At 36.1% G+C, this 57671-nt stretch carries 53 protein-coding genes and 3 pseudogenes (2 of these 56 running past the window's edge); 7 read left to right on the top strand and 49 right to left on the bottom strand.

The window, feature by feature from the left end; translation table 11 throughout:
- From TTE_RS01235 to TTE_RS01210, 7 genes are all read right to left on the bottom strand, one after another.
- Window positions 1–324, bottom strand: partial view of an HlyD family efflux transporter periplasmic adaptor subunit gene (locus tag TTE_RS01235; RefSeq protein ID WP_011024728.1) — the beginning only. Its footprint begins 1236 nt before the window's first position; only the first 324 of its 1560 coding nucleotides appear in the window; the start codon lies at window positions 322–324; its stop codon lies off the left edge, out of view.
- Window positions 325–441: 117 nt separating this feature from the next.
- Entirely contained in the window at window positions 442–1812 is a 1371-nt protein-coding gene (locus TTE_RS01230; protein WP_009610011.1) for an MATE family efflux transporter, read from the bottom strand.
- 20 nt (window positions 1813–1832) lie between these two features.
- Window positions 1833–2987 carry a DNA polymerase IV gene (locus TTE_RS01225; RefSeq protein WP_009609988.1) on the bottom strand — a complete coding sequence of 385 codons (1155 nt, stop codon included), beginning with the start codon at window positions 2985–2987 and terminating at the stop codon, window positions 1833–1835.
- 14 nt (window positions 2988–3001) lie between these two features.
- Window positions 3002–3472, bottom strand: coding sequence for a tRNA (cytidine(34)-2'-O)-methyltransferase (locus TTE_RS01220; protein ID WP_011024727.1), 471 nt, complete (start codon window positions 3470–3472; stop codon window positions 3002–3004).
- Between the two features lie 83 nt (window positions 3473–3555).
- The gene (locus TTE_RS14435; protein WP_259082306.1) at window positions 3556–3669 is read right to left on the bottom strand and encodes an OadG-related small transporter subunit; all 114 of its coding nucleotides are present in this window, start codon (window positions 3667–3669) and stop codon (window positions 3556–3558) included.
- Window positions 3670–3753: 84 nt separating this feature from the next.
- Window positions 3754–4863, bottom strand: a complete 1110-nt coding sequence (locus TTE_RS01215; RefSeq protein WP_009610020.1) for a sodium ion-translocating decarboxylase subunit beta — start codon at window positions 4861–4863, stop codon at window positions 3754–3756.
- A gap of 239 nt (window positions 4864–5102) precedes the next feature.
- Window positions 5103–5729, bottom strand: coding sequence for a PepSY domain-containing protein (locus TTE_RS01210; protein ID WP_009609994.1), 627 nt, complete (start codon window positions 5727–5729; stop codon window positions 5103–5105).
- 118 nt (window positions 5730–5847) lie between these two features.
- Here TTE_RS01210 and nikR point away from each other — a divergent pair, with 118 nt between their 5' ends.
- The 5 genes from nikR to TTE_RS01185 are packed head-to-tail and all read left to right on the top strand — an operon-like array spanning window position 5848 to window position 8847.
- Complete coding sequence (gene nikR / locus TTE_RS01205; RefSeq protein WP_162009308.1) at window positions 5848–6264, top strand: nickel-responsive transcriptional regulator NikR; 417 nt, start codon at window positions 5848–5850, stop codon at window positions 6262–6264.
- 13 nt (window positions 6265–6277) lie between these two features.
- Window positions 6278–6970: a cobalt transporter CbiM gene (gene cbiM, locus TTE_RS01200; protein ID WP_011024725.1), complete on the top strand. Its 693-nt coding sequence runs from the start codon at window positions 6278–6280 to the stop codon at window positions 6968–6970.
- Window positions 6967–7284 carry a PDGLE domain-containing protein gene (locus TTE_RS01195; RefSeq protein ID WP_011024724.1) on the top strand — a complete coding sequence of 106 codons (318 nt, stop codon included), beginning with the start codon at window positions 6967–6969 and terminating at the stop codon, window positions 7282–7284. The genes cbiM and TTE_RS01195 overlap by 4 nt, the downstream gene beginning before the upstream one ends.
- Entirely contained in the window at window positions 7277–8092 is an 816-nt protein-coding gene (gene cbiQ / locus TTE_RS01190) for a cobalt ECF transporter T component CbiQ (RefSeq protein WP_011024723.1), read from the top strand. Before TTE_RS01195 ends, cbiQ begins: the two co-directional genes overlap by 8 nt.
- Window positions 8093–8118: 26 nt before the next feature.
- A complete protein-coding gene (locus tag TTE_RS01185) occupies window positions 8119–8847 on the top strand; it encodes an energy-coupling factor ABC transporter ATP-binding protein (RefSeq protein ID WP_011024722.1) in 729 nt (242 codons plus the stop codon).
- A 488-nt stretch (window positions 8848–9335) separates the two neighbouring features.
- On the opposite strand, the gene TTE_RS01180 is transcribed toward TTE_RS01185, so the two are convergent.
- The 6 genes from TTE_RS01180 to TTE_RS01155 form a co-directional block, all read right to left on the bottom strand.
- Window positions 9336–9680 (bottom strand): nucleotidyltransferase domain-containing protein, encoded by a 345-nt coding sequence (locus TTE_RS01180; RefSeq protein ID WP_011024720.1) that lies wholly within the window; start codon window positions 9678–9680, stop codon window positions 9336–9338.
- Between the two features lie 31 nt (window positions 9681–9711).
- The gene (gene feoB / locus TTE_RS01175) at window positions 9712–11682 is read right to left on the bottom strand and encodes a ferrous iron transport protein B (protein WP_011024719.1); all 1971 of its coding nucleotides are present in this window, start codon (window positions 11680–11682) and stop codon (window positions 9712–9714) included.
- A gap of 22 nt (window positions 11683–11704) precedes the next feature.
- Window positions 11705–11947 (bottom strand): FeoA family protein, encoded by a 243-nt coding sequence (locus TTE_RS01170; RefSeq protein WP_041587084.1) that lies wholly within the window; start codon window positions 11945–11947, stop codon window positions 11705–11707.
- A gap of 88 nt (window positions 11948–12035) precedes the next feature.
- Window positions 12036–13781, bottom strand: a complete 1746-nt coding sequence (locus TTE_RS01165; RefSeq protein WP_050724065.1) for a glycoside hydrolase family 3 protein — start codon at window positions 13779–13781, stop codon at window positions 12036–12038.
- 14 nt (window positions 13782–13795) lie between these two features.
- Window positions 13796–14857 carry a glycosyl hydrolase family 18 protein gene (locus tag TTE_RS01160; RefSeq protein ID WP_009609615.1) on the bottom strand — a complete coding sequence of 354 codons (1062 nt, stop codon included), beginning with the start codon at window positions 14855–14857 and terminating at the stop codon, window positions 13796–13798.
- Window positions 14858–15212: 355 nt separating this feature from the next.
- The gene (locus tag TTE_RS01155; protein WP_009609587.1) at window positions 15213–16496 is read right to left on the bottom strand and encodes an IS110 family transposase; all 1284 of its coding nucleotides are present in this window, start codon (window positions 16494–16496) and stop codon (window positions 15213–15215) included.
- A 434-nt stretch (window positions 16497–16930) separates the two neighbouring features.
- Between TTE_RS01155 and TTE_RS01150 the strand changes: the two are divergent.
- Window positions 16931–18164 (top strand): annotated as a pseudogene (locus TTE_RS01150) (IS110 family transposase).
- A 97-nt stretch (window positions 18165–18261) separates the two neighbouring features.
- Here TTE_RS01150 and TTE_RS01145 read toward each other — a convergent pair.
- From TTE_RS01145 to TTE_RS00985, 33 genes and pseudogenes are all read right to left on the bottom strand, one after another.
- Complete coding sequence (locus tag TTE_RS01145) at window positions 18262–18621, bottom strand: serine hydrolase (protein WP_011024716.1); 360 nt, start codon at window positions 18619–18621, stop codon at window positions 18262–18264.
- A 522-nt stretch (window positions 18622–19143) separates the two neighbouring features.
- Window positions 19144–20427 carry an IS110 family transposase gene (locus TTE_RS01140; protein WP_011024715.1) on the bottom strand — a complete coding sequence of 428 codons (1284 nt, stop codon included), beginning with the start codon at window positions 20425–20427 and terminating at the stop codon, window positions 19144–19146.
- Between the two features lie 115 nt (window positions 20428–20542).
- The gene (locus TTE_RS01135) at window positions 20543–21235 is read right to left on the bottom strand and encodes a serine hydrolase (RefSeq protein WP_009609609.1); all 693 of its coding nucleotides are present in this window, start codon (window positions 21233–21235) and stop codon (window positions 20543–20545) included.
- A 30-nt stretch (window positions 21236–21265) separates the two neighbouring features.
- A complete protein-coding gene (locus TTE_RS01130) occupies window positions 21266–21475 on the bottom strand; it encodes a hypothetical protein (protein ID WP_041587083.1) in 210 nt (69 codons plus the stop codon).
- Window positions 21456–22610, bottom strand: a complete 1155-nt coding sequence (gene nagA / locus TTE_RS01125) for an N-acetylglucosamine-6-phosphate deacetylase (protein ID WP_193328915.1) — start codon at window positions 22608–22610, stop codon at window positions 21456–21458. Before nagA ends, TTE_RS01130 begins: the two co-directional genes overlap by 20 nt.
- A 117-nt stretch (window positions 22611–22727) precedes the next feature.
- The gene (locus TTE_RS01120) at window positions 22728–24584 is read right to left on the bottom strand and encodes an ABC transporter substrate-binding protein (protein ID WP_041587082.1); all 1857 of its coding nucleotides are present in this window, start codon (window positions 24582–24584) and stop codon (window positions 22728–22730) included.
- Between the two features lie 93 nt (window positions 24585–24677).
- Complete coding sequence (locus tag TTE_RS01115) at window positions 24678–24863, bottom strand: hypothetical protein (protein ID WP_157794993.1); 186 nt, start codon at window positions 24861–24863, stop codon at window positions 24678–24680.
- 18 nt (window positions 24864–24881) lie between these two features.
- Entirely contained in the window at window positions 24882–25880 is a 999-nt protein-coding gene (locus tag TTE_RS01110; protein WP_011024710.1) for an ABC transporter ATP-binding protein, read from the bottom strand.
- A 13-nt stretch (window positions 25881–25893) separates the two neighbouring features.
- Complete coding sequence (locus tag TTE_RS01105) at window positions 25894–26928, bottom strand: ABC transporter ATP-binding protein (protein ID WP_011024709.1); 1035 nt, start codon at window positions 26926–26928, stop codon at window positions 25894–25896.
- A 1-nt stretch (window position 26929) separates the two neighbouring features.
- Window positions 26930–27796 (bottom strand): ABC transporter permease, encoded by an 867-nt coding sequence (locus TTE_RS01100; RefSeq protein ID WP_009609607.1) that lies wholly within the window; start codon window positions 27794–27796, stop codon window positions 26930–26932.
- Window positions 27797–27832: 36 nt separating this feature from the next.
- Window positions 27833–28852, bottom strand: coding sequence for an ABC transporter permease (locus TTE_RS01095; protein WP_009609632.1), 1020 nt, complete (start codon window positions 28850–28852; stop codon window positions 27833–27835).
- A 173-nt stretch (window positions 28853–29025) separates the two neighbouring features.
- Window positions 29026–30435: an FAD-binding oxidoreductase gene (locus TTE_RS01090; protein WP_009609627.1), complete on the bottom strand. Its 1410-nt coding sequence runs from the start codon at window positions 30433–30435 to the stop codon at window positions 29026–29028.
- Window positions 30436–31438 (bottom strand): annotated as a pseudogene (locus TTE_RS01085) (electron transfer flavoprotein subunit alpha/FixB family protein).
- A 12-nt stretch (window positions 31439–31450) separates the two neighbouring features.
- Window positions 31451–32248: an electron transfer flavoprotein subunit beta/FixA family protein gene (locus TTE_RS01080; protein WP_009609674.1), complete on the bottom strand. Its 798-nt coding sequence runs from the start codon at window positions 32246–32248 to the stop codon at window positions 31451–31453.
- Window positions 32249–32273: 25 nt separating this feature from the next.
- Entirely contained in the window at window positions 32274–33227 is a 954-nt protein-coding gene (locus TTE_RS01075) for a GNAT family N-acetyltransferase (protein ID WP_009609653.1), read from the bottom strand.
- A 13-nt stretch (window positions 33228–33240) separates the two neighbouring features.
- Window positions 33241–33957, bottom strand: coding sequence for a PIG-L deacetylase family protein (locus tag TTE_RS01070; protein WP_041587259.1), 717 nt, complete (start codon window positions 33955–33957; stop codon window positions 33241–33243).
- Window positions 33958–34054: 97 nt separating this feature from the next.
- A complete protein-coding gene (locus TTE_RS01065) occupies window positions 34055–35014 on the bottom strand; it encodes a GNAT family N-acetyltransferase (RefSeq protein ID WP_009609652.1) in 960 nt (319 codons plus the stop codon).
- A gap of 14 nt (window positions 35015–35028) precedes the next feature.
- Window positions 35029–36219, bottom strand: coding sequence for an anhydro-N-acetylmuramic acid kinase (locus TTE_RS01060; protein ID WP_011024707.1), 1191 nt, complete (start codon window positions 36217–36219; stop codon window positions 35029–35031).
- A gap of 14 nt (window positions 36220–36233) precedes the next feature.
- Window positions 36234–37157, bottom strand: a complete 924-nt coding sequence (locus tag TTE_RS01055) for a BadF/BadG/BcrA/BcrD ATPase family protein (protein WP_009609641.1) — start codon at window positions 37155–37157, stop codon at window positions 36234–36236.
- Window positions 37158–37175: 18 nt separating this feature from the next.
- Window positions 37176–38756, bottom strand: a complete 1581-nt coding sequence (nagZ, locus tag TTE_RS01050) for a beta-N-acetylhexosaminidase (protein ID WP_009609655.1) — start codon at window positions 38754–38756, stop codon at window positions 37176–37178.
- A gap of 14 nt (window positions 38757–38770) precedes the next feature.
- Window positions 38771–39913: an exo-beta-N-acetylmuramidase NamZ family protein gene (locus TTE_RS01045; RefSeq protein WP_011024706.1), complete on the bottom strand. Its 1143-nt coding sequence runs from the start codon at window positions 39911–39913 to the stop codon at window positions 38771–38773.
- A 2-nt stretch (window positions 39914–39915) separates the two neighbouring features.
- Window positions 39916–40983 carry a serine hydrolase domain-containing protein gene (locus tag TTE_RS01040; protein WP_009609631.1) on the bottom strand — a complete coding sequence of 356 codons (1068 nt, stop codon included), beginning with the start codon at window positions 40981–40983 and terminating at the stop codon, window positions 39916–39918.
- 3 nt (window positions 40984–40986) lie between these two features.
- Complete coding sequence (gene murQ / locus TTE_RS01035) at window positions 40987–41907, bottom strand: N-acetylmuramic acid 6-phosphate etherase (protein WP_009609599.1); 921 nt, start codon at window positions 41905–41907, stop codon at window positions 40987–40989.
- A 22-nt stretch (window positions 41908–41929) separates the two neighbouring features.
- Window positions 41930–42778 carry a MurR/RpiR family transcriptional regulator gene (locus TTE_RS01030; RefSeq protein WP_009609656.1) on the bottom strand — a complete coding sequence of 283 codons (849 nt, stop codon included), beginning with the start codon at window positions 42776–42778 and terminating at the stop codon, window positions 41930–41932.
- Between the two features lie 112 nt (window positions 42779–42890).
- A complete protein-coding gene (gene lysA, locus TTE_RS01025) occupies window positions 42891–44234 on the bottom strand; it encodes a diaminopimelate decarboxylase (protein WP_011024705.1) in 1344 nt (447 codons plus the stop codon).
- Window positions 44235–44255: 21 nt separating this feature from the next.
- Window positions 44256–45056, bottom strand: a complete 801-nt coding sequence (gene murI, locus TTE_RS01020; protein ID WP_011024704.1) for a glutamate racemase — start codon at window positions 45054–45056, stop codon at window positions 44256–44258.
- 203 nt (window positions 45057–45259) lie between these two features.
- Window positions 45260–46906, bottom strand: coding sequence for a peptide ABC transporter substrate-binding protein (locus TTE_RS01015; RefSeq protein WP_011024703.1), 1647 nt, complete (start codon window positions 46904–46906; stop codon window positions 45260–45262).
- A 257-nt stretch (window positions 46907–47163) separates the two neighbouring features.
- Complete coding sequence (gene rbsB / locus TTE_RS01010; protein ID WP_009609647.1) at window positions 47164–48105, bottom strand: ribose ABC transporter substrate-binding protein RbsB; 942 nt, start codon at window positions 48103–48105, stop codon at window positions 47164–47166.
- Between the two features lie 89 nt (window positions 48106–48194).
- The gene (locus tag TTE_RS01005; protein WP_009609637.1) at window positions 48195–49151 is read right to left on the bottom strand and encodes an ABC transporter permease; all 957 of its coding nucleotides are present in this window, start codon (window positions 49149–49151) and stop codon (window positions 48195–48197) included.
- A gap of 1 nt (window position 49152) precedes the next feature.
- On the bottom strand, window positions 49153–50643 hold the full coding sequence (locus TTE_RS01000; protein WP_009609666.1) for a sugar ABC transporter ATP-binding protein: 1491 nt from the start codon (window positions 50641–50643) through the stop codon (window positions 49153–49155).
- Window positions 50644–50661: 18 nt separating this feature from the next.
- The gene (gene rbsD / locus TTE_RS00995) at window positions 50662–51054 is read right to left on the bottom strand and encodes a D-ribose pyranase (protein WP_011024701.1); all 393 of its coding nucleotides are present in this window, start codon (window positions 51052–51054) and stop codon (window positions 50662–50664) included.
- A gap of 4 nt (window positions 51055–51058) precedes the next feature.
- The gene (gene rbsK, locus TTE_RS00990) at window positions 51059–51979 is read right to left on the bottom strand and encodes a ribokinase (protein ID WP_009609642.1); all 921 of its coding nucleotides are present in this window, start codon (window positions 51977–51979) and stop codon (window positions 51059–51061) included.
- A gap of 3 nt (window positions 51980–51982) precedes the next feature.
- Window positions 51983–52999: a LacI family DNA-binding transcriptional regulator gene (locus TTE_RS00985; protein WP_009609605.1), complete on the bottom strand. Its 1017-nt coding sequence runs from the start codon at window positions 52997–52999 to the stop codon at window positions 51983–51985.
- 181 nt (window positions 53000–53180) lie between these two features.
- On the opposite strand from TTE_RS00985, the pseudogene TTE_RS00980 reads away from it, so the two are divergent.
- A pseudogene (locus TTE_RS00980) lies at window positions 53181–54522 on the top strand (PhoH family protein).
- Between the two features lie 22 nt (window positions 54523–54544).
- Here TTE_RS00980 and TTE_RS00975 read toward each other — a convergent pair.
- From TTE_RS00975 to TTE_RS00965, 3 genes are all read right to left on the bottom strand, one after another.
- Window positions 54545–55468: a Gfo/Idh/MocA family protein gene (locus tag TTE_RS00975; protein ID WP_011024699.1), complete on the bottom strand. Its 924-nt coding sequence runs from the start codon at window positions 55466–55468 to the stop codon at window positions 54545–54547.
- Window positions 55469–55724: 256 nt separating this feature from the next.
- Window positions 55725–56378 carry a potassium channel family protein gene (locus TTE_RS00970; protein ID WP_011024697.1) on the bottom strand — a complete coding sequence of 218 codons (654 nt, stop codon included), beginning with the start codon at window positions 56376–56378 and terminating at the stop codon, window positions 55725–55727.
- A 15-nt stretch (window positions 56379–56393) separates the two neighbouring features.
- Window positions 56394–57671, bottom strand: partial view of a TrkH family potassium uptake protein gene (locus TTE_RS00965; protein ID WP_011024696.1) — the 3' portion only. It continues 57 nt past the right edge of the window; the window shows 1278 of its 1335 coding nt (coding positions 58–1335); its start codon lies off the right edge, out of view — the gene reads right to left on this strand; the stop codon is at window positions 56394–56396.

The following is a 57671-nucleotide window of genomic DNA, read 5'->3' as shown; positions in this document are numbered from 1 at the left end:
CGCCAAATCAAGATTTAATTTAGCCTGTTCCAGCTGATTATTTAAATTATCGTCCTCAAGTTCATATAAAAGGTCACCTTTTTTGACTGAATCGCCTACATTAAAATACACCTTTTTTACAACTCCGTTTTTTAAAGTAATCGCTCTCACATCTCCTGTTAAATTACCTGTACCGGTAATTGTCATGGAAATGTTTCCTCGAGTAACAGTTACGTATGGAATCTGTGAAGAAGTAGAAGTTTTGGTTTTGTTTAGAAAATAAAATGTAGCAATACCTGCAATTAGAAGGATAGCGACAATTACGTATGCATACTTCCTTTTCATATTGCCACCTCTTTAATCGAAAGGTTTGTAAATATACTAGCAGAAAATTATGATACAAAAATTACAAATATGTGAGAAATTTGTGTGCAAAAAGGTCCGCTGACTTTTAGCGGACCCTTATACTTTTATGTACTTCCACTTTCCTGCTCTAAACCTAAAAATGTACATTATCGAACGAACTATAAAATCGGTAAAAACCCCAATCCATATCCCGTAGATGTCCATCCCAAAATTTTTAGCTAAAAAAGAACCCAATACTATCCTGAAAAGCCAAAGGCCTACCACAGTAGTAATTACAACATACGATATATCGCCTGCAGCCCTTAATACTCCCGCCATCACCACCATAATTGCAAGAAAGGGCTCTACTACTGCAAATATTTTTAAAATGCTAGCAGACACTCTTATAACTTCCGGATCGGTAGTATAAAGCGCTGCAAGCTGTTTGGAAAACACAAACATAAAAACGCCTATAACAGAAATTACTACAACAGAAATATTCCTGGAAACTTTGGCGTAAGTCTCCGCCATATCAAATTCTTCTGCCCCAAGGCTCCTTCCTACTAAGGCTGTAGCTGCTATTGAAAAACCAAATATTGGCATAAACGCAAGGCTGTTTGCATTCATTCCTATTTGATAGACGGCTATAGCTGTTGTGCCCATTGTGGACACTATTATCTGAACTACTAAAAATCCTCCCTGCATCACCAGCTGCTCTAAAGAGGCAGGAACTCCTATTTTTATAATCCTTTTCATCATATCAAAATCTAATTTAAAGGGCCCTCTGATGGCTATTCCCGCCTGGTTTTTCCCAGAATAAATTAAATAAGGTAGAAGTATCCCACCTACTATGCGCGCAGCTGTCACAGAAAAAGCCGCACCTTTAACACCAAAAGGAGGTATCAGGTACCTACCTTTATAAGGTACACCAAAAACCAAAAGCGCATTTAAAATGAGGTTTATTATGTTTACAACTGCAGTCACATACATGGGAGTTTTTGTATCCCCCGCCCCTCTTAATGCACCTCCCAATATTAAGGCAATGACCATAAAAGGAAACCCTATGAGAGCAATTCTGTAGTACAAAATAGCAAATTCAAAAACCTCAGGCTCGATCTTGCCAAAGAGAGTTTTTATGATAGGAATGTCAAAGGCATATCCTAAAAGTGTAAATAAAAGTGTCAAAAAAACTGCCATTATAAAAGACTGCGAAGTAGCAGTCTTAACCCCTTCAATATCTTCCTCACCAACAAGTCTAGCCACAACCACTGTAACACCTGTAGACAATCCTGCAAAGACTGCTTGTAGAAAAAATATAACCATGTTTATAAGCCCTACAGCGGCAAGGGCAGCCGCACTTATACGTCCAACAAATATGGTGGAAATCATTCCTACTGCCATCACAAGCATTTGCTCAGCTATAGAAGGCCAGGCAATCTCCATGACTTCTTTTGCTACATTTCGCCTTTCCTCTTCTTTTGCTTCCAATTCAATCCCCCCATTTTAGCCTATTTATTATCTTTTAGAAGTTCGCTTCCTTTTTTGATTATTTTTTTCCCTATTCTTTTATTTATCTCTTCTGCCAAATTCCCAGCTTTTATTACTTTAACCAATCTTTTATCTAAGAAGGACAATTGCTCATATTTCACAGGGCTTAAATTAGACACAGAGAGTCCTATCAGTCTAACATATTGCTCTAATTTCCACTCTTCTAATATCCCTTTTGCCACCTCATAAATGTCTTCACTAAATCTTATGTATTTATCTACTGTTTTGCTCTTTGTGTGAACAGCAAAATCTGCAGTTTTTATTTTCACAGTAACTGTCCTGCAGTAAAGCCTTTCTTTGATAAGCTCTTCCGATACAATTTCAGAAAATTCTTTTAGATGTTGAATTAGCAGTTCTTTATTCTTTGTATCTTTTTCCAAAGTCTTTTCTTTCCCTATAGACTTAATCTCCCTCATCGTCTCGACAGGCCTCTCATCAATACCTCTAATTCGATTGTATATCTCTACCCCTGTTTTCCCAAAAAGTTCTATAAGATTTTCTTGAGGAAGTTTTAATAAATCTTCCACAGTCTCTATCCCTATACTTCTTAGTTTTTCCGCAGATTTTTCGCCTATTCCATGGACTTTCGTAACAGGAAGGGGCTTTAATATTTCTGGTACCATGTCTTCTGTTATCACCATCAAACCATCTGGTTTATTCCAGTCAGAGGCAAGCTTTGCAAGAAATTTGTTGTAAGAAATGCCTACAGAAACAGTAAGGCCTGTCGCATCTTTTACTCTCTTCTTTATTTCCAGGGCAATATCCTCAGGATTTTTGTCAACATGTGTAACATCTAAATAAGCCTCGTCTATAGATACAGGCTCTACAAAGGGAGTTATGTCGTATAAGATTCTAAAAATCTGTTCTGATACTTCTTCATATCGTTTTCTCCTGACAGGCAAAAAAATGCCCTGAGGGCACAGTTTTTTTGCCATGTACATTGGCATAGCAGAGTGAATCCCGTACTTTCGCGCCTCATAAGAACATGTGGAAACAACACCTCTTCCTGATAATCCTCCAACAATGACAGGCTTCCCTCTGTATTCAGGATTATCCTGTTGTTCAATGGACGCAAAGAAAGCGTCCATATCAACATGGATAATCTTTCTTTTCATAAATTTCCCTCATTTCATCTCATATTGGGAAAACCCAACTGCTTTAAGGCTTCATATACTATTATGGCAACGGAATTAGACAAATTAAGAGATCTCCAGAGGATTTTCTCGTGCATCGGTATGCGTATACAGTCCTCGTAATATTCGTCTATGAGCCACTGAGGCAATCCTGTCGTTTCTTTTCCAAAAATCAAAAAAGCTTCGTCTTCATATTTGACTTCATGGTAGTATTTGTTTGCTCTTGTAGTAGCAAGGTAAAACTTCTTCCCTTTATGCTTTTCCAGAAACTCTTGAAGGTTTTCATATACCGTGAGGTCCAATAAGGGCCAATAGTCAAGCCCTGCCCTTCTTACATCTTTCTCATCTATACTAAAACCCAAAGGTTTTACAAGGTGAAGTCTGCTTCCTGTAAGTACACAGGTTCTTGCAATATTACCCGTATTCTGGGGTATCTCAGGTTCAACAAGTACTACATTAAGTGGCATTTTTGAACCCCCTGTATGTGCAACTAACTTTATAAATCTATTATATCACAACAAACTTTATAATTAAAAAATTCACTATTTCCCTAGTTGTCAAATATTTTCACTAAAACTTTAATCAGCACAAAAAATATGACTAACATCAAAAAAGTCATTCCTATTCCTACAATAGCGATTCTAAATATATTAAGTAAATCCATTTTGTCCACCTCTTTCAAATTTTAACTCCTCTAGTCAGAGGTCTGCAAAACCTCTTCCCTATAGTCCAAACTCAACACTTTTAATTACACAATAGAACTAACAAGTGCTATTACAATACCTCCTGCTATGATAGAACCTATTTGGCCTGCGACATTTGCTCCTGCTGCCTGCATCAAAATAAAATTTGTAGGGTCTTCTTCTTGGGCCATTTTTTGCACAACTCTAGATGACATTGGAAAAGCCGATATTCCAGCAGCTCCTACCATTGGATTTACTTTATTCTTTAAAAACAAATTTAAAAACTTTGCAAACAACACTCCTCCCGCTGTATCAAATATAAAAGCTATAAGTCCCATTCCAAATATCAAAAGAGTTGTAGGTGTCAAAAATTTGTCGGCAGTCATAGTAGAACCTATTGTTATCCCAAGTAAAAGTGTTACAAGATTGGCAAGTTCATTTTGCGCAGCCTTTGAAAGCCGTTCAACCACACCGCTTTCTCTTATTAGGTTACCAAACATTAAAGAACCTACAAGAGGAACACTACTTGGTACTAAAACTCCTGCAACAAATGTCACCGCTATTGGAAAAAGTATCTTAGCTGTTTTTGAAACTTTATTCATGCGCAAATCCATTCTAATTTTTCGTTCTTCCTTAGTAGTCAGGATCCTTATCACGGGGGGCTGGATTATTGGAACTAAGGCCATATAGGAATAAGCTGCAACTGATATAGGCCCTAAAAGCTTTGGTGCAAATAAATTAGCTACGTAAATAGATGTAGGTCCATCTGCAGCGCCAATTATACCTATAGAAGCTGCTTCTTTTAAATCAAACCCCAATATGTAAGCAAAAATTATAGTTAAAAATATTCCTAACTGCGCTGCTGCGCCAAAAAATATCATGAAAGGTTGCTGGAGAAGGGGTGAAAAATCTATCATTGCCCCAACTGCAATAAAAATAAGGATAGGAAAAAGTTCTGTTTTTATTCCTGCATTGTATAGAATGGTAAGAAATCCATTCTCACCTATAGCAGAGGAAAACGGAATATTGGCAAGTATTATGCCAAAACCTATTGGCAAAAGTAACATTGGTTCGTATTCCTTTTTTATTGCAAGATATATAAGGATACCTCCAATTATAAACATTACAACATGGCTTAAAGTAAGATTTGATATTCCTTCTATAAAAGCCTTCATTATTAGTTCCTCCTTTTGTAAAATATAACATACAAAAGCAAGACCTATATAGTGTTTACCTCTATAAAGGTCTTGCTCAAAACTCCGTCCGGAGTTTCTAACCTGCCGGAGAAAATTTCCCGTGCTGACGACAGGTTAAACCACATACTGTGGCAAGCTACTCCCCTTTACTTATGTTTAATTATATATTAAATCGTTATCACAATCAATGTAAAAAAGAGGCGGAAACCCGCCCCTTTTTAGTTTTCTCCCTGTTGCTCAAGTTGTACAGTGTCATTGTCAGAAGTATTTGCTTTTTCAACTTCTCCAGCTTTTTCTTTTTCATGCTTTTCATTGTCCTGTCCCTTGTCCTGTGCCAATACAGCACCATTTCCTGCATCGACTTTTACATCAACTACACCGCTATTTGTCTTAATCTCTACGCTGTACACAAGGTATCCATTTTCATTGTCAAGGCTTACCTTCTCAACTGTTCCTGGTACTACTTTCAATGCTGCTGTCTTTGCTTCATCAGGTGTTATTTTGGCAAGGAAAGAAAGCTGTGCACTCTCCTGTGCTTCATTGTCTTTTACAGCTTCGCTGCCTTTCCCATTGTCTTGCGGATTGGCAACTTTGATTGTCCCCTGGTAAACTGGTTGCTGCTCTTCTACATTCTGTTGGTCATTTGAAGTAGCTGCTTTTGTTGCTGTCACTGCTGGAGGAGTGGAGGGCGAAGTCTGTGCCTTTGCAATCCCCTGATAAGTAGCACCTCCTATTAACCCTAATGCCATTGCACCTGCCACCATGTAGCTTATTAGCTTTTTACTCATTCTTACCACCCTTTCATTATTTTTTGTTGATGGCCTACCATCAACTTTCAATTTCATTTTATAACCCCAACATTAAAAGAACATTAATGAAAAATTAATTTTTTGAAATTGACTCCTCTAAAAAATAGTGCTATTATTTTCTAAGAAAATAGCACAGCATAAAGGAGGGATTTGTCTGGAAGGCATCGTGCGCTTTGGCGTTTCCATGGAGTCAAAGCTTTTAAAACAGTTTGACGAACTGATTAAAAAGAAAAATTATAATAACAGGTCCGAAGCCATAAGAGACCTCATTAGAGATTTCATAGTAGAAAATCAGTGGGAAGCAGAGGATGTTGAGACAATAGGCACAATAACCTATGTGTTCAACCATGAGGTTAGAGAAATTAACGATAAACTCACAGATATGCAGCACAAACACTATAAAAACATCATATCCACTATGCATGTACATCTAGATGAGCACAACTGCATAGAAGTCATGATAGTAAGAGGCAAAGCAAAAGAAATTGTGAAGATCGCCGATGAAATAATAAGCACAAGGGGAGTAAAGCATGGAAAGCTTGTAATGACTACAACCGGTGAAAATTTATGAGAGGTGAGGATTTATGCATATACCTGACGGGTACTTGAGCCCTCAGACATGCGCTGTAATGGGGGCCGCCATGGTTCCTGTTCTCTATAAATCCGTAAAAGAAGTAAATAAAGAGCTTGATAAGAAGGACATACCAACGATGGCAATAGGTTCGGCTTTTTCTTTCACAGTCATGATGTTCAACGTCCCAATACCGGGCGGTACAACAGCCCATGCCATCGGCTCCACCCTTCTGGCAATAGTATTGGGCCCCTGGGCTGCGGTCATTTCTGTTACGGTAGCCCTTATAATACAGGCCCTCCTCTTTGGCGATGGAGGGGTACTGGCTTTAGGAGCAAATACTTTCAATATGGCTTTTCTAGCCCCCTTCGTTGGATACGGAGTTTACAAGCTTATGATGCGCCTTAAATTAAAGAAAGTTTTATCCTCCGCAATAGGTGCATATGCTGGAATAAATGCAGCAGCTTTTGCAACAGCAGTAGAGCTTGGCATACAGCCAATGCTTTTCCACACAGCTACAGGAAAAGCCCTTTATTTCCCTTATGGACTTAACATATCTATCCCTGCTATGATGTTTGCTCATCTCACTGTTGCAGGTTTCGTAGAAGCTATTGTAACAGCTTTAGTTATATACTACCTAGAAAAAGTAGGAGAAGATAATATACTCTACCAGTACTCCTACAGGCTAAGGGGTGAAAAAAGATGAAAAAGCTTTATATCATAGCTTTAATAATTATTCTCCTTACTCCTTTAGGCCTTCTGGCTTCAGGTTCTGCGTGGGGTGAGTGGAGCCTCGATGAAGTCAAAGAAATGATAGGATATGTGCCTGAAGGCATGAGTAAATTTGCAGAACTGGTGAAAGGCATACTGCCTGATTACAGTATTCCTGGCTTTGACGCCAATTTCTTTCAACAGGCGATAGGCTATGTATTTTCAGCCGTCATAGGCATTGCCGCAATACTCATAACATTTGCCATATTAGGAAGAGTAATGGGAAGGGTTAAGAAGAAAAATGGATAGATTTTTAGAAAAGACTATTCAAGGCATCTATGGAATTTTTGAAGATTTGTTTTATTCTGATGAAATTGCTGCAAAAAAAGGCCTTATGCAGTCATTAGATCCAAGAGTAAAACTTTTATCTATTTTACTTCTCATTGTAATAGCTAACTTTGGAAAGAGCATTCTTTTTCTTTCAGTATTTGCTATTTATACGGTAGTTCTAGCTTTTCTTTCAAAAATACCTTTGAAAGCCTATATAAAAAGAGTTGCTGTTATCTCAATAATTTTTACAGGAATAATACTTTTACCTTCAACTTTCAACTTTTTTGAAAAAGGAAGTCCTCTAATTTACTTTGGCAAAAACTTATACATCACAAAAGAAGGCGCCTTAGCTTCTCTTACACTCATGATGAGGTCATTTGTCTCTCTATCTTTTGTGTACATTTTGTCCCTGTCGACAAAGTGGACAGATATATTAAAGGCCTTCAGATCTTTTCATCTGCCACAGGTTTTTACCACAACTCTTGAGATGGCCTTCAGGTATATCTTTTTGTTTTTAGAAGTCTCTTTAAATACGTTTTTAGCGCGTAAAAGCAGAAACGTAGGAAAAATCAAAGGGAAAGATGGCAGAAAATTTGTCGCTTCTGTCATCGGAAGCATCTTAATACGATCCAATGAACTTACAGAAGAAGTGTACAAAGCGATGGTCTCAAGAGGTTATAGAGGAGAATACAAAACCTTCTCTTCTTTTAAAATGACCCCATGGGATTACATTTGGATTTCTTCTAATCTGATTTTTATAATAGCCCTATTTAACGCCAAATTATAAAGTTTTACAGGAGGAGATTTTGTAAATTGGATAAAGTTTTTGAACTAAAAAACGTGTCTTACTTTTACACCCCAAAAGTTCCTGCTTTAATAGACATAAGTTTTGACGTGAAACTCAAAGAAAAATTGTTTATATTGGGTGCAAATGGAAGTGGAAAATCTACTCTTTTAAAGCTAATGGATGGACTAATTTATCCTCATGAAGGTCAAATACGATTTTTTGGAAAAGTGATTGGAGATAAAAGAACCTTTGACGAATATGAATTTAGAAGAAGAGTGGGTTTTGTCTTTCAAGACTCTGACGTGCAGCTTTTTAACACAACTGTGTTTGATGAAATAGCTTTTGCCCCCCTACAGATGGGTGTGAAAAAAGAAGAAGTAGAAAAACTAGTAAATGAAATTCTCATTTCCTTTGGAATTGAAAAACTAAAAGATAGACCTCCTCACAGGTTAAGTGGTGGAGAGAAAAAAAAGGTAGCACTAGCTTCTATTATAGTGATAAACCCCGACGTTTTGCTCTTAGACGAACCAACTAACGGCCTTGATCCGCGATCAAAAAAGTGGCTTTTATCAAAATTAGAAGAATTAAACCAAAAGGGTGCCACTCTTGTCATCGCCACCCACGACCTTGAGATGGCAAAAAAATTTTCAGATAGAATAATAATTCTAAATGAAGAACATAAAATAGAAACTATAGGATCTCCTGAAGAAATTTTAAATGATGAAAAGCTCCTTCTCAAAGCCAATTTAATTTGAATAAAAATAGAGTAGGCTCTTGCGCTTACTCACAGTTTGTTGACAAAACCCATATTAATTTAAGTGGCATTTTGTGTTAATGCTCCGGAGTTGCAAAGCGACTAAACTAAGGCTCACTTTTCGGGCTCCGGCGGGGTCCCGACCAATTCGCCCTTCGGGCTCAGGTGGTCGCTCGCTTCGCTCGCCCCGCCTTCGCCCCTCAAGTTCGCCAAGTTTAGTTACCGCTTTGACAACAAGTCGCATTTACACACAAAATGCCACTTTTAAACTTTGTCAACAGTCTGAGAGTAGGCTCTTGCGCCTACTCATTTTATTCTCTCTTCTACAAAATTTATCACCTTACGAGCTCTTTCAATTGCAAACAAAGCATCCTCTTCTACAAAAGCTTCAGAAGGTATACCACCAGGCAATCCACTTCCCCTTCTTTTGCAAAAATAGCATCATCCAAGTCCCTTTTAGCTTGTATAAGCCATCTTTGGGATTCACTTTTACTTTCTCTTCTCATATAATACACGCCCTTCATCTAAAGCCTTTGTTATAAATTTATTCTTTCCGTATAATTTTTCAATTTCTTCTAGAGTGTATACTAATATATCCATAGCAACATTAGGCTGTATAGCATTGTAAAACACCTCTAACCTTTTCAAAAATGGCAGTTCAGTTTCCCAGATTATTAAAAGGTCTATATCACTTTTAGAATTTATATCCCCTCTCACAAGGGAACCAAATAACACAATTTTCTCTGGGTTTAAATGGATAATAGAATTAATGGCCCTATTTAGCTCCTCAAGCAATAATTTTTCCCTTTCCTTTTGAGGCATTATATACGGCATAATTTTATCACCTATTGCCATTATAGCACAATCATATAAAATTAAGAATTTGATTTACTATTCCACCTACTAAAATCGCAATAATTATATTCGCAAAAACTACCCACCACGTCTTTTTCCAGCCAATTGTCTTTTTCAAAGCGGCAATTGTCGCAATGCATGGGAAATACAGCATCGTCACAATTCCAAATACAATCATCTGCTTGGGAGTTAAAATCTGAGAAACCTGTGTCGTACCGGCCAGTGTAAGAAGCATTATTAAAGTGAGTTCTTTTCTTAAAATCCCAAAAATTAACACTATGCCAACTATTGAAGGAAGTCCCAACCATTTAACTACTATGGGATCCATCACATATGAAACATACTTGAATATTCCCGAATACTTCAATATCTCCAAGACTAAACTTCCTGCCACAATTATGGGCAAAGCTACGTACAAAAAATCTTTTATCCTAAGCCAAATTTGTTTTAAAGTAGGCTTCAAAGCAGGCATTCTGTAACCCGGAAGCTCCATTATGAGGTCATAAGGTTTTCCAGGCGCTATTTTATTCGCAAAATATGCTGCCACATATACTACAAGCACATCAAGAACAAATACAGCTAGAGCATATTGGGGTCCCATAAAAACTCCTATTGTCCCTAATATTATAACGATGCGGGCAGAACATGGAACAAGTGTTGACATAAAAGAGGCTATGAATATCTCTCTATCCGTCTCTAAGATTTTTGTCCCTAACACAGCTGGTACATTGCATCCAAATCCCATCAGTACAGGAATTAAAGCTTTCCCATGCAGTCCTACTTTATGCATTACTTCGTCCATTAAAAACGCAATCCTAGCAAGATATCCCGTATTCTCTAGTATAGACAAAAATACATAAAATGGAAATATATAAGGGAGAACGATAGTAACTGCAGAAATAACTCCTTCTGCTAATCCATTCCATATAAAGTCTTTGTACATCTCCGAAATATGGAGGTTATAAACCAAAGGCTTAAACTGGTCAAAAAAGTCCTCCAGTATACCTGAAAAATATTCTCCGAATTTGAATATGCCGTAAAAAGACAGAAATACAATTATCGCCATAGAAACGTAGCCCCATATCTTGTGAAGGACCACATTGTCTATAAGGTCTGTCCAGGTAATTCTATGGTGAATCTCTGAAACAGTTTCACTTGCGATGTACGAGGCTATGTCATACCTGTCAGCAGTAACTAAAGTCCCAATTGGGCTTTCAAATTTTGCCTTCAAATCCCCAAGTACTTTTTCAATCTCTTTATAAGCTTGTTCCCCTGAAGAAGTGCTTTTAAGTTTTTCAATTACGTCTTCATCCTCTTCCATGACCTTTAAAGAAATCCACAAAGGATGAAAAGATTTTACAAGAGGAACATTATACCTCATTAGAATTTTATAAATCTTCATCACATATTCTTTTATTTCAGGCCTATATTTTAACACCTTTTCACTTTCTATATCATAAGCAAAGACATCTTCTCCTTTGTAAGAATCAACCACTTCAAGTACTTTGTCAATCAATTCTTGAAGCCCTTTTCCTTTGGTTGCCACAGTTTCTACAACAGGAATCCCCAGAAGTTTTTCCAGCTTCTCTACATTTATATCTATTCCTTTTTTTATCGCATAATCTATCTGATTTAAAGCCATGACCATTGGCACGTGGAGCTCTAAAAGCTGAAGAGTGAGAAATAAATTTCTCTCGAGGTTAGAGGCATCCACTACATTTATAACTACATCCGGCTTTTCAAAGGCTATAAACTCACGGGATACAATCTCTTCCTGAGAATAAGCCGAAAGAGAATAAATTCCTGGCAAGTCTATAATTTTTATAATTCTTCCTTTGTACCTTAATGTGCCCTCTGCCCTCTCTACAGTTTTCCCAGGCCAATTGCCAATTATCTGCGTCATACCCGTCAACTGATTGAAAATGACGCTCTTCCCCACATTTGCATTACCAGCCAGTGCTACAACTATTTCCTTCTTCATATCGCAAGTTCTCCTTTTTTATCTACGCAATTTTTACATATATTTTAGAAGCAAGACCATAACCTATAACCAAATGAGAATTTCTAACTTCCAGTTCTACAGGCCCTCTTAAAGGCCCTCTCCTTATTAGCCTTACTCTTGTTCCTGGCACAAGCCCCATATCGCTCAACCTCTGAGCAGCCATTCGTCCTGCATCTATGAACACAATTTCTCCCTCTTCATTTTCCCTTAATTCTAGAAGGTTTATAACTTCGTTTTCTACCATCATATGCATCCTCCAAAAGTGAAAATCATTATCAATATCCTAATATAATTGTAACATTTGTTTTGGAAGTAGTCAACAGAAGACTTCACTAATAACTCAATCCATACCCAATTGGATACAACCCAGGAATTTCTACAGGTAATTTCCCTGTAGGATTTACAGCACCAAATAATACATCTACCATGGCCTTAATACTACATGGATTCCAACCGTATTGAACTAAATAGACTTTCACCTGAGGATAATACATGATATCATAGGGATTTCTTACTGCTATTCCAATTACCTTATCTCCTCCATAATTTACTATCTTCTCAGCTAAACTGTTTGGAGACATAATATTATTTGTCATAAGAATCACTATGTCAGAGCCGTCTATTGCTTTTTTTAGATCTGAAGTTAAACTTCCAGAACCCCTTAGGGTTCCGTTATTTATCACTAAAAATGCGTTATTTCCTGGGTGATATTTTTTTAGCTCATTTACAAAACCATTGACCAGGTCCTTAGTACCGCCAATTATCAAGATTTTCTTGTTTAATGTCTCTTTGCCTAAAGGTAGCAAATTACCACTATTTCTTAATAAAGTTATAGACCTCTCAGCCACCTCTTTTTCTACTAACAAGTTTTTTTCATTTCCAACTATAGCTCTTGCCTGCTGAATCATATTTTCCAAATCTATATCTTTTGTTTCCATTAATCCTAACTTATATTTAAGTTTCAAAATTCTCCTTACCGAATCGTCAATCCTCTTCTCTGATATTATGCCCTTTTTCGTCTCTAAGACTAATTCATTGAAAGCGCCATTTAAATCTACAGGCATGAGAATTATATCCGCTCCAGCTTTGACAGCTCTAACTACAGCATCTACTGGCCCAAAATTATCAGAAATTGCCTTCATATTCATTGCATCTGTTATAATTACGCCTTCGTAACCCCAGGTCTTTCTTACAAGATCAGTTAAAATCTTGTGAGAAAGAGTAGCAGGAATAGTGATTTCCTTTTGAACACCTTCTGAAGTTTTTGCTATAACTTTAGTATCATCTAATGCAGGAAAACTCAAATGCGCTGTCATTAAAGCATCTGTCCCTGCCTGAATTGCTTCCTCAAAAGGTTTCAACTCTATTTTTTCTAAAGTCTCTCTATTTTTATTGACAGTCCCCAATCCTAAATGAGAATCTACATCAACATCTCCATGTCCAGGAAAATGTTTTACACAGGACGCAATTTTATTTTCCTGAAGTCCTTTCATAAAAGCAACACCTAGTTTAGCCACCACGTCTGGATTACCACCAAACGACCTTATACCTATAACAGGATTGTATGGGTTTACATTAACATCCATGACAGGCGCTAAATCCCAATTAATCCCCACAGCCTTTAATTCACTTCCAATAACTTTCCCAACTTTATAAGCCAAATCTTCAGAAAAGGTCGCACCTAAAGCCATATTGCCTGGAAATTTTGTCCCTTGTGAAAGGCGATAAACTAACCCACCTTCTTGATCAGTACTTATAAATAACGGAATTTGGAGTGACAAACTCTGTATGTCATTTGTTAACTTCACAATTTGTTCGATACTTTGTATATTTTCCGAAAATAATATTACACCACCCAAATGGTAATCCTTAATCATTTTCTCTAACTGGGGAGTCGCTTTTGTACCGTCTATTGCAGGCATAAGCATTTGTCCTATTTTTTCTTCCACAGTCATATTTTTTATCAATTCATCTATTGGATCTTTTTCAGAATGATTCCGTTTGTCTGCAGGATGTAAATATAAAAAAAGAAATAACAGAGTTATCAATACTAGAAAAACAATTATTACTTTTCTCATACTATTCCTCCTGCTTACAGAACATCCCATATTCTTTCATCCTCGTGTCCCAACCGCCAAAAAGCAATTCCTAATAATTCGTATTCTCTAACTAGTGAAATCTTTTTCTTAAGGCTTTCTAAATCGTCATAATAAACAATTGTCATTTTCCCATCCTCTAATTCCCATACGCCCCAAGGAGAATTCTCTTCAGGATTAATTCCAGATTTTATAAAATACCTAGATTTTTCTTTTATTTCTCTATAATCATAAGCTTTGCCTAATTCAAAACCGGCTTCAAAAGCTGTCTTCATAGGTTCTCTGCTCATAGGGTTTCTGGGTTCCCAATCTTCTACTCTCATTTTATCTATTGAAGTCCAGCCCCTCCCATAAAAAGGTAACCCTAAGACTACTTTATTCTTATCCACAATTTTTAAAGTATAATCAAGAACATCTCTAATCCACCATAAAGGCCCAACTGGTCCCGGTTCTGACCCCATTGCATGATAGTCATAACCCATTAATATAAATTGGTCCACCAATTTCCCTAAGCCTTCATAATCATATGAATCCGCCCATGACAGCATTTTCTTAATTTCCTCAAAATTTCCTGACATATTTTCTTTTAAATCATCAATAGATTTTGGAGGAGCTGTTTGGCATACCACATCCACTGAAACTTCTTTCCCTAAACGATGTAATTCTTCTGAAACTTTTCCTACAAACTCTGTATATTCATACCTCCATAAACCAAAAACTCCCTCAAAATCTAGATTTACTCCATCCACCTGATATTTCTCTGCAAATTTTACTAGTTGCTCTGCTGCCTTCTCTTGCATTTTTTTATTTCCAAGAATGGAACCAGCAACTCCTTCATCGAACCTTTCATTTACCACCAAAGGCACAACTTTTACTTTCTTCTCTTTCGCTATTTCTAAAAAACGGTGTATTTCCTCTTCTGTTACTGTTAAATGTAAGTCCGCATTAGAATCAAATCTAAGCCAAGTAGGGCTTACATGAGTTAACTTCTGTCCATATTTGACAAAAGAATTTATACTCTCTTTAACTTCTGGGACTACCCATCCCAATTTAAACATACTAAGTCCCCCTATCTCAATATTTTGTAATTAGCTCAATCAAGCTTGAAAAATCTCATTTTTTCACTAAATTTGAGCTCTTTTTACCTTTTTCAAATAAAGCCTTTTTAAAACAACACAACACCTCCCTTAGGCAACTTATTTCACGGTTGCCTTTTATTAGCATATTTTTATGTTTTTTTACTTAGCCCTCGGCTACCCTATCATGTCTCTCAGGGTCATGCCCTTAATTACATTCCTTCCTCCTGCCTTTGAGGGCTTTTGGGGAGCTTCTTACTCGTATTCAGGGTCTTGCCCTTATGGGGGGTACTACAGCTTCCCCAACCTTATTTGCTCTAAATTGATTTGTTGCCCCCTAGGCTACTAATTCCTTTATTTGCTTCATACGATATTCTCCAAGTACTTTTTGTGAATCGTATTTTTCTTTCTTCTTAGCAAGCGTAAACATAACTCTTATGAGTTTTATTGAAATCGCAATTAATGCTTGTTTCTTCTCTAAAGGATTTTCTCGCCTTCTTAAAAAGTAGTTGTAAAGTGCTTTAAATTCTTTGTTTTTGGCTACTAATGTCAGGCTTGCTTTGTATAGAAGATTTCTTAACTCAGGACGCCCTCTCTTTGATATCTTGGTCTTCCCCCTGTGTTTCCCTGATTGGTTATCCGTTATGTTTAATCCCCCAAGTTTCTGGATTTGTTTATAGTGTGTGTATTTCCCTATGTCCCCTACTTCTGCTAAAAATCCTGCTACTGTTATTACTCCTATGCCTGGAATGCTTAACAGATATTCTGCTATGTCTATTTTTTTGAGCAGTTCTTCCATGGCTTTTTCTATGGTTTCTAATTGTGTTTTTAAAAATTCTAATTCATCAAGGTAAATGTTTAAACGTATTTGTGCCCCTTTTATCCCTTCTTTTACACCTATTGACTTTTTTGCTGCTTCAATGAGCTTTTCTGCCCTTTTCATGCCTACCCTGTTATTAGTGGCTTTCTTTAGCTGTTCTGCTATTTCTTCTTTGCTCAGTTTAAGTATTATGCTGGGAAATGGACAGTTCCTCAATATCCATAAGGCTGCTTTCCCCCACAAATTCTTGAATACTTCTTCAAATTCAGGAAAGTATTCGTCTAATATTGCAATAATTTTATTCTTTACACTGTTTAGTTTCTTTATTAACTGCTTTCTTGCAACTGAAAGGTTTCTTAAATCTGCATATGTGTTTTGAGGTAAAAGACAGTTTAGAAATTTCCCTTCTTTTATTAGTCTTGCAATTATTAACGCGTCCTTTCTATCGTTTTTTGATGGACTGTTGTCCTCCTCTTCTTTCCTTTGTTTTACGTGATATGGGTTTACTATCACTACTGTATATCCTTTTTCTTTTAAAAACCATGCAAGTGGCTTCCAATAATGACCGCTTGGTTCGAAACCTATTAATATTTTTGTTGCTTTCGATTTTTCTTTGGCTTCAAGTATTTTGGATACTAGACGTTCATATCCATCTATGCTATTATTAAATTTGAAGGGTTTTATTACTTCAAGTCCTATGTGATTTATTATTCTTGCATAATGGGTCTTTTTAGCTACATCGACCCCGACAAAAATTATATCAGAACTGTGGACTAAAAGTAGTTTTTGTACTTTGTTCATGTGTATCACCCTCCTGGTTATTGTTTTTCCTTTTCACTTTCTTTTTTACCAGGAGGGTTTTATTTTTGCAAAGGCTATTTTAATTTATTACAGGAATGCTCGTATAATATGATTTGGAAATTATCAAGAAGTTTTTTTACTTCTTGATAATTGAGCGTGCCTTTGCGAAAATTAATTTAGGTTGGTCTGGGGTCACTCTTAACACCCCCTGTAGCTTTTCAAATACAGCCTACTCAAGTAAGAGTGAGACCCCTGCGGTGCAGTACTAGTTTCTCACTCGTGAGCTGAGCCAGCAGGCATTCCGGCCCCTAGATTCAGCAGGCTAGGGGTGCACCCCCGGTTGCCCTGTCAAGCTCTTATCGCCCGCGAGGCTGTTAGGTACCGCACCCGCAGGGCACGCCCCTAATCCTGGCCAACCAAAGGAGGGATATCTGGTGGCTCAGGTTATCTTTGCAGGCATCGATGTCAGTGCCTCTAAGCTGGATCTCGTATGCATCGATGAAAATGGTAATCAACTTTCTCCTGCTAGGTCTTTCTCCAATAATGCTGAGGGCGCAAATGCGCTGGTGGATACTTTAGTTTCACTAGCAACTAAATCCAATGTCTCGCAACTTAATCTTGGATTAGAAGCTACTTCTATCTTCAGTATTCCACTTAGAGATTTCCTTTTGGATGCACCTCAGTTAAAGCCTTATTCGGTCCAGGTGTATGAAATTAATCCTTCTCTTGTATCCGGGTTTAAAAAAGCTTTCGGCTCAAGACTCCCTAAAACTGATGCCTTAGATGCCTATATAATTGCTGAGAGGCTTCGCTTTGGACATCTTACTCCATACAGCCATGAAGTTTCTGTTACTGCACCTTTGCGTCAGCTTACAAGGCTTAGATTACATCTTGTCGAACTCCTTGTTGATGAGAAAAATCGAGCTTTGAATTTGCTCTTTTTGAAATTCTCTAATTACAAACAGGATAATCCCTTTACCAACGTCTTTGGCAGAGCGTCCATTGAAGTCCTGAAAGAATTTACCCCTGATGAAATAGCTCAGATATCCATAGAAGAACTTGCAGAGTTTATTCAGTCTCACGGAAAAAACAGATTCACTAATCCTGAAGAAATCGCTACTGCTCTAAAGCAAGCCGCAAACCGTGCTTACCGCCTAAACTCTAAAATGGAACAGGCCTGTGCAAAGCTTTTCTTTAACTCTTCAAAACATTGAGCATCTCAAAAGGCAGATTAAAAGCCTTGATAAGGTTATTTCCAGAGAGCTTAAAGCTATCCCTCAAACACTTACTACAGTTAAGGGTTTAGGCGATGTGTCGGCTGCAGGAATAATCGCTGAAATAGGCGATATTAAGCGTTTTAAAAACGAAGCTTCTCTTGCTCAGTATGCTGGCCTCACCTGGACCCGTTATCAGTCGGGCGACTTTGACGCTGAAGAGCGTCGTTTGACAAAGAGCGGGAACAAATACCTCCGCTATTACTTGGTCATGGCCGCAAACTCGTTGCGGGTGCACAACGAGGAATACAAGGCCTATTATCAGACCAAGTATCAGGAGGTTCAAAAGCACCAGCATAAGAGAGCGCTGGTATTGACTGCCCGCAAACTTGTTAGGCTGGTCTTTGCACTGCTGAGCAAAGGCCAAATCTACAAAGGGGCGGTGAAGAGTTAATTTTGTCTTTTAAAACCTATTAATTGCTACTTTTGAAGCCAATTTTTACCATATTAATTGGCTAAGGGTATTATTGTCTTTTTTTGCTTTGATAATTTTATTTTCCAATTTTAAGGTATTGACATATTACCGTGAGTCTTTTTAACGATTCATAGACTACGTTAGAAATCTCTCTAGAAAGGTTGAAAGTACTAAAATACTCTCCTTTCTCATTGAGTCCATTATTCTGTCTATTTGTAAGCACAATAATTTGTAAATTATATTCAGGATCAAAAATTACCTGTGTACCCGTAAAACCACTGTGCCCGTACGTTCTCGATGAGGTGAAATCTCCCATGTAATCTTTCCTAGCAATTTCCCATCCATAACCATATTTATACGCATTCCAGGAGGAAGGGGCTGATTTGGGCGAAGTAAATTCTTCTATTACTTCTTTACTATACAATTTAATTCCCAAATATTCACCTCCCTCTATTATCTTTTATTTTCTCTTAATATCTTAGTTTTTCTTTAATTTTCTCATCACAACAAGAGCATCTCATGGCTTATATTACCATTTCTTACTTATCTAACCATTAAATGGGTAAGCTTAATAAACCTCATATCCTATTTCCATATTATGGCGGGATAGCTCCACTTATCTCATGGGGTTTACCCTCCCATGTCTCACTGGATCTTAGTCCTTAATTCCTTCGTTCTACCTGCCATGAGGTGGATGTCATTTCTGCTCCATTGCAGGGGTCTTTGCCCGTATGGTGATTATTTTTATGACAATTCCCGCTCTTGTTGTCAATATCCCATCTCTTGATTGGTTGTTTTTGTCTTATTCCTTCTTTTACCTTTTATGTCACATCGTTCACACTTTCGCTTTTCATAAAAATCAATTTCTTCTTAAGGGTCAGCTCTTTAGATGTGACTAAGTTAAAGCTGAAGAGAAGATGATTAACCCTTAATTGATTTGATAGTATGTTGGCACTTTTTATGCAGCTTCCTGTAAGCCTGGCCTCTTTATGTCCTTCATCATCTTGATTGGGTCATATTTTACTCCTTTCTTTAATATGACATAAAATATCCTTATCAGTTTGTTGCACAATACTATTAGTGATTGCTTCTTTTTTAGCGGGTTTTGCGCTCTGGTGGTGTAATATTTGTGTAGTTCACGAAATTCTTCGTTTTTTGCGACCAAGGCCATTACTGCATTAAATAGCACACTCCTCAATCGCTTCCTCCCTCTTTTACTTATTGTCGTTTCTCCTTTATGCTTACCAGAGCTATTTTCTATTAGGTTTAATCCCCTTAGTTTTTGTATCTGTTTTGGATGTTCATATTTTTCAATATCTCCTACTTCTGCAATAAAATCTGCTACTGTGTTTACTCCTATCCCTTTGATTTCTAGTAGTTCTTTAACCCCTGGTATCTCAACTATTAATTCTTCCATCTTCTTCTCTATTTCTTCAATTTGTTTTTTTAAAAATTCGTATTGTTCAATGAGAGTCTTTATCTCGTATTCCGCCATCTTTATGCCCTGCTTCTTCCCTATGCTCTCCTTAGCAGTTTCTATCAGCTTTATAGCCCTTTTTTCTCCTACCCCTCTTTGTACTTCTTTCTTCCATATCGATATTATTTCTTCAGCACTCTTTTTTGCTATCTTCTCAGGCGTTGGAAATTCTCTTAATGTGATAAGTGCTGCTTTCCCTTCCCAGTCTGAAAATACGGTGTTAAACTCTGGAAAGTATATGTCCAACCATCTTGTTATTTGATTTTTTGTCATCCCTATTTGTTTGTTCAACCTCTCTTTTATGTCCATCGCTACCCTTAATTCCGCATATACTCCTTCAGGTATTATCGGCTCTACATATCTCCCGTCTTTTACTAGCATTGCTATTGTTTTTGGGTCTTTCTTATCGCTTTTTGTGGGAGAATTGTCATCTAATTCTTTGCTCATCTTTACATGAAATGGATTAACCAATACTACCTTTATGTTATTGTCTTTAAGGTATTGGGCAAAACACAGCCAATATTGCCCTGTCGGTTCTATCCCTACTATTAGTTTGTTTTTCTTATGTCTCTCCATCAAGTCTTTTGCCCAGTTAAGAAATTTTGTCATACCTTCTCTATTGTTTTCAAATCTCAGGTATTTCCCATATTCTACTCCTCTGTAGTCAAATGCTCTGGCATAATGGCTTTCTTTTGCTATGTCTACTCCCGCAATTAATGTGTCTCCCGTTACTTGCAAAATCTTTTCATTTTGTTTATACTTCATTTTAGGTACCTCCTGTTTATTTTGATAATTCGAGGTAAGTTCTTAAACTTACACTCTGTATTTTATCAGGAGGTACTTATTTTTTCAAAGTCCATTCTCCCTTATTTTTTATTCATTACAGGAATGCTCCATTTAACATTAACTGCCCCAATACAGCCAAATCACTCACAGTAGAAAATAACCCCGCATGTCCTGCAATACCTTCATTCGCATAAAAACAGTTGCCGTCATTAGCTTCACCAATCAAAGTATAATTTCTCCATTTGTTCCATTCATTTATATTTTCTTCCACTTGGTATACATTTTTTTCCTTAATCATTTTATACTCATAAGGATTACCCCATGAAGTAGCTGCAACTTTATCCCTAGGATTTTCTAGATATTTAAAGGGATTAAAAAGTGTATTTTTCATCCCTAACGGCAAATAAATTTCTTCTCTAAGGTAAACGTCCAACCTTTTCCCAGTGATAATCTCTATTACATACCCCAAGACCATAAATCCTATATCACTGTATTTCCTATTAGTACCCGGTTTGTATTCTAAGTGGAGTGCACATATATACTTTAAAGAATCTTTAGAATTCGAAGCGTGATAGTAAATTGGTTTCCAAGCAGGTAATCCAGAAGTATGAGTCAGTAAATCAGAAATTGTTATGTCTTCTTTCCCATTCTGCCCAAACTCAGGAATAAATTCTACTACCTTATCTGCCACTTTCAGCCTATTTTCATAAACCAGTTTCATTATAGCTTGAGTAGTACCCATAACTTTAGTAACAGAAGCTAAATCAAATATCGTATCAACTTTCATTGGAAGAGGATTGACAATTCTTTACCCATATCATATTTTTGCCGCCATCCATATGCTTTTTCTTTGACTATAACTCCATCCTTGGCAACCAAAACAACTGCCCCAGGAGTAATACCATCTTTCAATAGCTTTAAGAACAATTTTATCTATCTTGCCTAATATCTCCTTTGACATTTCTACTTCATAGGGAGTTCCTTTTTTAAGATAGTAGTTCTCTCCTTCATTCTTTTGAATATACAATTTTCCCACCTACAATTGTCATATATACACTAAGATCGCTATCTAATACTACTATATCCGCATCTTTTCCAACTGCAATACTCCCTTTTTTGTCATAAATCCCTATCGCTTTGGAAGCATTAGTAGACACCATTTTAACAGCATCAAAAAGGGAAATACCTAAATTTGTCATATTTTGCAAAGCCTTATCTAATGTCAGGGTACTTCCCGCCAAAGTCCCATTTTTAAGTCTCGCTTCTCCATTTTTTACGTACACTTTTTGTCCCCCAAGGCTATACTCTCCATCCCCTAGCCCACAAGCAGCCATAGCATCGGAAATTAAAATAATTTTATCCACACCCTTTATTTTCACAAGCAATTTAACTGCTGCAGGGTGAGAGTGTATGAAATCACATATAAGCTCTCCATATATTCTGTCATCTAAAAATACTTCTCCCAACGCTCCTGGCTCTCTGTGGTGGAAACCCTTCATGCCATTATACGTGTGTACAGCAATTGTTGCTCCATAATCTACTCCTCTTTTCATCTCTTCATAAGAAGCACTGGTATGCCCTAAAGAGACTTTAACTCCTTTTTTTATCACATGTTTTATAAAGTCCCCTGATGGATCTTTTTCCGGAGCCAAAATAATAACTTTTATATTACCTCCTGCTACTTCATAAAATTGATCAAACAATTCCTTATCCGGATCTAAAACGTATTTTTCATCTTGAGCTCCTTTATGCTCTTTACTTATGAAAGGACCTTCTACATACGCTCCTAGGACCTCTGCACCTTCTACCCCTTTTTTCATTGTTTCTTTTACATTCTCTAAAGCCCTTAAAATATCAGGAATATCCATTGTCATAGTAGTTGGGCAAAAACTTGTAACTCCATGTTTAGCTAAATGCACAGAAATATTGTTTAACGCTTCATAAGTTGCATCCATGGTATCATAACCTACACCGCCATGTATATGTATATCAATGAATCCCGGTACTATTTTTTTACCTTTTAAATCAATCACTTCTGCATTTATTTCCGAAATGTTTCTGCCTAATTTAGAAATTTTGCCCTCTTCAATTAACAAATCACCATTATAGAGTATCTCCTCTTCTTTATATATCTCTGCATTCTTTAAAATAAGCTTTTTCACTTTTAATATCCTCCCCATATAAATTTTAAATTTCTTACAAAAATTATATCACGAAAAAGAAAAAGAGAAAGTTAAAGGTAGACAATTTAAACTTGCCTACCTTTAACTTTTTAAATTTTATTTATTATCTACACCTCTCAATGTTCCATTCATAATAAGTGGTACAAGGAAGGAGTCTGCAGAACCATTTTTGTAAATCGGATCTCCTTCTGGCGGCCATCCTGTCACATTTACTCCATCGAGTACAGGAGCATTAGAATATCTTTCAAATAATGGAATTATTGGTAGTAACTCATTAAAAGCTAGAGCTAATTTCTTTGCAATTTGTTTCTGATATTCCATATCTCCCTTTCCTACCTCTGTAATCAATTCGTCAAAATCAATTTTTTCACCTTTGTATTCCTGAACAAGCGGGAAGTTCTGTCCAGGCATTTCTTTATTACCTTTAGCCCCTCCGTTATAGTTTAAAAGAGCTGCCATGTATGCAAATTGTGGATGCGGAGTACTTGAACCCCAAGGCAAAAAGCCCATCTGGAAATTACCTTTGTTCATCTCTGTTGTATACTGGCTCCATACTACTCCTCTTATAGAGGTTTTAATTCCAAAATTGTTTAACTGTTGAGCCACATTATCAGCAGCTGCACTCCAATCCAAGAAATCTGAAGGTACCATTAATTCAAACTCTAGCTTCTTTCCTTTGTCATCATACCACTGCCCATCTTTCTTTTGGAACCCTATTGATTTTAAGATTTCTTCTGCTTTTGCAGGATTGTATTCATATTGATTTAACTTATTTATTGTATCTTTATCTAGCCATATATCTAATAAATTATCTGACATACCAGACATATACTTAACTGCAACACCTGACTTTGCTAAAGCAACAGTGCCTGCTTCTTGCCTGTTTATAGCATATGCTAAAGCTTGCCTAAATTCTACCCTGTTGAAAGGATAGATATTATTATTGAAGAAAATTGCAGGACCTGTGTAATAGGGGAATCTAATAATACGTAATCCCATTTGAATAAATTGTTGTTCTGTTGCTGGCGGAAATGCATGGGTTACAAAATCAAGCTTTTTATCTAAAACCAAAGGTGTTGCTTGAGCTGTTTCACCATTATAAATAACGATCTTATCTATCTTCACTTTATCGGCAACCCAAGAATCTGGTCTTTTTACTAAAGTCAACTGGGCTTCTGTAATATTCTGTGTATCCATCTTAAATGGTCCAGAAGCTACATAATCAGTAGGACGGAAAGTATCAAATTCATCTAATAGAGCTTTGAGTTTGTCATTAAATTCTTTGTATTCTGCTGTTTCTTTAAATTTATTCAATTCCTCTCCTTTTAATTCGTTTAACTTCTTTACTGTATCTTTATAGGTGGTATATAAATCTTCAAATTTCTTAGCCCAATCTCCATAAACTGACCTTGGTTGAGGCATTATCCTTAAAATATAATACTCTACAACTGGGCTTATGGAATTCAGTTTAAATTTGATAGTATAATCGTCTATTCTTTCAAATGAATCAATATATCTCCATACCATATAACCCTTTGCACGAGCTATCCACAAATAAGTAATTAAATCGTCTACATTAAACGTAGTACCGTCTGACCACTTTACCCCTTGACGAAGCTTAACTGTGAGGGTAGAATTATCTTTGTCTAAAGTCCAATCGGTAGCAAGATATTTATCCCAGGAACCATCACTCCAGTAGTAGAAAGCAAGTGGACTAGTCATTAAAGCAGTGTAAGGGCTTCCTGGCATTGTAAGTGCACCTGTAACAAAAACATTAAAGTGAGACTTTGGAGGCACATCATATGCCCATGCGCCATGTAATACAACTTCCTTCTTTGTTTCTTCTTTTGATGGAGTACTCTGCGCAGGCTGAGTTTGTTTTCCAGAACAACCCGCAAACATAACTGAGAGAACCATAATCAAAGCAATCAATATGGCCCAGTATCTTTTCATACATTTTTACCCCCATCTTCGAATTTTTTAAATTTTTAAGTACAATTTTCTAAAAGGTACTTTGCTTTTTTGCCCCTCACCCCCTTTAAAAGTTTAATCACTTTTTTCATCTTTTCTTTTGTAAATCACATAGAGTATTAATGCAATTATGAAAAAAACTAATCCTATAATTAGGCTAAAAAGAGTAATATAATATTCAGGTGTATCTTTCTCTTCAAAAATAATTAAAATAGCAGCAACCAAGACTATCCATATACTTATTTGAAACCATCTCTTCATAAATTCTCCAATCATTCTCTACTCACCCAGCATTTTCTCTCTGGCATCTTTTGTAAAACATGCAACATAATGGTTAAGCCCATCTGCTTCTAATTTAGGAAGTTCTTTATCACATTTGCCTTCCACAAACACAGGACAACGAGGATGAAAATGACACCCTTCTGGCAGATTATCTAATCTCGGAATATCGTCACTTCTCAATTTTATTCTTTTTTTGGAACGAGTAACTACAGGATCTGGTTCCGGAACAGCTGAAAGCAAAGTAATCGTATATGGATGTTTCGGATTTTCTATAATATCATCTGTAAGCCCATATTCCACAATTCTTCCAGTGTACATCACGCCCAATTTGCCATCTCCACCGAAAAGTCTTGCCAAAGCTAAATCGTGAGTAATGAAAAGAAAACCTACTTTAAACTCTCTTCTTATCCTTTTTAAGGTATTTATTATGCTTGCCTTAATTGAAGCATCCACCATTGAAACGGGTTCGTCTGCTACTATGAATTTCGGATTGACAGTTAATGCCCTTGCTATCGCGACTCTTTGTCTCTGTCCTCCTGAAAGTTGGTGTGGATACTTATAAATGAAATCTTCAGGAGGAGTTAAATCCACAACTTCCAATAATTCCAATACCCTCTTTTTTGCATCATTTTCATCTTTCGCAAGTTTATAATAAATCAATGGAGTAGATAATGTTTGATATACACTCCTTACAGGATTCAAAGAAGCAAAAGGGTCTTGATGAATCATTTGTATGGCTCTTCTTATTTCTTTTGTTTCCTTGCCTTTCAATTGGCTTAAAAGTTTACCATTATACCTTATCTCTCCTTCTGTGGGTTCTATTAAGCCAGCTATAATTTTTCCTAAAGTAGTTTTACCACTCCCAGATTCTCCTACAAGGCACAAAATTTCATCATCTTTAAATTTTAAGCTTATATCGTTTATAACTTTCACCACTCTATTTCTTTTCCGGTAAAATTTTTTTATATTGTTAAGTTCAATTACCAATTCTTCCACTTTTAATCCCTCTCTATTTTTGGATAGTTGAAAGCCAATCACTTTGTCTTATTTTAGATAAAGTATCTTTGCTTGCATGATGACATGCTACGAAATGCCCTTCCTGCCCGTCTACAAAGGTCAATGTAGGTGGTGTATTTAAGCATACACTACTCCTTAAAGGACACCTTTCATAAAATGGACATCCTTTGAATATCTCTGATAAATTAGGAGGTGACCCTGGGATAGAAGTTATTTCTGTGCTTTTGCCTCTCAATTTAGGAGTAGAAGTAATTAATCCTGCAGTATAGGGATGGTACGGAGTGCCAAATATATTATACACATCTCCAACTTCTACTATTTTCCCTGCATACATCACTGCAACCCTATCTGCTAGTTCAGCAGCTAAACTAAGGTCATGCGTTATAAATATCAGCGTGAAATTAAACTCCTTTTTGAGTTCCTTTAATAACTCTATTATATTCCTTTGTGTCAATATATCCAAAGCAGTCGTAGGTTCATCAAGTATTACAACTTCTGGATTTAAGAACAACCCCAATGAAAGAAGTACTCTTTGCCTCATCCCTCCAGATAATTCATGGGGAAATGAGTTTAATACTCTTTCACTGTCTAAGTGTACTCTTTCTAACAAATAACGTGCTTTCTTTAAAACTTCCGTTTTATTTTTCCACCCATGTGAGTAAGCTGTATCTATGAAATGGTCTTTTATGCGCATCACTGGGTTGAAAGCATTAAGTGCTCCTTGCGCCATCATAACTATTTTTGACCAGCGAATTTTTTGTAATTCACTCTGTGAAAGTTCAAGAATATTTATTTCTCTTGAACCATCTACGAATCTTATTCGCCCACTAGTTATCCTGCTGTTTACAGGAAGTAGTCTTATAAAAGCTACGCCCAATGTTGATTTCCCACAACCACTTTCTCCAACCAGCGCAATAGATTCTCCTCTGTATATTTCGAGCGAAACATGCTGGAGTGCATAAATTTTTTTGGTAGGTCCTAAATATTCAACACTCAAATCCTCTACTATAATGTGTTTTGTTGCCATATTATCCTCCTCTTCTTAACCTGGGGTTAAATAGTTCTTCCATTGATCGAGTCATAGTGATAAGAGACAACTGCAGTAACACTATAATGGTTATTGGAACTAACAAGTACCATTGGGCTTTCGGATTGAACAACGCCCCCTGGTTCCATGCCAGTGTAATCATTACACCCCAGTTATGCTGTTCCATAGGAACTACTCCCAAGAAAATTAACCCTACTTGTGCGTATATAGCTCCTGTCATACTTAAAATAAATTGTACAGAGATATAACTTAACATATTAGGAAGAATTTCCTTGAAAATTATATGGCTAGTAGGCAAACCTAAAACTCTCGCCGCCTCTACATAATCCCTTTCTTTTAAGGATAAAACCTGTGCTCTTATGGCTCTCATTAATCCTCCCCAGCCAATAGCAGCCAATATTACAGCTAATCCTGTGGCAGATTTAAATTTGATAAGTGAAGCTAAAACTAACAATAATGGAAAATGAGGAATAGTTATTATTATCTCTGCTAAACCATTTAACAATGTATCCACAATCCCACCCACCACCGCCGCCAAAGCACCAAAAGTCGCCGCAATTAGCACAGTTAAAAGCGCTGCCATTAAAGCTACATATATTACCTCTCTACCTCCATGAAGAACCTGCATCAGTATGTCTCTTCCTTGGTAATCTGTACCTAGTGGATGAGCCAGGGTAGGACCCGTGTAAATACTATTAAGATCTGTTTTCATATTAAGAGGCATCAAATAAGGTCCTATAAAAGCAAGCAGTATAAAAAACAGAGTACCTATAAAACCTACAAAGCCCACCTTATTCCTCATCATAATTTTTAAAGATTCTTTTAAGCTAGCTAATATATTTTTCATTACTACCTTTCCTCTCCCGATAATTTATTTATTAATTCAGCTTCTGGAAGTACGTATTCTAGGATCTAACACTCCTAGCAAAATATCTGCTAAGAAATTCGCAAATACAACCGAAGCAGTAATTATTAGAAATATTGCTTGCATTACAGGATAATCTCGCGTAACTATAGCATCGCTAAGTTTGAGCCCTATGCCTTGATACACAAAAATACTTTCAATTAAAGGCGAACCACCTACTACAAATCCAATAGAAATTGCTAAAGATACAAATAATGGCAAGATAGCATTTCGTCCTACATAGTTTATCATTATATTAGCTTGCTTTATTCCTCTCGCTTTTGCAACTTCTACATAATCTTCCCCTAAAGTTGAAATTGTACTTGATTTCATAACTAACATCCACGAGCCTATGGTTGTAAGTACATACACTATTATCGGAAGCATAGCATGGTAAAAAGCATCTTTCAAAAAATAGAGTGAAAATTCAGGTCTTACACCTGGCGATAAGGAACCTCTTATCTCAGCGATATTAAACCATTTCAATTTTACTCCAAAGTAAACTACTATTAACATAGCTATAACGTAATTCGGTATAGCTGAAATAATAGAAGCAAAGAAAGAGAGAATTTGATCTAACCAACTATTCCTGTAAATTGCCATTAAAACCCCTAGAAGTACACCGCCAACAAAACTTATAAATAGCGACACAGTAACTACAAACAACGTCCAAGGTAAAAAGCGCAATATTATTTTACTTACTGGAGTATTTGTAGAAATAATTGATACTCCAAAATCCCCTCTTGCTAAATTTTTTAAATAATCCACGTATTGCACTAACAAAGGTTTACTTAAGTCTATGTGAAATAGCGAAGCTGCTCTTTCTTGCGCCTCTTGTAAAGGAACTCCCTGAGATAACTGAGTTGCTATAAAAATATCTAAAGGATTCCCCGGCATAAGGCGTATCAAGAAAAACGTAAAAGTAGCTACCACAAAAATTGTAACTAATGCTCTTAAAAATCTTATGAAAAAGTAATTTGTTAAGATTTTTTTCATCATTTATCATCACCTATTCCATTATTAAAAGTTTACATAAAGTTTATCTTTTTTAAAGAAAATACTTGTCTTTCAATGTAAATTTTTGTATACCTCCCTTCTTTTATATTGTGGCTATTTGAATATACAAATCCCCTCTAATTATACCATATTTATTTAGTTTTGTCAATATAGTTTTATATTATCTTCCCAGGATTAAGTATAAGATCTGGATCTAAAGCCTTTTTTATAGCTCTCATCATCTCTATATGCGCTGGTTCCAATACTAATGGAAGATATTTTTTTCTCTTATGCCCTATACCGTGTTCACCGCTTATTACACCGCCCAACTCCTTTACTACAACATACATTTCTTCAAGAAGTTTCTCGAGCTTTTCATGCCACTCTTCCATAGAAAGTTCTGGCGGCTTTATGGGAGTTGCGTGGATATTTCCATCTCCTGCATGCCCATAACACGGAATAGGTACTCTGTATTTGTTTGAAATTTCCCTTATTTTTTTGAGAAAAGTAGGAATTTCAGATATAGGAACTACAACATCCTCTAGACTTTGATGAGGACTAAACTGTTTCCAAGCTTCCGCAATATTCCGCCTTATTCTCCATATTCTCTCTGAAGTTGTGGCATTATCAGCAACATACACCTCTATTGCGCCATTTTCCATGCACAAGTTTCCTATAATTTCATACTGCTCTTCTAATTCTGTCTTATTGTTTCCGTCAAGTTCTATTAAAAGCATTGCTCCTGCTTCTTCAAAGGGTATCTTTTCATTGAGATATTTACATGCTGCCTTAAATGATAAGTCATCCATAAATTCTATTGAGGTAGGAATTATTCTGCCAAATGTCATGATCTTAGGCACTACTTTAATAGCAGTATCCATATCATGAAACAGCACCAGTAGATCTACCTTTGCTTGAGGGAGTGGCATAAGTTTAAGGTATATCTTTGTAAATATTCCAAGTGTACCTTCAGAACCTACCATAAGGTGGATAAGGTCATATCCTGTAACATCTTTCATCACCTTCCCTCCAAGGTGAACAATATCCCCTGTTGGAGTTACCACTTCTAAACCTATTACATATCTTCCAGTGACTCCGTATTTTACAGCCCTTCCACCTCCAGCATTTTCTGCAACATTTCCACCTATATAGCAGGTTTCTACACTCATAGGATATCCTGCATAAAATAGGCCATATTCTTTAACAGCATTATTAATCTCATTCGTCACAACTCCAGGTTCAACAACTACTACTAGATTTTCTTTATCTATTTCAAGAATTCTATTCATCCTTTCAACAGATAACACAATCCCACCGTATACAGGTACTGCTCCACCAGAAAGGCCACTACCAGCACCTCTAGGCGTAATAGGGATTTTGTATTTGTTTGCTAGCTTCATTATTCGTGCTATTTCTTCTGCCGACGAAGGTTTTACAACAGCTTCCGGCATATGGGCGTAATGTTTTTCTGCTACTTCATCATGGGAATAAGCTTCTAATGCATCAGGGTCGTCGTATATAACGTTATTAGTGCCAACTATCTTTTTAAGCTCTTCTACAATTTCATTTGTCAGCTTATTATACACTTACCTCGCCTCTTTCTTGTATTCCTTTATCTTTTCTATAAGCAATGGAACTACCTGATGTAGGTCTCCTACTATGCCTAGATCAGCAATTTTAAATATTGGCGCATCTGGATCTTTATTTATAGCTATAATATTTTCTGAACTTTGCATACCTGCTATGTGCTGTATAGCCCCTGAAATGCCTACAGCTATATACAGTTCTGGTGAAACTGTTTTTCCACTTAAACCCACTTGATGGGGATAAGGTTTCCACCCCCTATCTACAACATCTCTAGTAGCTCCAACTGCCCCTCCTAAAATTTTCGCCAGCTCTTCTACTAGTTTGAAGTTCTCAGCTCTTCCTACCCCCCCTCCCCCCTGAAACTATTACTTTGGCCTCTTGTAGATTTATTTGTTCTGATTCGTTTTTTACAAACCTCAAAAACTTAGTTGAAGAAGAAAAAACTTCGTCATTAAATTTTTTATATACAACCTCTCCTTTTCTCCCTTCATCGTATGGTGCCGGCTTTATTGAATGAGGTCTTACTGTAGCCATTTGAGGCTTAGTAAAAGGGGTTTTTATAGTTGCGAGAATATTCCCTCCTATCGCGGGTCTTGTCTGTAAAAGTAGCCTAGTCCCTTCTTCTATATCTAGAAAAGTGCAATCTGCTGTAAGCCCTGTTTTTCTTTTAACTGCTACATAAGGCATTAACGTCTTCCCAGTAGTAGTTGCAGCTGCTATAAATATATCTGGACTGTACTCATCAAGGAGATATAGAATAACCCGGGAGTATACTTCTACAATAAAGTTTTCGAGCCTTGGGTCTTCTACTACGTATACTTTGTCTGCTCCTCTTTTTATAAGTTCGTCTATATCCTTTTCTTTAATGCCGTACCCCAATAAAATAGAGGCAAGTGAACTACCTAATTTATCAGCAAGAATTCTTCCTCTAGCCAAAAGTTCAAAAGATACTTCTTTCAATTCGCCGTATCTAAACTCTGCTAGTGTCCAAACATCGCCCACTTTTAAGCCTCCTCAGATAAACTCTTTTTCTATCAGGTATTTTAAAATCTCTTCTAGTGCTTTGTGCAAAGTAGTCTCATCTTTTACAACTATCTTTTTGCCTTCTCTCATTACTTTGGGGCTGAATATCTTCACTACTCGAGTTGGAGAACCTTTAAGCCCTATCTTATCCTCTTCTGCATTTATTTTTTCTGCATTCCAAATAGGAATTTTTATACTTTTTGCTTTTATTTTCCCTCTTAAAGTAGGTAACCTTGGTTCACTTATTTCCTTTATCACCGTCAATACAGCTGGCAACGGCATTTCAATTTCTTCATAACCTTCTTCTACAAGTCTTTTTACTAAAATCTTTTTGTCGTCTATTTTTATAATTTCACTCGTAAAAGTTGAAAGTGGTAAGTCAAGGAAAGAGGCTATGCCAGGCCCTACTTGCCCTGTATCTCCATCCGTTGCACGTTCTCCGCATATTATAAGGTCAAAAAGACCTATTTTTTCGATAGCTTTAGCTAATACATACGAAGTCGCAAAAGTATCTGCTCCAGCAAATCTTTTATCAGATAGTAAAATCCCGTCATCACATCCCATAGCTATTGCCTCTTTTATTGCTTCTATTGCTTTTTCAGGCCCCATGGATATGACAATTATTTCTCCTCTATATCTTTCTTTTAGCCTTATCGCTGTTTCTATGGCATATAAATCGAGGGGATTTACTATACTTTCTACTCCTTCTCTCACCATTGTCCCTGTCACAGGATCCATTCTTACATTGCTCGTCTCAGGTACTTGTTTTATTGGGACTATTATTCTCATAGGTTTTTCTCCTTTTCATCTACTTTTAAAAACTAAACCTCATCACATGAAATTTCCTAGTTATTTTAAAACCTGTCTTTTTATATAAATGCCCTGCTGCGCTTTCTTCTCCGGTCCATAAAAACCACACATTGTGTAGCCCTTTACACCGCATCTCAAAAAGGCAGTAGTTTAAAAGTATCTTCCCCAGACCTAACCCTTGCATTGAAGGGTCAACTCCAAATGGACCGAACCTTTCGCGAATCCCTTCATATGCCCCGTATAGACAAAATCCCACTATTTTATCATCTTTCTCTGCAACAAGTATTTGCTCCAAATGTAATCCCTGTAAAATTCCTTCTCTTATTGCTCTCCCCCAGTCGGGATTGAAAACTACATTTGCAAATTCAATTAACTCATATAGATGTCTGTCCTCAGCATATCCAAATTTAAACCCTTCTTTTTCTCTTTCTTCTTTCAGCTTTTTTACTTCCTCAGGTATCGTAAAATCTAGTAACGACCTATCCATTGCTACAGGAGAGTATAATTTTGTAAAACCTTGTTTTAAGAGAAATCTATAACCTTCAGGATAGGTCTTTTCATCAATACCTGGTAAAAAATAGTTCGGAGCATAGGAGGAGAAGAATATATATTTCCGCCCTTTCTTCTGAACAAACTCTTTCGCTTTTTCAAACATTTTGCTGCCAATTCCCTGGCCTCTATAAGCTGGATGGACAAAGAAAACTGTAATCCAGCTATTCTCTGGCTCTAAATCATCTTTGTACATAGGCAATTTTCTTACCAAAGTAAGAGTAAAACCAATTATCTGACCTTTTTCATCTTCAGCTACAATCGCTCCCTCAGGGTCAAAATTGGGATCTAACAATACTTTTGCACGAAATAGGTGTTGATTTATTGGGTCAAATGGAAGGCTTTGCTGCCATGCTTCTACTATCCCTTTTTCATCCCCACCTCGATAAGTTCTAACTATATACCTCATTCTTTTCAACTCCCTATTCTAAATTAAATCCAGGTAAAGATGCGCCTCTTCTTTTATTAGCTCCTTCTGGCATCATAAAAGCTTGAGCGTATTTTACTCCCATTAGGCATCCTCTTACTACAGCTAAGTGAGTGTAGTAATCTAAATATCTGAAAGTAGAAACTCCTCCTCTTACAAACTCATATTGTTTTATTGCTTCCACCCAGACATCATACGTAGAAGTAATATCTACATACACATCCGGTTCAAATCCATAAGGATCTTCCCAATTTTCCCCGTAAAATAAGCCCCTCACCCCGTGAGCAGGATACTTTAGTTCAAAGGCAGGTAAAGCCGCAATTAATAATGCTCCTTCCACTATGAGGTAAGTATTTGCATGATCTGGATGCATACTATTTTTCCAATGGGTGATTATAACATCTGGCTTCTTTTCTCTTATTACCTCCGCCAACTTGAATTTTACTTCATCATTTACTGGAAGTTCAGCATCTCTGTAAGGTAGAAAAATAGACTCTGCCCCTAAGATTTCTGCAGCTTTTTTTGCTTCTTCAATCTTTTGTTTAGCATATTCTTCGGGTTTTAAATGTGGATGCCCTTTTTCTCCGGGAGTAAGATGCACAATACTTGCTTCATGTCCTGCCCGCGTGTATTTCGCAATTACTCCCCCCGCAACTAATTCCATATCTCCGCAGTGAGCACCTACTGCCATAATGTGTAATTTTTTGCCCATTTTAAACTCCACCTCTTTCACTTATGTCTCCCCTAATTTTTCGCAGTTAATTGTTTTTGTTATTTTCTCCTATTGCTCCCTTTCATCGACCTTTATTTTAAAATTGTTTTTCGTATTTAATATATCTTTTCCAAACCTTACATCCCAATTTTCCGTAGAAATCTACAAGATTTGTCCAATCAATTACTATATTTCTTATTCCTCTCTGATTCAAGAAATACATGCCTGCTTGAACAATGGCTAAACCATATCCTTTTCCTCTTTCTTCTGGATCTATACCTAATGGCCCTATTCCCCCCAATTCTTCTTCAAACAAAGGAGCCCAGTAAACATTTTGAGCAATAAAAGGAGATTTGCTGTCATTTATTCTGCAAAATCCAATTATCTTTCCTTTCTTTTCTGCTACTACAAATTCTCTTCCTTCTCCTCCTTTTTCAAAATACTTTATTGCTTCATACTCCCATCTGCCGGGAAAGCATCTGTTTAAAAATTCAAGGAAACTGTTTTTTTGCCACTTATCCAAAATCTTAAATTCAACTTCCGGAAAGACAGGCAATGTAACTTGGCCTTCACCATTTAGTCGACAGTATAAGTCATACTCTTCTCCAAACTCTACATAACCTTTTTTCTTAAACCATTCTACTGTGTCTATGTATTCAGAAGGAATACCAGGAAAGTAATGCCATGGATCCTGACCTAAAACTACTGTTTTTACTCCATTTGCCTTTAAAGCTTCTTCAGCTTTTCTTAATAACTCACTTCCTATGCCTTTATTTCTATAGTCCGAATCCACTAGTATCACTTGTATATATCCTGTATCTTTTTTGTTTTTTACACATTCCAAATCCTCTTTCCATATCTTTGAAATTATAAATCCTACCAACTTCTCCTTTTCTAAAGCTATCCAAGAACCTTCTAGAAGTACATTTTTATCCTCAAGGCTGTTTTGATAAAACAACTCTTTTCTGAGTGGAAATTCTTTACCCAATTCTTTATTCCATAGCCTTACAATCTCTTCTCCCTTATCTCTTGCCAACGGCAGATAGTCAATACCCATTGCCACACCACCTACTATAAAGAAATTTTTCCCATTACTACCGGATGTTTTGCTCCTGTTGCTTTTGGAATATTGTTAAAATTGCCATTTATAGTCTCACTTGCAAGGATTGCAAAAGCAACAGCTTCTTTGGCATCGCTATTAAATCCTATGTCTTCTTGCGTTATTACCCTAACCTGAGGCAACTGTTTTTTTATCATTTGTACAAGGGTTTTGTTGAAACTTCCTCCACCTCCTATTACTACTTTGTCAACTTTGTAGTAGGGAAATATAAACTTTTCGTAGCTTCTCACCACTGAATAAGCAGTTAAAGCTGTAACAGTAGCAACCAAATCGTATTTATCTATTTCCAAGTAGGAAGCCTTTTTCATCAAATTATCCACATAATTTTTCCCAAAATGCTCTCTGCCAGTGGTCTTTGGAGGCTTCATTTTAAAAAATTCATCTTTTAACAGCTCTGCTAAAAATTCTTCATTTACTTTCCCGCGAGATGCTAATTCACCATCTTTGTCGAAATTCATTTTCCCATGAGTAATCCTCTTCACAACTTCATCTATCACCATGTTTCCAGGACCTGTATCAAATGCAATTACGTCTTCTATACTACCTCCTTTAGGCAAAACAGTAACATTGCCAATTCCACCTATATTTTGTAAGGCTATTGTTTCATTTGGTGACCTATACAAGATATATTCAGTGTAAGGTACTAAAGGAGCTCCTTGCCCTCCTGCAGCTACATCTCTTACCCTAAAATCAGCCACTGTTACAATTCCAGTTCTTTCAGCTATTACTGCTGGTTCCCCTATTTGAAGAGTAGAACGGACTTTATATCCCATATCTTCAATAAAGTTAGGAATATGGTATATGGTCTGCCCGTGAGACCCTATTAAATCTATATCTTTCGGGGTTAAACCTGCTTTTTTAATGAGTTTTAAGGTAGCTTCTGCAAACAGTTCACCGAGTAAAAAATTCATATGGCATATCTTCTCAACAGTTCCAGTATGGGGGTCAAAAAGCTCAAATATCTTCTTTTGCACTTCCTCTTCGTACGGAAACTTTTCGAATTCTAAAAGTTCAACCTTTGTATCTAAACCTCTCCCTTTGACCTTCACAAGAGCAGCATCAATCCCGTCAGCAGAAGTACCGGACATTAACCCAACCACTAATCTTTCTTCTTTATTGTAAATACGCAATAACCTATCCATCGCACTTTCCTCTCTCATCGTTCTTTTAAAAAATTCAACGCTAAAATAGCAGCTCCATAAGACGCATCTTTATCTAGCTTTTTTATATTCGCTTTAGGATAATACCTTTTAATTAACCTAGAAAATTCTTTAAATACAAATTCGTTATTTATAAAAACACTCCCAGTTACTACAATTGGAATTTCATCATTTTCCCATTCAAATGCTTCTATGACCGCTTTTGCAAGCTTAAAAAGCTCTTTGGCTGATTTCTCTAAAATTTTTCTAGCTTCCTTATCTCCTTCTTTATACGCTTCATCTACTACTTTTGCCAATTCTGCTATGTCAGCTTTTGTAATTCCATCCTTATAAACAAATCCTATAAATTCCTCAGGTCTTTTAACGTTGAGCCTTTCCATCATCATATATAATAATTTCGTGTAGTTCCCTCTCCCATCGTAATACCTCAAAGCTGCCTTTATACCCTCTACAGCAATGTAATAAGCACTCCCTTCATCCCCTAAAAGATGCCCCCATCCGCCGGCTCTTTTCTCTATACCGTCTTTTCTCCCATAAACCAATGAACCTGTTCCTGCAATTATTACTATTCCTTCTCTTTTTTCTATAGTCTCTGATAAAATTATTTCTGCATCATGCGTAACAACTATATTACCTTTAACACCTATTTCCTTTAAACAATTTGTTATTATCTCTTTTTCTTCTTCCCTTCCTGCTCCAGCTGTTCCAACACAAATTGCTCTACAGTCACCCAATTTAAGATGCATTTTTTCTACAGATTTCACAATCAAGTTTTTTAAGTTCTCACATGCTTTTTCTCTTCCCTCAGACCTTATATTTGTAGGTCCCCCTCTTCCTGTAAAAAGGACATTTCCCTGCAAATCTAGGATAGAAATTGCGCTTTTTGTGCCTCCTCCATCAATTCCAACTACATATTCCATTTCTTCACTTCCCTAAATTCATATGGTCACAGGAAGTTTTCCTTCAGCAGGATATTTCCCCGTCAAGACTCCTATCACGCTTTCTACTGACAATGGGGTGTACTCGTAAGCACATACATAAGTAGGCACATTTTCAAACTTTTGAAGGTCATAAGGATTTCTCAAAGCTACAACAATTACATTTTTGTTCACTTGCAAAAGTGCGTTTACTAGTTTTACTTGACCTTCATTTAAATTAGCATTGTAAGTACCTACGACAACTACTTCTTTATCCTTTGCCTTTTCTAGAATTACTGAGATTTCTCTATTGTTTGGATTTACAGAAATAGTTTCTTCTACTCCTCCAAATGTAGAAGTAAATTGTCTTGCAAAAGAAAGCCTATCCATCAAAGCATCGTCTACAAAAGAAACCGGAACTGTTTCAGGAGAAATTGCCAGTACATTTTTCGTCTTTAAAGGGATTAATTTTTTCTCATCTTTAACAACTGTTATGCTCTTTAAACTTATGGCTTTTGCAATTTTTCTATGTTTCTCAATTCCAACTGTGGTGTCAAATTTGTCTTTCTCAGGATATGGCCTATCAAAAAGTCCATATTTTTCTTTCATCTTGAGTATCCTTCTTACTGATTCATCTATTCTTTCTACAGAGATATCTCCTCTTTCTACAGCTTCTTTTATATTTTCAAAAGCTTTTATCTGTAGCTCTTTAGTATGAGAAACAAGTACTATATCTGCTCCAGCTTTTATAGCCATTGACGCTGCCTTTTGAGTGCCAAAATATTTGGCTATCGCATTCATTTCCATACAGTCAGTTATAACAAGCCCATCAAACTTGAATTCTTCCCTTAAGATGCGGGTAAGGATATTATAAGAAAGAGTTGCAGGAACTTTACTATCTTCTAAAGCCGGAAAAAGTATATGAGCTGTCATTATCGCATCTACGCCATTTTCTACAGCTTTCTTAAACGGATATAATTCCACTTCATAAAGCCTATCCTTGCCATGATTGACTTTCGGTAAATCAAGGTGAGAATCCACAGTTGTGTCTCCATGTCCTGGGAAATGTTTAGCTGTAGCTATCACACCTTCTTTTTGAAGCCCTTTTATGTAGTTTATTCCAAAATTAGCCACATCCTCTGGGTTTTCACCGTAAGACCTGACTCCTATCACTGGATTTAAAGGGTTATTGTTCACATCCATAACCGGAGCGAAATTTATGTTTATGCCTATAGTTCTTAATTCTCTTCCAGCTATTTCTCCCACTTTATAAGCATTTTCTGGGTCTTTTGTAGCACCAATAGCCATATTGCCGGGAAAATAAGTAGCTCCTCTGTAAATCCTTGTGACCATGCCACCTTCCTGGTCAATAGAGATAAAAGCTGGTATTCCGGTATTTTCTATTGCTTCTTTCTGTATGTCAGTGCATAAATCCATTACTTGCCTTGCATCCTGCACATTTCTTGAAAAGAGTATTACATTCCCTATTTTATAACTTGTTACTAATTCTCTTATATGGTCGTCGTAAAAAGCTGACGGAAAACCTATCATCAGCATTTGCCCTATTTTTTCTTCCAATGTCATTTCTTCTATTTTCTTCATTTTTTCAATCCTCTCTATTCATAGAAATGATAACTCTCTTTCAATCTTTTAAACTCTTCACTTTCTCTTTTCCATTTGTCCAATAACTGATCCTCGTCATACTTCATCAGCCTTAACTCATCTGTACCTGCTAGCAAATCAATAAAATATACGTTACTTTCCCCATATGGTGGCAACCATTCAAAATTTTCACCACTTTGCCTTATTATCTCGTATAATAGCTTTATCCCCACTTCAACTGAGTCAACAGCTTTTCTATCTTTTACGTGTATTTGAACCCCTTTGCACAACTGTCCTTTGTGTTTAGAAAAACTCGGTATAAAGTAAACTGGCCTAAATACAACCCCTTTTAGCCCTTTTTTGTTCATAGAATCGGCTAATTTGTAAGGGTCAATCCAAGGAGCACCTATAATCTCAAAAGGTCTTGTAGTACCTCGCCCCTCCGAAATATTAGTTCCCTCAAATAAGCAAGTACCGCTATATAGCACTGCTGCATCTAGAGAAGAAATGTTAGGTGAGGGGTTGACCCACAAAAGGCCTGTTTCATCGTAGTACATATCTCTTTTCCAGCCTTCAAGCTTTACGACGTGCAAATCACAATTGATGCCAAATTCTTTGTTAAACAGATGAGACAACTCCCCTATAGTAAGACCATAGCGCTGCGGAATTGGATACCATCCTACAAAAGACCTAAACTTGGTATCTAATATGTTCCCTTCTACTTTCAAACCTCCAATAGGATTAGGTCTATCTAAAACTACAAATTCTTTACCATTTTCTTTACACGCTTCCATTGCATAAGCCATGGTATAAAGGTAAGTATAATACCTGGAACCCACATCCTGCACATCTATCACTAAAACGTCTATTTCTTCTAACATTTCTGGTGTAGGTTTTTTTGTATCTCCGTATAAGCTATAAACTTTCACTCCTGTCCTTTCATCTACGTATCCCTTTACTTTTTCACCTGCTTGAAATTCTCCTCTCACTCCGTGCTCTGGTGAAAACAAAGCAGTTAAGTTAAAATTCTCATGGAAGATTTCTATTGTAGATTTCATATCTTGATTAACACCAGAAGGTGAAGTAATTAGCCCAATTCTTTTGCCTTTAAAAAGCTCTTTATATTTTTCCAAAAGGTCTACTCCACACTTTACCAACTCTAATTCCTCCAATCCAAAGCTGAAAGCACAGCATTGTGGAAAAGCCGCCTAAACCTTATTATCTTCACATTTTCACGAGTAGGATGCACTCTGTTTGTTAGTAGTATCATGAACACTTTATACTCCGGATCTACCCAGATAGAAGTACCTGTAAAACCTGTGTGGCCAAAAGCTTTTTCCGAAAATAAATCTCCGCCAAAAGCAGTGTGCCCTTTTATAACCCATCCCCATCCCCTGTTTTCTTCTGAATTTGGGGTATAATTTGTTATCATTCTGATAAACAGAGGATAGGACAAAAATACTTCTTCTCTAACTCTGCCAAAGTTTATAAGCATTGTAGCAAATTTTACAAGGTCATCTATGGTTGAAAATAGCCCTGCGTGTCCCGACACTCCTCCAAAAAACCTCGCATTTTCATCATGGCATACCCCTTCTATAACCTTGCCAGTAGTTTTGTCTAATTCTGTAGGAACAACATCCTTTCCTATAGGATTAAACATTGTATCTTTCATTCCCAATGGCTCAAATACCTCTTTATGACATAACGTGTCAAGTCTATTGCCTCCTAAAATTTCTAATATCCTACCTAACAGAATGAAATTTAAGTCGCTGTATTCCACATTTTTATTTGGATTTAGCTTTACTTCTTCACATATGTAATTTATAGAATCAAGGTAATCTTTGCATTTTTCATAAAAGGGAAGGTAAGCCGGCAATCCAGAAGTATGAGTGAGAAGTTGAAATATAGTAATTTTATCTTTGCCATCGCCTTTAAAATTCGGGATATACTCTGAAACTCTATCGTATACAGATATAAGTCCGCTCTCTAACATTTTCATTAACAACATAGTTGTAGCTACAACTTTTGTAAGAGAAGCCAAATCAAACAGAGATTCTCTGTTAAGCTTTTCATCATACGGATATAATCTTTTATTCCCTTTTACTTCAACCCTCACAAAACCCTTGTCATCACCTACTGCTGCCGCAACTCCTGGAAATACTCCTTCTTCTATCCCTTTATCCAATAACATAAAAGCCTTTTCCAACTTCGAAAGATTAAAACTCATAATTTATTCCTCTCCTTGTAAAACTAAATCTTTTAGCTTAATCGCCTCTGCTATATATCCGTCCGCCATCTCCAAAAGCTTTTGAGCTTTTTCTTTCTCCATATCTCCTACTATCATTAAAATTGCCAATTTTACATTATAATTTGTTTCATTAAGAACTCTCTCTATCAAGTCCTCCTTTGCACCAGTAGCCAATTTTACCATCCGCCTTGCTCTTTCTCTCAATTTTTCGTTGCTGGCTTGAAGGTCTACCATTAAATTACTATAAACTTTCCCAAGCTTTATCATTACTCCTGTAGAAATCATGTTCAGCACAAGTTTTTGGGCAGTACCGGCCTTCATTCGAGTAGAACCCATTATAACCTCTGGACCCACTATTGGAGTAATCATCACATCTACTATGTTTTCAACATTTTTATTTTCATTGCAGAATAATCCTATTGTAAGGGCTCCTACCTCTTTAGCATATCTTAAAGCTCCTATGACATAAGGCGTCCTGCCACTAGCAGATATACCTATTACACTATCTCGCTCTGTCAAATTTATATTTACAAGGTCCTGCCTCCCCCCTTCTACATCGTCTTCTGCGCTCTCTATTGCATTTCTTATTGCACTATCTCCACCTGCTATTATCCCTACCACCAGTCCAGGGTCTACCCCAAAGGTAGGAGGGCATTCGGAAGCATCCAAAATACCAATACGCCCACTTGTACCGGCTCCAACGTATATAAGGCGCCCTCCTTTTTTCATCCTCGGTACGATTCTGTCAATCGCTTCAGCTATAGAAGGTATAACTTTCTCCACTGCAAGTGGCACTTTCTTGTCCTCTTCGTTGATCTTTTTAAGCATATCAACGGTGCTAAGTCTATCTATATCCATAGTGTTTGGATTTCTTCCTTCGGTTATTAATTCCTCTAGCGTCATTAAACCCAGTCCTTTCTTTGATTTAATTATTTATTTTGCGCATAGATAGCACTTCACTGGTGTTTTCAAGATATCTGACTACGTCGTTATACTTTTTTTGTGCTACTAAAATGAATAATATATCAATAACAGTAAGTTGGGCTATGCGGGAGGCCATAGCCCCCGCTCTAAACATAGCCTCCTCAGAAGAAACAAATAGATTTATATCAGCAGCTTTGGCAAGGGGTGACTGTCCGTATTTCGTCAAGCTTATAGTAGTTGCTCCCGCCTCCTTGGCAGTTTGAATAGCTTCAACTATTTCTTTAGTAGCTCCTGAATAAGAAATTCCAAATGCTACATCTCCCTTTTTTAAATTAACTGCAGACGTTAGCTGTAGGTGAGTGTCTTGATACGCAGTGCATGGTATATTTATTCTAGAAAATTTTAACATTGCGTCATAAGCCACCACTCCAGAAGCCGCAACCCCGTAAAAATCAATCTTATTTGCATTTGCAAGAGCTTCTGCAGCTTTTGTCAATTCCTCTGCGTTTAAAACTGCGATAGTGCTATCGATCGCTTGTTTGTTAAAATTAGCTATTTTCTGTATCACAGCCATAACATCGTCTTCACTAGTAATGCCTCCATCCAGCTTTCTTGTTTGCTTTGCAAGGGAGACAGCAATTTTGATTTTTAACTCTTGAAACCCTTTCAAGCCTATAGTTCTACAAAACCTTATGATACTTGCCTCACTAGTATCACAAGCATTGGCCAATTCATTTACAGATAATTCTGTAACAACAGTCGGATTCTCTAAAATGTACTTTGCAATTTTGGCTTCTGAAGGTGTAAAACTAGAGCTCATTTCTCTGATTACTGCTAAAACGTCCGTCATACTGACCGCCCTTCTCTTTCTTGTTAATATATATATTCGACGTAAGTTGTAAAATTCCTTCTTAAATTTTAAAAAAATGTGTAGTTTTACTTCATAAACATTATAATAGGATTCATATTGCTTGCATTTCCCGCCCTTGGAACTTCTCCTCTAGCCTTTCTGGTATTACATCATTTTTTATTACATCCTCATATGTCTCTCTTTTTACAATAATCTCTGCTTTCCCTTTTGAAACCAAAATCACAGCAGGTTTTGGCAATCTATTGTAATTGCTTGCCATAGAATACCCATACGCTCCTGTATTAAGTACAGCAATTATATCTCCTTTTTTCACTTCAGGTAGCAAAATATCCCATATAATTACATCGCCTGACTCGCAAAGTTTCCCAGCAATTGTTACTTTTTCCAAACGTCCATTATATACCCTATTTGCAATCACAGCAGAATACCTTGCACCGTAAAGAGCAGTCCTAATATTATCTGACATGCCGCCATCTACAAAAACATATTTCCTCACACCAGGTATTTCCTTTACTCCTCCTACTTTATAAAGAGTAATACCAGTATTTCCTATAATTGCTCTTCCCGGTTCCACAATAATTTTTGGTAGTTTTATTTTAAGAAGACTTACTTGGGCCTCCAATTCCTCTAATATGTCCCTTAGCATTTCTTCAACTGGCTGGTAACTATCATCTTCCACATATGGGATTCCAAAGCCTCCACCTAAATCTAATTCCTCTACTCCTCTTCCTAAAGTGTCTTTTATTTCCTTTAAAAGCTCTAACATGATTTTCACTGCAATTTTATAAGGAGTAGATTCCAATATTTGAGATCCTATATGGCAGTGCAGTCCTTTAAATTTTAAACTTCCTGAGGTTAAAGCTCTCTTTACTGCTTTAAAAGCTTCTCCGTTAGAAATAGTAAAGCCGAACTTTGAGTCTATCTGCCCTGTCATTATATATCTGTGTGTATGAGCTTCTATCCCAGGCGTAACTCTTATATAGATTGCCGGTTCTTTGTTTAACTTCTTTGCCAAAATTTCTAAAAGTTCTAATTCATCCCAATTATCAATAATTATCCTGCCGACTTCACTTTGTAGAGCCATAATTAGCTCTTCTTCAGATTTGTTATTCCCGTGGAAATAAATCTTTTCTGTCGGAAAACCAGCTTTTAATGCAGTATACAGCTCTCCTCCTGATACTACATCAAGTCCTAATCCTTCTTGCTGTATTATTTTGCACATAGCTGTAGTTAAAAAAGCTTTTCCTGCATAAACCACTTCATTTTCAGGGTTGTGGCTTTTTAATGCATTGTAAAAGATTCTGGAATTGGCTCTGAGTACATCCTCATCTATTACATAAAGAGGAGTTCCAAATCTCTCAGCAAGTTCTACTGCATCACAACCACCTATAACTAAATGACCCTTGGAATTTACTTTTATAGAGTTGTAAAACATTTTTTATTCCCCCTTAAATCCCTATTTCAGTTCCTCTATAGCGATTCTTAAAACATCTATATGTTTGTCGTTGAGAAATGTTCCAGCGACCTTTATAAAATTTTCCTTTTCACCTGTAACTAAAAATCGAATTTGTCCTCCTTTTTTGTCCTTAACCAAATTGTTTTCTACCAAATATTTTTTTACTTCATGAGCTAATTTTATTGCTGGATCTACTACAGTCACTTTATTATCTACTACTCTTTCAATAAAGGGAAGCAAAATAGGGAAATGAGTACAACCAAGCACTAGAGTATCTATATCTTTCTCTAAAAATTCTTCAGTACATTTTTTTACAGCTGAGTAAATCGAAGATGCCTCATAAAACCCATTTTCTACAATTAAAACCAGCTCCGGACAAGCCTTTTGGAAAACCATCGCGTTTCTATTTAATCTTTTTATCCCCTTTAGATAAGCTTCACTTTCTACAGTCCTTTTAGTAGCTATTACCCCTATTCGGCCATTTGAAGTAGCTTCCACTGCACTCTTTATTCCTGCTTCTAATATTCCAAACATCAAAATTTCATAGTCATTCTTATTAATACTTGAACATATAGTATTACAAGCAATCACTACAGCTTTGACTTTTTGCTTCTTCAAGTAATTCACAATTTCTCGTGTAAACTTTTCTATTTCTTCTTTTGGTCTATTGCCGTAAGGAACCCTTAAAGTATCTCCGAAATATATGTAATCTTCCTCTGGCAAAATTTCCAAAAGTCTTTTTAAAACTGTAATTCCTCCGACTCCTGAATCAATAATTCCTATAGGTCCATTTTTATCCATTTCCACCACCTTTTGCTTAAAATATTTTTTCTGCACTTTATTCTACTTTTCACCCCCCATCTAAGTATTTAATCCAATTTTATATCATCAGACTTTAATAATCAATACAGAAATTTATCTAAGAAATTTATCTAACACTTGCGGGAATATCTGTAAACATCTTAAAAAGAGCCAAGCTTATAAGCTTGACCCTTTTTAAAGCACTATTTATTTTTACCTTCTATATACGTCCATTTCCACTCATCGTCTATCCCCACAGGAAATCTTATCCAGTCTTTTACATAGGGTCTTTCTAAATACGAGGTAATCCTAAAAAGTAAAGGAGCAATAGGCATATCCTCCATCAATATATTCTCTGCCTCATGCATAGCCTGCATTCCAACGGAATTATCAATTGTAGAATTAGCCTTTTTTATGAGTTGATCATATTGAGGGTTGCTATAAAAAGCTCTGTTATTACCTCCATCTGTAACCCAAAGGTCTAAAAATGTCATTGGGTCGTTGTAGTCAGCTACCCAATTAGTATACACTATATCGTAATCTCCTTTATTCATCATATCAAGTCTTACTTTGAAAGCTACGTTGTAAATATCAACAGTTACACCTAAATTTTTACTCCAAAACTCTTGTAATACTTGTGAATGTTTCCTCGCTGCATCACTGTCTCCAGCTACAAATTTAATCTTGGGGAGCTTATCAATTCCTAGTTCTCTCATGCCTTGTGCAAGCAATTCTTTCGCTTTTGCTACGTCATTATCTTTAAAGTAATCCCCGCCTTCTTTTCTAAATTCTTCTTTATCTCCAGGTATTCCTGGTGGCACAAAAGCGAGAGCAGGTATCCCTCCGCCAGCGAAAACATAATCTACAAAAGACTGCCTATCAATCGCATAACTGAAAGCTTTTCTTATATTTACATTTGAAAATATCTTGGATTTGTTGTTGAACATGACATAGTAAGTTACACCTATTGGCATTTGGTGAAAATTCGGATCATTTTTATATTTTGCAATATATTGGGCAGGTACACTAATAGAATCATAACGCCCTGTTTCCCAGTTTTGAATAATAGTATTTTCTTCCTTTACCATGTCCATATTTATCTGTTGAAGTTTCACACTATCCTTATCCCAATAGTAGGGATTTTTTACAAGTACTATATTCTGTTCGTGATTCCATTCTTTTATCATATAAGGACCGGAATAGACCATCGTATCAGGAGAGGTTCCATATTTATCTCCAAATTTTTCAATAGCCGCTTTTTGAGCAGGCAAATAAGTACCCCATCCTGTCAAACCCAAAAATTGCGGAGCTGGTCTTTCGAGTATTACTTCTAGCGTTTTGTCATTAAGAGCCCTTACACCTACATCTTCTGCCTTAGCTTCCCCTTTATTAAAAGCTTCCCCATTTTTTAAATAATAGAGCATGTACGCATAGTTTGACCCTGTTTTCGGGTCAAGAGCCCTCTTCCAAGCATATTCAAAGTCATGAGCAGTTATAGGGGTTCCATCGCTCCACTTTGCATCTCTCAAGTGAAAAACATACCTCAACCCATCTGGAGAAACTTCCCAATCTAAAGCTAGTCCAGAACCTTTTTCTATTTTCCCGTATTTATTTAGCCTCACTAGCCCTTCTAATGTAGCATTTAACATTTCAAATGATACTAAATCAGTAGCCAACTGCGGATCCAGAGAAGGCGGTTCTTCCCCTAAATTAATATTTAAAACCTGCTCATCTGCTAGTACTTTTTGGGAAGATATAGGATTAGAAGATTTAGAACATCCTGAAAAACTTAAAGATAAGATAAATAACACTGCAACAAATAGTGAAATTATGCTCTTTTTCCCCCTCATTAGTCACTCCACTCCCCCTTATAAATTGTAAAAACTCTGGCTCTCGTCACTTCTTGAATGTCATAAATTTTTATTCAAGGTTATAAATAATTATATCATTAAATGTTTTCATTTCAATAGTGTCTATGGAAAATTTACTGTAAAGTTTTAGATTAAGTATTGAATCATTAAAGACTTGACAAATATATTTCCCAATAATTACAATAAAGTTAAAAAGAAAAACGCCTGTCACTTTAGTGACAGGCAAAAATCGCAAATCACTGTACATTTTCTTTTGTTATGAGTTTAAGTTCTGCAGGAATAAAGTTAGGTATTTTTTCACCTTTTAGGTATTTATCAGCCATCTCCACACCAAGTGATCCCATTAAAGCTGGCTGCTGCGCAATTGTAGCAGCCATTTTCCCTTCTTTTATAGCTTTTAGAGCATCTTCTGTCCCATCAAATCCCACAACAATAATTCCTTGTCTATTAGCTGCCTCAATTGCTTTTATAGCTCCTAAAGCCATTTCATCATTTTGCGCAAATACTGCATCAATTTTGGGCTGGGCTTGCAAGATGTTTTCCATTACTGATAAACCTTTGGAACGATCAAAATCAGCAGCCTGCTTTGCAACTATTTTTATATCTGGATACTTAGCAATAGCTTCATCAAACCCTTTGCCTCTATCTCTTGCTGCAGAAGCCCCAGGTATACCTTCAAGTTCTACTACATTCCCCTTGCCTTTTAGAGCTTTAGCTATAAATTCTGCAGCCATTTCTCCACCCTTAACATTATCTGAAGCTATATGGCAAACAACATCTCCACCATTTGCTGATCTATCTATAGTTATAACTGGTATATTTTTGCTATTCGCTTCTTTTATAGCAGTAACAACTGCATCGCTATCCACAGGATTTATAAGTAAAACATCTACTTTCTGTTGAATCAAATCTTCTACATTAGAAAGCTCTTTAGATGAATCATTTTGCGAATCTTCAACTATTATTTTGTATCCTAGTTCTTTCGCTTTTTCTTCTGCACCATTTTTTAAAGTCACAAAGAATGGATTGTTAAGAGTAGATATCACTAATCCTATAGTTTTCCCCTCTTTGGTACTAGTAGAAGCTGTATTTGGAGTATTTGTTTTACAACCGCTCAAAATCAGCGCCGCTGAAGTCACAAAAATAGTTAAAAGTAACAGTATTCGTGATTTTCTCATAAATCTCTCCACCCCTTTAATTTTTTAATATAAACTATCCAAAACTCTAATAAAAACTCTAAATTTCCAAACATCCCCCCTTTTCTCATTTACTCACTTTCTTTTTTGTCTAAAGCTATAGCAAGTAATATTACTACACCTTTTACAATATATTGATAAAAAGGTGAAACGTTAAGCAAATTCAGACCATTGTTCAACACACCTATTATTAAAGCACCTATCAAAGTCCCAATTATTCCACCTTCGCCCCCAGATAAACTTGTACCTCCTAGTACAACAGCAGCTATTGCATCAAGCTCTGCACCTTGTCCAGCTGTTGGGGCAGCTGAGTTTAATCTTGAAGTAATTATTAAGCCACTTACTGCTGCTAAAAAACCACTTAAAGCATATACAAATAGAATTATTTTATTAGTATTAATTCCTGCCAGTTTAGCAGCTTGTAAATTTCCTCCGGTTGCATATACATATCTTCCTAATCTGTTGTTTTTTAAAATATAGTATCCTATTACAAAAACGAGAATTGTGATAATTATTGGAACAGGAATGGAACCAACATACCCATTGCCGATATATCCGAAAGCTTTTCCTAAGCCAGTTATTGGTTGGCCATTAGTATACACAAGCGTAAGCCCTCTTGCTATTGTCATCATAGCAAATGTAGCAATAAATGGAGGAATATTCCACCTGATTATAACAAAACCATTAAACAATCCTAAACCAGTACCTATTATCAATCCCGCCAATAAAGCTATGATTAGGGGCATACCATCTTTCAACATACCGGCTGTAACTGCACTTGAAAACGCCAATATAGAACCCACAGATAGGTCTATCCCACCTGTCAATATCACAAATGTCATCCCTACAGCCATTATTGCATTTAGAGAGGTTTGTCTTAATACATTTGTAAGGTTATAGTAATCCAAAAAACGTGGAGATAATATTGAAAACGCGATAATTAATCCCAATAAACCTATTAAAGATTTCGCTTTTAAAAGCAACTCACCAATATTTATTTTCATTGCTTTTTCGTTCGGTAGCTTCAATTTATTCCCCTCCTACAGCTTTTAACATAACTTTTTCTTCTGTAGCTTCTTCGCGAGAAATTTCTCCTGTTATTTTCCCTTCATGCATTACTATAATTCTATCACTTATATTTAAAACTTCAGGTAATTCCGAAGATATTAAAATTATACCAATGCCCTGTCTTTTTAAATCATTGATTAATTTATATATTTCATTTTTTGCTCCTACATCGATACCTCGCGTTGGTTCATCGAGAATAATTAACTTGGGATTTGTCAACAAGCATTTAGCAATCGCTACTTTTTGTTGATTCCCACCACTTAATCTAAATATTTTTTGATTAGGAGAAAACGATTTTATATTCAATTTTTGAATCATTTCATTTACTATAGACCTCTCTTTTGAAAAATTAATAGTTCCTATATAGTCAGAAATTTTTTTCAAAGCCGAAAGAGTCATATTCTCTTTCAAAGTATGCTTTATAATTAATCCTTCATTTCTTCTGTCTTCTGATAAATACATTATCCCTTTTTCAATAGCATCCCTAGGGCTGTTTATTTTTACTTCTTCTCCTCCCAAATAAATTTTACCCGATGTTTTTTTATAAAAGCCAAAAATTGTCTTTGCTACCTCCGTTCTGCCTGCACCTATTAGCCCCGCAAAACCAACTACTTCTCCCTTTTTCACAACAAAAGAAACTTTTTCAAACATACCTTTTACAGTCAAATTTTCTACGCGTAATATTTCTTCTCCTGGAGAAGAACACTCGTAAGGAAAATGCTCTTTTAACTCCCTACCCACCATCATCTTTACTAAATCATCACGTGTAACTTCACTAATTTCCCCTTGAGAAATAAGGCACCCATCTCTTAAAACAATATAGTCATCGCAAATCTCAAAAATTTCATTCATCCTATGAGAAATATAAATGATAGACTTCCCTTCTTTTCTAAGCCTTTTTATTACCTCAAATAATCTTCTCGTCTCTCCTTCTGTTAATGCAGCAGTAGGTTCATCCATCACTAATATCTCTGCATTCATTAAAAGGCTCCTTGCTATTTCTACCATTTGTTGTTCGCCAACGCTTAGGTGTTTAACCAACCTATCCACATTTAGATCCATCCCTAATTCATGAAGGATCTTAGCACTTTCTTGTTTTATTTTCTTCCAATCAATAGAATTAAAAGTTCTCACATACTCTCTCCCTAAGAAAATATTTTCAGCAACACTTAAAGAAGGAACTAAATTAAGTTCTTGATGAATCATCGCAATTCCATATTTTTCTGCATCTCTAACATTTCGTATATTCACTTTTTTCCCTTTTAAATAAATGCTTCCCTCATCTTTTTCATAAATTCCGCACAAAATTTTCATTAGTGTTGATTTTCCAGCACCATTCTCACCTAATAGTGCTAATACGCGACCTCTATATAAAGTTAAATCAACATTATCCAATACTTTGACATTGCCAAATTTCTTACTAATACCTTTCATCTGTAAAATAGGTTCCAAAAATTATTCCCCCCTACTTTAAAACTCTACACCTGATTCCAAAACAATATTTGCATAGGGAGTATATTCACCTGTTCTTATCACAGCTTTTGCATTTTTACACATTTCTTTCAGCTGTTCATGGTCAATAATTACTAACTTATCGCCAAATTGCTCTGACAATTCTAAATACAGTTTTTTGTTTTTATCTATCATCTCTCTTGCTACATAAGCCTTCTCTACTCCTAATTCTGTAAGAACTGTATTCAATGTATCCCTAAAGCTTGGTATGCCTTTAGTTAAAGCAATGTCAATTCTTTTAACATTATCTGGTATAGGTAACCCGCTATCAGCAATTACTAATAAATCTTTGTGCCCTAATCTTGCAACTACTTCTGAAATTTCACTATTTAATAATTCCGTTTTCTTCATTGTTTCAACTCCTCTCCTTAATAAATTTTTCTACTTCTTCTTTATAAGGCAAAGAAGTCTGGGCACCTTCTTTAGTAACTGTAAGTGCAGCAACAAATGTAGCAAATCTTATTGCATCCTCTATTTTTTCCCCTTTGCTTAAAGCAAAAGCTAACGCTCCTGTAAATGAATCACCTGCTGCTGTTGTATCAACAGCAGTAACTTTAATTGCATCAAATAGTTTTTCCGTATTTTTATTAATAAAATAACTTCCTTTTTCTCCAATAGTTGTTATAACATTTTGAACTCCTTTGTCTAGCAAATATTTCGAAGCCTTTCTTATATCTTCAATTGTTTCTATTTTGCTTTTGGATAAAAAAGCTAACTCTGTTTCATTTGGAGTCAAAATATAAACTTTCTCTAAAACTGTATCAGGCAATTCGTATGCTGGTGCAGGATTTAATATAACTTTTATCCCTCTGCTATAGCACAAATCTACTACAAACTTCACTGTTTCAATTGGTATTTCTAATTGAAGAAGACATATTTCTGCTTCATCAAAAAAATGCTCATATCTTTTTATTTGTGTCATATTAAGCCTCTTGTTTGCACCCTGATAAACTACTATATTGTTTTCTCCTTTTTCACTCACGTTAATATATGCTGTACCTGTGGGAGTCTCTGAATCAAATTCTATTCCTTCTACACCTACCCCATTGCTTTTTAAATCCCTATATAATTTTTGGCCATACTCATCATTTCCTACTCGACCAATCATAGAAACATTTCCACCTAACCTAGCTATAGATACAGCCTGGTTTGCACCTTTACCACCACCATAATTTTTTAAATCGTAAGCAATAACTGTCTCTCCAACAACTGGAATGCGCGGTACTCTTATTACAATATCCATGTTAATGCTTCCTACAACAACTATTTTTCTCATTTTTTACCCACCTTTGACTAATTTAGTACTTTGCCGGATTACCAACTGCGGTCTAAAATTAATAATTTTTTTCTTCAGTTTTTTACCTTCTATAAGCTTTATTAACATTCTAGCAGCAGTCAAACCCATATCATAAGCAGGTTGCTTTATAGTACTCAATTGCGGCTCCAGTATTTGAGAAAGCTGTATATCATCAAATCCAACCACTGAAATATCATCAGGAATTTTATAGCCAAAAGAACGAATAGTCTTGTATGCACCGTATGCCATCAAGTCATTGCAAGCGAAAATAGCAGACATATCTTTATTATCCTTTAATAACCTCTCTGCTCCAATTATCCCACCGTTTATTTTATAATCCCCTTCAAATATAAGTTTCTCATCAATTTTTATTCCACTATCTAATAATGCTTTTTTGTACCCCTCTAATCTTTCTTTAGCACTTTTGGTATATAAAGGACCAGTTATACAACCAATTTTTTCATGCCCCAAATCTATGAGATGTTTCGTTGCAATATAACCACCCTCATAATTATCAAGAAAAACCCCATAAATATTTTCTGAATCAACACGCCTATCCATTATGACAACCGGAATCCCACTTTCCACAAGTTCTATGATATGCTCATGTTTTGGAATAGAGCTACTCGTAAATATTATCCCATCCACATATTTTTCTTTTAATGCCCTTATATACTCACTTTCCTTCTCTAAATTGTCATCCGTATTACATAAGAAAACATTGTAGCCATAGATGTGAGCACTATCCTCTACTCCTCGGGCAATATCAGGGAAAAATGGGTTAGAAATATCAGGAATTATAAGACCAATAGTTTTAGTTTTCTTGGTAACTAGCCCCCTTGCAATGGCATTAGGCTGATACCCAAGCTCTTTTACTAATTTAAGAATTTTTTGCCTCGTTTCCTCGCTAACCCCTTCCGGTTTATTGTTTATGACTCTTGATACAGTTGTTACAGATACATTTGCTAATCTAGCAATATCTTTTATTGTAACTGCCATATTCCTATCACCTTGTTAATATAGTTTAACGTTTTAGTAAAACGCTTAACTATATAATAGAATAAAAATTATTCTTTGTCAAGTATAAAAATAAAAATTTTTTACACAAAATTAACACATACTTTTCAAAATTGTGATACAATTTTTATGAAGGGATAAACTCTAAGAGGGGGGTAATCTATTGAAGAAAAAGTATATTCTCGACACAAATGTTCTTTTGCATGACCCCATGTCTTTAATACAATTTTGATGACAATGAAGTAATCATCCCTGCAGTTGTGATAGAAGAAATAGACAGCATGAAAAACCTTCAGAACGAGGTAGGAAGAAATGCAAGGTTAGTAGGGCGGATTCTCGATAGATTAAGAGAAAAGGGAAAACTAAATGAAGGAGTCCCTTTAGAAAATGGTGGGTTGATAAAAATTGAATTAAATCATATCGCAAATGAAACTGTAAAAGAACACTTCCTTGAAATAGCCAATGATAATCGTATTCTCGCAGTAGCTTTAAATTTGTTCCATGAAGAACAAAAAAAGGAAAATCCTATGCCTGTGATTCTTGTATCAAAAGATGTGATAATGCGCGTAAAAGCTGATACTCTAGGAATCTCATCCCAGGATTATCTCTCTGACAAAATCAAAAATTACGATGCCCTCTATACAGGTTTTATAACAGTATTTGTACACCCTTCTACCATAGATTCTTTTTATACAGAAAAACATCTTCCCAAAAGTCAAGTCCCCGAATTAAAAGAAACTATTGACATTTATCCAAATCAGTTCGTGATATTCAAAGATTCTTTTGGAAGCAATAAATCAGCAGTAGCTAGATACAACAAATACACAGATTCTTTCGAACACCTCTATTCACCCGAATCCGTATGGGATGTATCCCCCAGAAATGTTCAGCAGCGAATGGCAATGGATTTGCTGGTAAACGACAGTATTCCCATTGTAACTTTAACAGGAAAATCCGGAACAGGAAAAAGTCTTTTAGCTCTTGCCTGGGAGCTTTCCAAAGTGCTTGATGAGAAAGTGTATAATAAACTCCTTATAGCTCGTCCAATTGTGCCAATGGGGAATGACATAGGGTATCTTCCTGGTGATAAAGAAGAAAAATTAAAACCATGGATGAAACCAATATATGATAATTTTGAATACATCTTCAGGAATAGAAAAACAGACACAAATATTGAAGATGTAATTGCCGGTATAAAAAATATAGAAATTGAAGCGCTGACTTATATAAGAGGGAGAAGCATACCGAAACAATTCATAATAATAGATGAAGCACAAAATCTTACACGCCACGAGATAAAAACAACCATCTCCCGCGTAGGAGAAAGTAGTAAAATAGTCCTTTTAGGAGATCCCGAACAAATTGATAATCCTTACCTTGACGCAACAAGCAATGGACTTACGCAGGTAGTGGAAAAATTCAAAGAATCGAAATTATCAGGACATGTAACCTTAATCAAGGGTGAACGCTCAAAAGTAGCAGAATTAGCAGCAAAATTGTTATAAAATCAGGGCAGATGCCCTGATTTTATAACGCCTTTTTATATATCTCTTCCACAATTTCATGAGCTTTCAAAGCATAATCTAATTCCTCATTTGCTAATTTTTTATTGTCATCTAATACATTTCTTATAAAACTTTTTACAATATTTACAAAACCTTTTTTGTAAGATGTGCTGTCCCAACTTCCAAAAGTATGAACTTCCACGCGCCTCTTCTCCATTGTTCTTAATAATTCCATATCCTCTACAACAGCGCTTCTATTATTACCATGTATTTCTAGCTTCTCGTAGTCTTTCCCTGTATTTCTGTGCATTAAACCTATTGCCGTATAATTTTTGGATTTCAGTGTAACCATTATGGATTTTAAAGCATTATTTTCTTTTAAAACATGTATATCTAGTTCTCCGACTTCTTTTACTATGTAGTAAAGCGTATCTGCAATGTGAATAAAATCATCGTACAAGGTATATTTTAAATCATCTCTTATATCATTATCTCGGTGTTTTTCCATTAGACAAAGCTCTGGTTTGACACTTTCAAAGAATTCAAAAGCTTTTTGATACAAAGGCGCATATCGCCTATTAAATCCTATAGTAAAAATAAGTGATTTTTTTCTTGCCAAATCTATAAGCTCTTTTGTTTTATCTATTTCATTTGTAATAGGCTTATCTACATACACATTAACTCCATTTTCTAGAAGCATTCTTACTATCTCGTAATGGCTAACAGTTGCCGTGTGGACAAATGCACAGTCCGGCTTTAACTTAATCGCTTCCTCCAAGTCTGTGTAAACACTACAGCCATATTTTTCTTTATATTTTTTAAGTTTCTCTTCATTTCTGCCCACTATTCCTACTATCTCTAGCTCTTCTAAAGTAAATATAAAAGGCAGATAAGCTTTATTAAAAATGTTCCCCGGCCCCACAATAATTGCTTTTAATTTTTTCATGGAAACACCTCGTTAAATCGTAGTCTCGAATACGCAAACAACTCTGAAATAACAAGAGATACTGCTCCAATTGCTCCTACTTGAAATTGAAGTTCTTCCTATAATTATTGTTCCTTCTTTTAATCCTGTTAAATCAACTACATCTTTTGTAACATATCCAGTTACATCCATAGATTCATAACATTTTGGCACCTACTGATATAATGAAATGTTATATAAATCTCCAATGGCTTTATTTTTCTTGCTTTCTTATAATCTACATTTTTATCTCGAATTTCTTAATATCTATATTTTTGCCGCAAACAGCCAATATATCACCTTCATCAACCACATAATCTGGCCCCGGTGACACAATAATCTCATTATTCATCTTTTTTGCAGCTATGACATTTAATCCGTATCTTTCCCTCATCCTTATCTCCTTTAATGTCTTATGAAACCACTCTTCAATTGGGAGAATTTCTGCTATGCTGTAATCTTTAGAAAACTCAATAAGATCCAATAAATTGCTTGAAAAAATATTCCTGGCAACCCTTATACCCATATCTTTTTCAGGCATCACCACTCTATCTGCTCCCACTTTGTAAAGAACTCTTGCATGTAATTCATTGTGAGCTTTTGCTATTACATATTTTACTCCCATCTCTTTGACCAACATTGTTATCATAATACTTGATTCCATATTCTTTCCTATAGCGACTATGGCCACATCAAAATTTTTCACACCAAGTGACTTAAGTACATTTTCATCAGTAGCATCAGCCCGCACTGCATGAGTTACCAAACCAGCCATAGATTGTACCAACTCTTCATCTTTATCTATAACCAGTACGTCATTGCCCATTTCATATAAAGTTTTGGCCAAACTTATGCCAAAGCTTCCTAACCCAATAACAACAAATTGTTTCATCGTTCCACCTCTATTTTAACCTACCATAATTTTTTCTTCCACATACTTCATAATAGGTTTAGGTTTCTTCTGCCTTTGTGCCAATGCTAACGCCAATGTTAAAGGACCAACTCTGCCAGTATACATTGTAAATATTATAATAATTCTGCCCACTGTAGTCAATTCAGGTGTAAGCCCGAGTGATAATCCTACAGTTCCAAAAGCTGAGGTTGTCTCGTATAACAAGGTCAAAAAGTCGGATGTTTCAGTAATAGATAAAACCATAGTCACAGAGAAAATAATAAAAACGCTTATAAAGGATATAGCTACAGCTTTATAGACTATGTTTCTGCTAATAGTGCGCTTATAAAGTACTGTCTCTTCTTCACCCTTTATAACTGATAATACAGTATATAGTATAACTCCAAAAGTAGTTGTCTTGATACCTCCCCCTGTTCCAGCTGGAGAAGCACCAATAAACATGAGTATTATTGTCAAAAATTTAGACGCTATGGTCATGTCAGAAAGCGATAGCGTATTAAAACCAGCTGTCCTAGGTGTCACAGCTTGAAATAATGATGCAAGTATCTTTGTAGGAAAGTCCAATGGTTTTAATGTTTTTGGATTATTGTATTCAAATAAAAATATAAGCAGTGCTCCACCAGCAATCAAAAACAATGTAATAGTTATAACAGCTTTTGAATGCAATGTAAGTTTGCTAAAATGTCTATGTTCGTATATATCAAGTAAAACATAAAATCCTAGCCCGCCAAATATTATCAAACTCATTATAACCAGGTTTACCACCCAGTCAGAAACATAACCCGTTAGACTCCTAAAGTTACCCATAAGATCGAAACCAGCATTATTAAACGCAGAAATAGAATGGAACAAGCCGTAATACACTGCTTTTTTTAATCCCATCTGAGGTAAAAATCTCAAAGTCAATATAATTGCGCCAATGCTTTCAAATAAAAAAGAAACCATTAGTATATACTTGGCAAATTTCACAATGCCTCCAAGGCTATTTGTATTGAAAGCTTCTTGCATTACCAATCTCTCTTTAAAGGTAATTCTCCTACCAAGGATCAACGCGAAAAGCGTTGACATGGTCATAATACCTAAACCGCCAACTTGTATCAGCAACATTATCACTATTTGCCCAAAAGTAGACCAATAAGTTTCCGTGTCAACAACTACAAGGCCAGTAACACACGTGGCTGATGTGGCTGTAAATAGTGCAGTTATAAAATCTGCACCTTCTCCACTTTTAGTTGCCACAGGTAGCATTAGTAATAAAGTCCCAATCAATAT

The sequence above is a fragment of the Caldanaerobacter subterraneus subsp. tengcongensis MB4 genome (assembly GCF_000007085.1).
Lineage (GTDB): Bacteria > Bacillota > Thermoanaerobacteria > Thermoanaerobacterales > Thermoanaerobacteraceae > Thermoanaerobacter > Thermoanaerobacter subterraneus.
The sequence above is the reverse complement of the archived record's forward strand: the minus strand, read 5'-3'. Positions and strand labels throughout refer to the sequence as shown.

Bases quoted from the DNA above. Each gene is read 5' to 3' on its own strand.
- TTE_RS01225 (WP_009609988.1), bottom strand. From the start codon at position 2,987: ATGAAAAGAAAGATTATCCATGTTGATATGGACGCTTTCTTTGCGTCC.
- TTE_RS01220 (WP_011024727.1), bottom strand. From the start codon at position 3,472: ATGCCACTTAATGTAGTACTTGTTGAACCTGAGATACCCCAGAATACG.
- TTE_RS14435 (WP_259082306.1), bottom strand. From the start codon at position 3,669: ATGGATTTACTTAATATATTTAGAATCGCTATTGTAGGAATAGGAATG.
- TTE_RS01215 (WP_009610020.1), bottom strand. From the start codon at position 4,863: ATGAAGGCTTTTATAGAAGGAATATCAAATCTTACTTTAAGCCATGTT.
- TTE_RS01210 (WP_009609994.1), bottom strand. From the start codon at position 5,729: ATGAAATTGAAAGTTGATGGTAGGCCATCAACAAAAAATAATGAAAGG.
- cbiM (WP_011024725.1), top strand. From the start codon at position 6,278: ATGCATATACCTGACGGGTACTTGAGCCCTCAGACATGCGCTGTAATG.
- TTE_RS01195 (WP_011024724.1), top strand. From the start codon at position 6,967: ATGAAAAAGCTTTATATCATAGCTTTAATAATTATTCTCCTTACTCCT.
- cbiQ (WP_011024723.1), top strand. From the start codon at position 7,277: ATGGATAGATTTTTAGAAAAGACTATTCAAGGCATCTATGGAATTTTT.
- TTE_RS01180 (WP_011024720.1), bottom strand. From the start codon at position 9,680: ATGCCGTATATAATGCCTCAAAAGGAAAGGGAAAAATTATTGCTTGAG.
- feoB (WP_011024719.1), bottom strand. From the start codon at position 11,682: ATGAAGAAGGAAATAGTTGTAGCACTGGCTGGTAATGCAAATGTGGGG.
- TTE_RS01170 (WP_041587084.1), bottom strand. From the start codon at position 11,947: ATGGTAGAAAACGAAGTTATAAACCTTCTAGAATTAAGGGAAAATGAA.
- TTE_RS01165 (WP_050724065.1), bottom strand. From the start codon at position 13,781: ATGAGAAAAGTAATAATTGTTTTTCTAGTATTGATAACTCTGTTATTT.
- TTE_RS01160 (WP_009609615.1), bottom strand. From the start codon at position 14,857: ATGTTTAAATTGGGATGGGTAGTCCCAGAAGTTAAAGAGAGTATAAAT.
- TTE_RS01155 (WP_009609587.1), bottom strand. From the start codon at position 16,496: ATGAACAAAGTACAAAAACTACTTTTAGTCCACAGTTCTGATATAATT.
- TTE_RS01140 (WP_011024715.1), bottom strand. From the start codon at position 20,427: ATGAAGTATAAACAAAATGAAAAGATTTTGCAAGTAACGGGAGACACA.
- TTE_RS01135 (WP_009609609.1), bottom strand. From the start codon at position 21,235: ATGAAAGTTGATACGATATTTGATTTAGCTTCTGTTACTAAAGTTATG.
- TTE_RS01120 (WP_041587082.1), bottom strand. From the start codon at position 24,584: ATGAAAAGATACTGGGCCATATTGATTGCTTTGATTATGGTTCTCTCA.
- TTE_RS01115 (WP_157794993.1), bottom strand. From the start codon at position 24,863: ATGAAGAGATGGTTTCAAATAAGTATATGGATAGTCTTGGTTGCTGCT.
- TTE_RS01105 (WP_011024709.1), bottom strand. From the start codon at position 26,928: ATGGCAACAAAACACATTATAGTAGAGGATTTGAGTGTTGAATATTTA.
- TTE_RS01100 (WP_009609607.1), bottom strand. From the start codon at position 27,796: ATGAAAAATATATTAGCTAGCTTAAAAGAATCTTTAAAAATTATGATG.
- TTE_RS01095 (WP_009609632.1), bottom strand. From the start codon at position 28,852: ATGATGAAAAAAATCTTAACAAATTACTTTTTCATAAGATTTTTAAGA.
- TTE_RS01080 (WP_009609674.1), bottom strand. From the start codon at position 32,248: ATGAGAATAATAGTCCCAATAAAACAAGTACCTGAGACGAGCAATGTA.
- TTE_RS01075 (WP_009609653.1), bottom strand. From the start codon at position 33,227: ATGAGGTATATAGTTAGAACTTATCGAGGTGGGGATGAAAAAGGGATA.
- TTE_RS01070 (WP_041587259.1), bottom strand. From the start codon at position 33,957: ATGGGCAAAAAATTACACATTATGGCAGTAGGTGCTCACTGCGGAGAT.
- TTE_RS01065 (WP_009609652.1), bottom strand. From the start codon at position 35,014: ATGGGTATTGACTATCTGCCGTTGGCAAGAGATAAGGGAGAAGAGATT.
- TTE_RS01060 (WP_011024707.1), bottom strand. From the start codon at position 36,219: ATGGATAGGTTATTGCGTATTTACAATAAAGAAGAAAGATTAGTGGTT.
- TTE_RS01055 (WP_009609641.1), bottom strand. From the start codon at position 37,157: ATGGAATATGTAGTTGGAATTGATGGAGGAGGCACAAAAAGCGCAATT.
- nagZ (WP_009609655.1), bottom strand. From the start codon at position 38,756: ATGAAGAAAATAGAAGAAATGACATTGGAAGAAAAAATAGGGCAAATG.
- TTE_RS01040 (WP_009609631.1), bottom strand. From the start codon at position 40,983: ATGAGTTTTAATCTTTCGAAGTTGGAAAAGGCTTTTATGTTATTGGAT.
- murQ (WP_009609599.1), bottom strand. From the start codon at position 41,907: ATGACGCTAGAGGAATTAATAACCGAAGGAAGAAATCCAAACACTATG.
- TTE_RS01030 (WP_009609656.1), bottom strand. From the start codon at position 42,778: ATGACGGACGTTTTAGCAGTAATCAGAGAAATGAGCTCTAGTTTTACA.
- lysA (WP_011024705.1), bottom strand. From the start codon at position 44,234: ATGTTTTACAACTCTATAAAAGTAAATTCCAAGGGTCATTTAGTTATA.
- murI (WP_011024704.1), bottom strand. From the start codon at position 45,056: ATGGATAAAAATGGACCTATAGGAATTATTGATTCAGGAGTCGGAGGA.
- TTE_RS01015 (WP_011024703.1), bottom strand. From the start codon at position 46,906: ATGAGGGGGAAAAAGAGCATAATTTCACTATTTGTTGCAGTGTTATTT.
- rbsB (WP_009609647.1), bottom strand. From the start codon at position 48,105: ATGAGAAAATCACGAATACTGTTACTTTTAACTATTTTTGTGACTTCA.
- rbsD (WP_011024701.1), bottom strand. From the start codon at position 51,054: ATGAAGAAAACGGAATTATTAAATAGTGAAATTTCAGAAGTAGTTGCA.
- rbsK (WP_009609642.1), bottom strand. From the start codon at position 51,979: ATGAGAAAAATAGTTGTTGTAGGAAGCATTAACATGGATATTGTAATA.
- TTE_RS00985 (WP_009609605.1), bottom strand. From the start codon at position 52,999: ATGGCAGTTACAATAAAAGATATTGCTAGATTAGCAAATGTATCTGTA.
- TTE_RS00975 (WP_011024699.1), bottom strand. From the start codon at position 55,468: ATGAAAAAATTAAAAGCAATTATTGTGGGGCCGGGGAACATTTTTAAT.
- TTE_RS00970 (WP_011024697.1), bottom strand. From the start codon at position 56,378: ATGAAACAATTTGTTGTTATTGGGTTAGGAAGCTTTGGCATAAGTTTG.